The organism is Arthrobacter sp. MDT2-16 (assembly GCF_054510925.1).
The window spans coordinates 226,167-283,837 of record NZ_JBTNDP010000006.1 but is presented as its reverse complement, the minus strand read 5'-3'; the positions used below and the strand labels follow the sequence as shown (position 1 = coordinate 283,837).

Sequence of the window (57,671 nt, the reverse complement as noted above, 5' to 3'; positions counted from 1 at the left end):
CTGAAGTACCCCGCCGGCCTCTCGCCGCTCGGCACTGCGGCCCTGCTGCAGGACGCGTTCGGTGCGGCCGTCACGGGGTCCAGCGAGTCCGACGCCTTCGACCGGCTCGTGCTGAGCGAGGAGCTCGGGTGGCGCCAGGTGCTGATCCTCCGCGCCTACGCCAAGTACATGCGGCAGATGGGCAACACCAATTCGTACGGCTTCGTGGCAGACACGCTGCTGCGCAACGGCGTGGTAAGCCGTGCGCTCGTGGCCCTGTTCACCGCCCGCTTCGACCCCGACCTCGAGGGCGATCGCACCGTCGCCTCCGATGCGGCACGGACGGCGCTCGACGAGGGACTGGAGAACGTCCCGACCCTCGACGCCGACCGGGTCCTGCGCACGTTCGCGAACCTCATCGAGGCGAGCCTGCGCACCAACTACTTCCAGGACAAGCGGCACGTCAGCATCAAGTTCGACACCTCACGGATCGACGGTGCACCGTTCCCGCGCCCGAAGTTCGAGATCTGGGTCTACTCGCCGCAGGTCGAGGGCGTGCACCTCCGGTTTGGCAAGGTGGCCCGCGGCGGCCTGCGCTGGTCCGACCGACGTGAGGACTTCCGCACCGAGGTGCTGGGCCTGGTGAAGGCGCAGACCGTGAAGAACGCCGTGATCGTGCCGACCGGCGCGAAGGGCGGCTTCTTCGCCAAGCAGCTTCCCGACGCCACCGCCGACCGGCAGGCGTGGCTCGCCGAGGGCCAGGCGAGCTACCGTACGTTCATCCGGGGGCTGCTCGACATCACGGACAACGTGGCCACCGACGGCGCCACGGAGTCGGTGGTGCCTCCCGCTCGTGTGGTCCGGCACGACGACGACGACACCTACCTCGTGGTGGCGGCCGACAAGGGCACCGCGGCGTTCTCCGACATCGCCAACGCCCTCTCGGCCGAGTACGACTTCTGGCTCGGTGACGCCTTCGCCTCCGGCGGATCGGTCGGCTACGACCACAAGGCCATGGGCATCACGGCCCGGGGCGCGTGGGAGTCCGTGAAGCGGCACTTCAGCGAGTTCGACGTCGACACGCAGACCGACGACTTCACCGTGGTGGGCGTGGGCGACATGAGCGGCGACGTCTTCGGCAACGGCATGCTCCTGTCCGAGCACATCCGCCTCCTGGCCGCGTTCGACCACCGCCACATCTTCCTCGACCCGAACCCCGACGCGGCCACCTCCTTCGCCGAGCGCCAGCGGCTGTTCAACCTCCCGAGGTCGAGCTGGGAGGACTACGACGCCACCCTCATCAGTCGCGGCGGCGGTGTCTACCCGCGGCAGGCCAAGTCCGTCCCCATCTCGCCGGAGGTGCGTGAGGCGCTGGGGCTGGACGCGTCGGTCACGAAGCTGAGCCCTCCCGAGGTGCTCAAGGCCATCCTGCGCGCCCCGGCGGACCTGCTCTACAACGGCGGCATCGGCACCTACGTCAAGGCCACCGACGAGACCCACGGCGAGGTCGGCGACCGCGCCAATGACGCCATCCGGGTCAACGGCAGCGAGCTGCGTGCCCGGGTGGTCGGCGAGGGCGGCAACCTCGGCATGACGCAGCGCGGCCGGATCGAGGCGGCCCTCGCCGGGGTCATCCTCAACACCGACGCCATCGACAACAGCGCCGGCGTCGACTGCTCCGACCACGAGGTCAACATCAAGATCTTCGTGGACCGGATGGTACGCGCCGGGCGCCTGCTGCCCGAGGAGCGCGCCGAGTTCCTGCACTCCATGACCGACGAGGTCGGCCGGCTCGTGCTGCAGGACAACATCGACCAGAACGTGCTGCTGCTCAACGACCGCCGGAGGATCATCGAGGCGAGCCCGAGCTACGAGCGGATGATGGACTGGCTCGAGAAGAAGGTGGACCTCGACAGGACCCTCGAAGCCCTGCCGACGACGGCGCAGCTGCGCCGGAGGATCGACGCCGGGCAGGGACTCACCTCGCCCGAGCTGTCCGTGCTCGCCGCCTACGCGAAGATCGAGCTGACGAGGGTCCTGTCCGCCAGCGACCTCGCCGACGACCCCTACTTCAGGGGGACGCTGCGGCGTTACTTCCCGCAGCAGCTCGTGGAGCGCTTCGACGACGAGCTCGACACGCACCCGCTGCGCCGCGAGATCATCTCCACCGTCATCGCCAACGACATGATCAACCTCGGTGGGATCACCTTCGCGTTCCGCGTCATGGAGGAGACCTCGGTAGCCGAGCCGGTGATCGCCCGGGCCTTCGTGGCCCTGCGCGAGATCTACTCCCTCGGCGAGACCGTCAACGCGCTCGCGGCCCTGCCCGCGGACTTCCCCACGGACCACTGGACCACGCTGCACCTGGACCTGCGCCGGCTCCTCGACCGGGCCGTCCGCTGGTTCGTGAACCACGTGGAGCAGGGCACGACGGTGAACCAGGACATCGACGCCTTCAAGCCCCTCGTCGCACCGATCCGGACGCGCCTGTCCGAGTACCTGCGCGGCTGCGACCTCGAGCGGGCGAGGGAGGCGACGGCGACGGCGACGGCCTGGCACCTTCCCGAGGAGCTCGGCCGGCACTGGGCGGAGCAGTTCGAGTCCTTCGCGCTGCTGGATATCGCCTACAGCACCCGCAGGGTCGAGGAGCCGGTCGAGAACATCGCCCAGGTGTACTACGCGGTGTACGACCGCTTCGAGGTCGACAACCTGCTCGAGCGGATCACCAAGCTCCCGCGGACGGACCGCTGGCAGTCCCTCGCCCGGGCCGCCCTGCGCGACGACCTCTACTCGACGGTCGCCGACATCACCGTGGCCGTCCTGCGCGCGACACCCGAGATGCAGGCAGGCGATGCGGGGGAGAGGCTGCAGACCTGGCAGGATCAGAACGCCGACCAGCTGCAGCGCGCCAGCAACATGTTCGCCGAGGTCAACCAGCTGGAGCGGGACGACATCTCATCGCTGTCCGTGGCGCTGCGGCTCCTGCGCTCCATCGTCCGGTAGGGCGCGGCCTGTTCCGTCGCCGTCGCCCGTGAGTGACAGACTGGACCTGCGGTACTGGATGCCGCAGGTCCGGTCCGTCCTGGCGGCGGCCCCGGACCGTGATGCCGCGTTCGACCCGAGCAACAGAGAGATCCCATGGCAATCTTCACTGACCCCATCCGCGAGTACACCGGGTTCGAGCCCGGCGACGCCGAGTGGCTGCACCTTCTGGTGGGGGACTGGCAGATGGTGGCCGACCTCGCGTTCGCGGATCTGGCCCTGTGGTTCCCTCTCGACGGCGGCGGGTACGTAGCGCTGGCGCACGCCCGTCCCTCGACGTCGCACACTGTCTTCCACAGCGACTTCGTGGGGGAGCGGATCCGGGCCGATCTGCAACCGCTCGTCGACGTCGCATGGGAGTCCCAGAAGATCGAGCGCTCGGGCGAGACGAACTGGACCACCGAGATGGCCATGCGCGTCGAGGCCGTCCCCATGGTGCGCAACGGCCGCACGCTCGCCGTCGTGACGACCCACATGGACCTGTCCAGTTCGAGGATGCCGTCGCGGCTCGAACTGACCTACCGGCAGTGCGCGTACGACCTCCTGCGGATGGGCACGCTGGGACTGTGGCCCGATTTCGCGACGCCCACCGGGTCGCGGCGCGGCGCCCCCCGCGTGGGGGACGGGCTCATCCGGCTCGACGTCGACGGGATCGTGCAGTACGCGAGCCCGAACGGTGTGTCGGCGTTCCGCCGCCTGGGTGACGTCGAGACCCTCGAGGGGCGCCCGCTCGCGGAGATCACGACGGCGCTCCTGAAGGACCGCAGGATGGTCGACGAGACGCTCCCGCTGGTGGTCACCGGTCGCATGCCGTGGCGTACCGAGATCGGTTCGCGCGGCGTGAGCCTCTCCCTGCGGGCCATCCCCCTGCGCGACGAGAAGGAGCGGTTCGGGGCCCTGGTGCTCTGCCGTGACGTCTCGGAGCTCCGGCGGCGGGAGATGGAGCTCGTGTCGAAGGACGCGACCATCCGGGAGATCCATCACCGGGTCAAAAACAACCTGCAGACCGTGGCCGCGCTGCTGAGGATGCAGTCCCGCAGGATGGTCAGCGAGGAGGGAAAGCTCGGACTCGAGCAGGCCATGCGGCGCGTGTCGACGATCGCCCTGGTGCACGAGACGCTCTCCCAGGGCCTGGCACAGAGCGTGGACTTCGACGAGCTCATCTCGCGGCAGTTCCGACTCTCGGCGGAGGTCGCATCACCGTCGCAGGCCGTGCGCACCGAGCGCAGCGGCGATTTCGGCGAGCTTCCGAGCGATCTCGCCACCCCGCTGGCCCTCGTGATCAACGAGCTCGTCACGAACGCCGTCGAGCACGGCCTGTCCGGGCGTGCAGGGACCGTCTGGCTGATGGCCAACCGGCGCATGGAGGCCGGCGGGGAGGAGATCCTCAGGGTCACCATCGCGGACGACGGCGTCGGCCTGCCCGCGGGCGGGCACGCGGAGGGGCTCGGGCTGCAGATCGTCCGGACCCTGGTCACGAGCGAGCTGGGCGGGACCATCGAGTGGCGCACGCGCGGTGGTGGCGGGACGTCGGTCACGATCGAGCTCGGTCTGCGCCTGAACCAGGGGAGCTGACCACGCCTGACCAGGGGAGTACCCCCTATTCGGCGGCCGCCGCCGGGTGTCCGTCGACGGGGATCCTGCCGCTGGGGCGTTCCCGGGAATGAGAAGAGGCCGCCCGACGGGCGGCCTCTTCTCGTTCTGCCGGATCGGGGCCGGGCTCACGCCCGGCTTCGATCAGGAGGCGCGGCGGGCCCGTGCAGCCCGGCGCTTGAGCGCACGGCGCTCGTCCTCACTCAGTCCACCCCACACTCCGGCATCCTGCCCGGACTCGATGGCCCACTGCAGGCAGGTGTCCTGGACCGGGCAGCGGCGGCAGACGCTTTTCGCTTCCTCGATCTGGAGGAGCGCTGGTCCGGTATTGCCGACCGGGAAGAACAGTTCCGGGTCCTTGTCCAGACAGGCCGCGCGACTACGCCAATCCATGTGATCACATTCTCCTTCAGCCTTCCTCATCGTTTGTGAAAATATTCACGAGGGGGCTCATAGTAAAGGGGGCCAACTTTGGGCCCCCCGGGTTTCCACTTCTTTAAGGCTGTCACGTTACCAACGGGTAAACAAGGGTTTTACGCGTCCGATTGATCCGACACGTGAGGGGTTAGTCACAGCGATGCCGTTCCACGACGGCCCTGGGCGCGTGCGGTGCTTCGGGTAGGGTTCGAGGGTGGTTCCAGATCAAGCTCCTCCCCGTGCGAGCAGGCCCCGAGGCGTCCTCCTGATCGCAGCTGTCCTGGTCCTGGAGGCGATCACGCTGCTGGTGATCGCGGTCGGATTCGTGGTCACGATCTTCAGCGCCGACGCACTCTCCGTCGGAGGGTCGGTCTCCATGGCGGTCCTGTTGCTGCTGGTCGGAGCGGGCCTCGCTGCGATGGCACGCCACCTGATGGCGGGCTTCCGCTGGCCGCGGTCACCCTCGCTCGTCGTGCAGCTGTTCCTGGTGATCCTCGCGTTCCCCTATTTCTCCTTGGGTTCGCCGCTCATCGGACTGGCACTGCTGGTACCTGCCGCCGCCGTCATCGTCACGCTGTTCTCCGCACCCGTCGTGCGGTACACCGTGCGGACCGGTAGAACGGGCAAGGCTCTGTAGGCTCCCCCGGATCCCCCTGGGAGCCCGACGGCCGGCTGCATGAACCGGAGCCCCATCAGGGCCAATCACCCGACGCACGGGCAACCTGCACCTCGAGGACTACGCCTGGTTCGCATGCGTAGCCACGGCCGGCAACCGGCGACCCGTCCAGGTCGAGGCGCACACCGAAAACATCGCCGTCGCCCGCGGTCCTCGGCGCCAGGACGAGCCCACGGCCCGCCGCGCGGGCCTGGAGGGCGAGCGGCACGCGCACCGTGAGCGCAGGACCGGGGACGGCGGAGAGTGCCGCGGCGGCGCCCCGAGCGACGAGGCCCGACAGCACCTGGTAGACGTCCGCGGACAGCCGGTCCGCGTCGTCGACCAGCAGGAGGCAGTCATCCGCCGAACCCGGTCCCGCGCTGCGCTCGCCCAGGCCCCGCCAGTAGGCGGACGCCGCCGACCCAGCCTCACCCGCGGGCGGGGCGAGGATAGTGCGCCAGGGATTCACGTGTTCCGCCGAGGCCCGGAGCACCCGCAGCGCGTTCGTACGCCCGCTCCCCGGATGTCCCAGCACGAGGTAGACCTCACCCGGACGAACGGTGACGGCGAAGGGCCGCAGGTCGTCGTCGTGCACCCCGAGCAGGAGACCATCCGGGGCCGGGGACGTGTCGGCGGGAACGATGTCCCTCAGCTGCACCTCGTGGGGCAGGGGATGCACCGGGAACGGGGAACGAGCGGGAGGCCGGGCCGGCGGTGTGCCGGACCCCGTGGCCGCGAGCAGCTGACACGTGCCGTCCCCCCAGACGCCGGTGATGCGTCCCTGGGCGAAGCCGCGACCGGGGACAGCGTCGATCTGCGGCAGTCTGGGCCACGTCAGCGTGGTCTCCTGGTGGGCGCCGAGAGGAAGGTACACGCGATTGGGCAGGAGTGCGAAGAAGCGCGAGGCGGTCAGCTCGCGGTCTCCTGCGATGAGGACGGCGACGCCGCTGTGCACACCGTCCCGCACGATGGCATGCAGGGCATCCTCCGCCCGTGCGAGGCGTCCGTCGCGGAACCGACTGCTCCACCGGCCCCACCCGGTGATCACCAGGACGATGGATGCAGCGCCGCCCTGGGCGGTGTCCGGCACGGCCGCCAGCCGTTCGAGCACGCGACAGGCCCGCTTCGTCTCGTGGGACGGGACATATGCGCCCACCTGCGGGAGCGCGGACCACCGCCCCAGAGTGCCGTCGCCGTCGAGCACGTACAGATGTATGTCGGGGTCGCAGGCCGGGAGTGAGGAGGCGACCGCTGCGAGGGCTTCGGCCGCCCCGCTGCCGGGCAGGCCGACGAAGGCCAGGTGGGAGTGGGCCGAGGGGCGCCAGCACAGGAGCCGCTGGGCCTGGCGTTCGGGGAAATCGGCGACTCCGAACGGTACGCGGGTCTCGGAGGAGGGGACAGGACGATCTTCGATATCCGCGTCAGCGGACTCGAAAGCGGCGCATCCCGCGGCCGAGATCTGTGTCGGAAGTGGGGGCAGTACCGGGCGGGACGGCTGTCGGCCGTCAGCCCGGCCGGCTGCTCCGCTGCGTGATCCACCGGCTACCTCGTGTGCGGCGACGAGACCGGCCACCGCCCGCTCGAGGAGGTCCCGCTCGGAACCTGCCGGGTCCCCTTCGGCCGTGTGCCGGTGCCTGTTGCCTGTGCCTTCACCCAGGTAGTCGGCGACGTCCTGCCAGCCCGGGGACCCGTCCGTCGTCGGCAGGTGTGAGGCCGCCGCGACCTGTAGGCCCACGGGTGGTTCCGTCCCGCGCCGGAGGAAGGCCCTGCCCGGAGCATCCACGGGGATGTCGGCGGCCACCCCGGACCCGAGGATGTCGTGCGACTCCATCGGCGTCTGGACCCGCAGGAGGACCGACGAGGTGATGTTCGCACGGAGGTCCGGGGTCACCGCCCCCTGCGCCCTCTGCGTCGCAAGGATCAGGTGGATGCCCAGGGACCGGCCGAGAGCGGCGATCTTCATCAGGTCCGGCACCGCGCTCGGCACGTCGTCGCCCAGGATCCGGAATTCATCGATCACGACGACCAGCCGGGGAGGACACGACGACGGCGAGGCGGTGCGCAGCTCGTCGAGATCCCGGGCGCCATGATCCGCGCAGAGCTGTTCCCGGCGCCGCAGCTCCGCGCGCAGTGAGGTCAGGGCGCGTGCCGTCGATCCCGGGCTCAGGTCCGTCAGGCATCCCACGCAGTGAGGGAGGGACGCGAGCGCGCCGAGCCCTGATCCGCCCTTGTAGTCGACGAGGAGCACGGTGAGATGCCAAGGCGGTTGATCGAGGGCCAGCCCGAGCACCAGGGTCCTCAAAAACTCGGACTTGCCGGACCCCGTCGTGCCGGCGACCAGCAGGTGCGGCCCGTCCCTCACGAGGTCGATCGAGACGGCGCCGGTCGTCGAGAGTCCGATGAACGCGGTCGGGCGCCCCGCATCGGCCGCAGCCCATCGCCCGGGGATCGACGTCGCGAGGGTGTCCGGCCTGAAGTGCTCCGACCACAGGGAGGCGGACGGCGGAAGGGCTCCGCCAGTGCGCCCCCCTGCACCGGGGCGGATCGCCCGGGGCACCGGGCGGGCACCGGCCACGCGGCCGAGCAGCCTCGCCGTCCGTTCGAACGACGAGGCCGAGACGCCATCCGGAACGACGCGGTACTCCCGCCCCTTCACGCGCGCCAGGGCCCGGTCGGCGGTGATCGTCATCCCGTCGTCCGGTACGGCGGTCCCGGCGGAACCGGCCTGCTCCATCACGAAGCGGACGATGAGGACGGTCCGTCGTCGGGCGACCTCGGGAAGCTCCCCCGACACGTGGAGGAGGAGCAGCGCATCGGTCTGCTCGAGGATCAGGGCCAGGACGAGCGGGTCCTGCGTGAGTCGCACGTTCGGGAGGAAGCGGGCGTGGATCGGAAGGTGTCGAACCGATCCCCAGCACACGACGGGGATCGATACCTGGCCAGGATGCGCCACCTGAAGCAGCATGGCGCGCAGAAGACCCAGCACCGGTGCGGTCTCACCCGTGATGGTGAAAGTCCTGCCCGAGGTGCCGGCGATGCTCGAGGTCGCGGTGTCCGGCAGCCACGGCAGCACCAGTGGCAGGTCCGGGAGGACCGGGAGGGCGAACGACCCGTCGTCGCGCCCGATGCGGAGGTTCGCCGCCTGATCGGCGGTGCCCAGTCTCAGCAGGATCGCCGGTGAGGGCGGTGCTCCCACTGCCGGCCCTGCAGCGGCATCCCGGCGGGCACGCAGGACGTCGAGCGCCGTCTGCCCGGGGTCGGGGACGGATGCCATCCGACGCTCCCGGTCCCGCCCCGCAGCACCCCGGACCGCCTCCCCGAAGACGCGTGCTTCCTTCCGGTAGGTGAGCAGGGGGACGACCCCGGTGGCCACCGAGAGGGCGCTGAAGGCGAGGAGGAACCACATGCCGGTCGTCAGGACCAGGGCGACACCGAGGACGAGCGGCAGCAAGGCGGTGAGGATCAGGAGGCGGGACGGCCGCTTGGGCGGATCCGGTCCGACCGGCAGGGCCTCGAGGACCTCCGTGGGGGAGACGTGTCGCCAGCCGTCGTCGTCGAGCAGTTCGATGCGACACCGGCTCGTGCCGAATCGAAGATCCGCGGACACCGTGATCTCCGTGGCGTCGATGCGCTCGCCGTCGACGAACGTGCCGTTCGCCGACCCGAGGTCCTCGAGGACGATGGCGTCCCCGGTCACCGTGAGCAGGGCATGACGCCGCGACAGCCCGGGGTCGGCGATGGCAATATCGCAGGCCGATCGTCCGAGGATGTATGCGCCTCGAATGAGAGGGATCACCTGTCCCGCGTCCGGGCCGGAATGGACGACGAAGAGCAGGTGCGGCAGGCGGGACGGATCCGCGGGAGCCGGGCGTGGTCCGCAGACGATGATCGCCCCGTCCGTCAGGGCTCCTGCGTGCGCCGTCGCCGTCTCCAGCGGGGTGTCGTCGATCGAGAAGGGCCCCTGATATCCGGCGGCTTCCAGCCGCTCCGCGAGTGCGGCCCCGGTGGGCAGTCGCGTGGTGTCGACGACGATCTCCCGAGAGGGAAAGCCGGTCGGCGGAGCGCTCGCGAGCGTGACGTGCAGATCCACGGTGGCCTCCTCGGACGATGATCACTCCCGAGGCTAGGGCCGTACGGGACTAGCCTGGTGACCGTGTCACTGCTGTGTGGACAACGGGCCGGAGGAACCGTCGATCGGCGATCCACACAGGGTGCACACAGTTGCTCCCGGTAGGATGGATCCCCGTGTCTACCGTGAAAGTCCCTGATGGCCGTTGTTGAAGCTCGTCGCCCTGTAACTCCGCGCGACGGGGACACGGGTGCGGATCGCCGGTTCAGGCCGGAGGTGCAGGGTCTCCGGGCGCTCGCCGTGCTGATGGTGGTGTGCTACCACATCTGGTTCGGGCGCGTCTCCGGCGGAGTGGACGTCTTCCTGTTGGTGTCGGCCTTCCTGCTGTCTCTGTCGTTCCTTCGCCGGGTCGAGTCGGGGAAGCCTCTGGACCTCGCCCGGCACTGGCTGCACCAGTTCAAACGCCTGCTGCCCGCCGTCGTCGTCGTGCTCCTGGGCACGTTGGCTGCCAGTTATGTGCTGGTGCCGCAATCCCGGTGGGCGGGTATTCTCGAGCAGTCGTGGGCCTCCCTGTTCTACGTGCAGAACTGGGTGCTGGCCTCGGACGCCGTCGACTACTACGCGGAGGATCACAGTCTCGCGAGCCCCCTGCAGCACTTCTGGTCCCTGTCCGTCCAGGGTCAGGTGTTCATCCTGTGGCCACTGCTCTTCCTCGGCAGTTCCTGGGCGGCGCGCCGCTACCGGCTGAAGTTCCGCGGCGTCATGCTGCTCGTGTTCGGCGCGCTCTTCGCGGGGTCGCTGGTGTTCTCGATCTGGGAGACCGGGACGAACCAGGCCTATGCCTACTTCGATACGCGAACCCGCCTCTGGGAGTTCGCCATCGGGACGCTGCTGGCGCTGGCCCTGCCGTTCATCAGGTTGCCGCGCTTCCTGCGTGTCCTTGCGGGATGGGTCGGCGTCGCGGCGATGCTGTCGGGCGGCTTCCTGCTCGATGTGCAGGGGCAGTTCCCGGGCTACGTGGCCCTCTGGCCGCTCGTCGCGGCAGCCCTGGTGATCATCGCCGGGCAGACCGGCAGTCGCGTGGGCGCAGACCGGTTCCTGTCCTCGAAGCCGCTCGTCAGGGTGGGGGACCTCTCGTACGCCCTGTACCTATGGCACTGGCCGGTGCTGGTGCTCGCCCTGATCTGGCGTGACAGAGCGTCGCCGGGCGTGCTCGGTGGCCTCCTCGTCATCGCCGTGTCGTTCGCCCTGGCCTACCTGACCATGCGTTTCGTCGAGCGGCCCCTGCGGGCGCTGGCGTGGGCGGACGCTCGACGCCGTCGCGCTGTCATAGTCCTGGCCGTGTGCCTGGGTCTGGTCGCGGCCCCGCTGACCGGGTGGCAGCAGAGCCTCCGCGTCGAGGCTGAGCGCATCGCCGCGAACGCCGACGTCAACAACCCGGGAGCGCTTGTGCTCGACCCTCGGCTTGCCGTTACGGCTCCGAGCGGCGTACCGCTTGCTCCTGCTGTGACGGACATGCAGAAGGAATACTTGGATGTCGGTGAACGATGCTCCGGCGAGGAGGCCCCCGACGACTCGCTGATCCGCGACCAGTGTTCGACGCTGAGGTTCTCCGACACACCGGACCGGCATCTCGTCGTGGTCGGAAGCTCCCATGCGCAACAGTGGGCGGTCCCCTTGGTCGAACTGGCCAGGGAGAGGAACTGGGAGATCACCTTCTTCCTGCTCGGCGCATGCCCTTATGGGCTGGAGACTGAGGAGTCGGCCGATTGGTGCACGGACTGGAACGCGGCAGTGACGGGGCATGTGATGGACCTCGATCCCGACGCGGTCTACACCGTCGGGACGGCAGCCCGGGTCGAAGACCCGCAGGACGTCGTCCTGCCGGGGTTCACCGATGCCGCCAACCGGCTGATGGACGCTGGCATCCAGGTGGTCGCAGTACGGGACAACCCCAGATTCTCCCAACACATGGTGCAGTGCGTCGAGAACGAGGGGGCGGACAGCCCGGCCTGCAACCCTTCACGGGCGCAGACCATCAGCCGGACGCCGCCTTCGGCGCAGCTGTCGGAGGAAGCCCCGGGCCTGGTCTTCCTCGATTTCTCGGACATCATCTGTGCGCTGGATCTGTGCCCGGCGGTTATCGGGAACGTCTACGTGTACATCGACGACAACCACCTCAGTGCTACCTACCTGAGGTCGATGCTTCCGGTGTTCGAGGAGCGGTTCGACGCCAAGGTCCGCCTGTAGAGGCCGCTTCCCGAGGCACGTATTCTCCCCTGGTCCCCGCGGCGCAGTCCGGTCTGCCAGATGCACTGCGGCATAATTGAGACCAAACGTCATTACAGGAGATATTTTGAGTGCAGATCTAGTCGTCGTCGGATCGGGCTTCTTCGGCCTGACAATCGCGGAGCGAGCCGCGAGCCAGCTCGGCCTGAAGGTCGCGGTACTCGACCGTCGCCACCACATCGGTGGGAACGCGTACAGCGAGAACGAAGCCCAGACCGGAATCGAGGTGCACCGCTACGGCGCCCACCTCTTCCACACCTCGAACGAGCGCGTCTGGGACTACGTCCACAACTTCACGGAGTTCACCAACTACGTGCACAAGGTCTACACCCGCCATAAGGGCGAGGTGTTCCCTATGCCGATCAACCTCGGGACGATCAACCAGTTCTTCCGGACAGCCCTCGGACCCGCGGAAGCCCGCGCCCTCATCCAGGAGCAGGCCGGCGAGCTCGCCGGCACCGACCCGCAGAACCTGAACGACAAGGGCATCCAGCTGATCGGGCGCCCGCTCTACGAGGCCTTCATCAAGTACTACACGGGCAAGCAGTGGCAGACCGATCCGAAGGACCTGCCCGCCGAGATCATCTCGCGCCTTCCCGTTCGCTACACCTACGACAACCGGTACTTCAACGACAAGTACGAGGGTCTGCCCGTCAACGGCTACACGGCCTGGATCGAACGCATGGCGGACCACCCGAACATCGATGTCCACCTCAACACGGACTTCTTCGACGAGGGCCACGAGTACTCGCGCTCGACGACGCTCGGCCAGGTGCCCGTCGTCTACACGGGCCCCGTGGACCGGTACTTCGACTTCGCCGAGGGCGACCTCTCCTGGCGGACCATCGACCTCCAGGAGGAAGTGCTCCCGATGGAGGACTTCCAGGGCTGCTCGGTCATGAACTACCCGGACGAGGACGCGGCGTACACGCGCATCCACGAGTTCCGTCACTTCCATCCGGAGCGGGATTACACGAAGGATGCCACCGTCGTCATGCGGGAGTACTCCCGTTTCGCCGAGAAGGGCGACGAGCCCTACTACCCGATCAACACGTCGGAGGACCGCGCAAAGCTTGTTGCGTACCGCGACCTCGCGAGGGGAGAGAAATCGGTGCTGTTCGGCGGCCGTCTCGGGACCTACAAGTACCTCGACATGCACATGGCCATCGGGTCCGCCCTGTCGATGTTCGACAACAAGATCACCCCGCACTTCACCGGCGGGCAGAAGCTCGAAAGCGGCGGGGTGGACGCGTGAGTGAGGCGACGCTCGCCAGTTCGGTCGCCGATACGGACGGGGGGGTACAGGCGTGGCATACCCTCCAGCGCGTCGTGCTTCCCGGGCAGAGCCAGATAGATACTGCTGCCCTCTACGTGGATACGGGTAGTGCGGTCGGTGTGCAGGTGAATACCACCGACGGCACCACCGAAACGTCATCGAGCCGTGTGGGTCCTGCCTCGCCCGGCCCGGAACTCCACGTCGAGGACTTCCGCTCCAGGCGGTCGACCTCCGTGCGTCCCGGAGAGCGGGTGTCTTTCGGCACCTACTTCAACGCCTTCCCGGCGAGCTACTGGCGACGATGGACGAGCGTGCGGAACGTGAGATTGTCCGTCGCCACGACCGGGGCCGGCGGAATCAGCGTCTACAAGTCCAATGCGCGCGGTTCCCTCCAGCACGTCGAGACGGCCCGCGTCACGGGAACCTCGACTAGTGTCTTCGACCTCTCCCTGCAGCCCTTCGGTGACGGAGGGTGGTACTGGTTCGACCTCGTAGCGGGGTCCGGGTCCCTGATCCTCAATCAGGCGGAATGGCTCGCCCCGGGTGACGCTCCGACATCGGGCCAGATCACGCTCGAGATCACGACGCTGAACAAGCCCGACTTCTGTGCGAACAATCTGGCGATCCTCGCCGAGAACCCGGATGTCCTGACGAACGTCAAGGAGGTGCTGATCGTCGACCAGGGCACGAAGAAGGTGGCCGACGAACCGACGTTCCCGGGCATCGAAGCCGCGCTGAACGGCAAGCTCCGCATCATCGACCAGAGCAATCTGGGCGGATCCGGCGGCTTCGCCCGCGGGATGTACGAGGCCGTCGAGAACGGCAGCGACTACGCTCTCCTGCTCGACGACGACGTCGTCATGGAACCGGAGAGCATCACGCGCCTGCTGGCGTTCGCGGACCACTGCAGGACGCCGACGATCGTCGGCGGCCACATGTTCGATCTCTACAACCGAACCGTGCTGCACACCTTCGGTGAGATCGTGAACCCCTACCGGTTCCAACCGGATCAGCCAGTCGCCGAGCAGACCCTGGGTCACGACTTCATGCGCTCGAACCTGCGCCACACGCCCTGGCTCCACCGCCGCATCGACGTGGACTACAACGGATGGTGGATGTGCCTCATCCCAACGGAGGTGATCCGCGAGATCGGATTGTCGCTGCCCGTCTTCATCAAATGGGACGATGCGGAGTACGGCCTGCGCGCCAAGAAAGCCGGTTACCCCACCGTGTCGATGCCGGGCAGCGCCGTGTGGCATGTGTCCTGGATCGACAAGGACGACATGGTCGGCTGGCAGGCCTACTTCCACACACGCAACCGCATGATCGCCGCGCTGATCCACAGTCCGTACGAGCGAGGGGGCAGGGTGATCCGGGAGTCCGGCTACTCGGACGTGAAGCACCTCGTCTCCATGCAGTACTACACCGTGCGGGGGCGTGTGATGGCGATGCGCGACGTGCTGCGTGGCCCGGATCAGTTGCACTCCATCCTCGCGACAAAGCTGCCGGAAATCCGTGCGCTCAGCGAGAAGCACTCCGATGCGCAGCTGAAGCCTGACCCGGACGAGTTCCCTGCGCCGCAGATGGACAAGCCTCCTCGACATGGACAGGGCTTCAAGGCGCCGTCCTACACGACTCTCGTCCCATGGGCCGTAAAGACCATCGCCCGGCAATTGAGCAGGCCCGTCGCCCTCTCGAGCAAGGAACGCCCGCAGGCCTTCGTCGCGCATCAGGACAACAAGTGGTGGAGGATGTCGCAGTACGACAGTGCCATCGTCTCCAATGCAGAGGGCACGGGAGCATCCTGGTATCGCCGCGATCCTCAACAGCTTCGCGCCCTCCTCGCGGAGGCCGCACGCCTGAACGCCGAGATCCTTCGGAAGTGGCCGCAGCTCCGGGAGCAGTACCGGGCAGCACTCGACGACATCACGTCCTTCGAGTCATGGAAGAAGACGTTCGACGAGCATTCAGGGGAAGGCAAGTAATTTGAGCACCATCGACCTGACCACCCCCGGTCTAGGGGGTGGTCTCAGGGACGTGCTGCGGTCGCGGTATCTTCTGAAGCTGCTTGTGCAGAAGGAGCTCAAGGTACGCTACCGGGGCTCGGTCCTCGGTCTGCTGTGGTCCTACGTCAAGCCGGGCGTGCAGTTCGTCGTGTTCTGGTTCGCCCTAGGGATCTTCTTGGGGATGAACCGCAACACGGAGAACTACCCGATCTACCTGTTCTCCGGAATCGTGCTCATCAACTTCTTCACAGAGGCCCTGAGTAATGCATCCCGCTCGATCGTCGGGAACGGTGGGCTGATCAAGAAGATCTACCTCCCGCGCGAGCTGTTTCCGGTCGCGTCGGTCTGGGTGTCCGCGGTCCACTTCGTACCGCAGCTCCTCGTCCTGCTCGTTGCATGCTTCATTGCCGGGTGGACACCGGGAGTGGCGCAGATCGCGGCGGCCGTCATCGGGTTCCTAATCGTCGCGTTGCTCGCCATCGGTTTGGGGCTTTTCTTCGGATCGGTGAACGTCTACTTCAGGGACTCGGAGAACTTCGTCGACATGCTCCTGATGATCGCCACGTGGGCCTCCCCGGTCCTCTATTCATGGACCATGGTGCGGGACGGGCTCTACGACGCCTTCGGAACGGGCGTCGGTGAAGTGCTGCACACGATCTATCAGACCAATCCGCTCACCATCGCCGTCGAACTGTTCCACTTCGCCTTCTGGATGCCGACGACGACGAACATGACCGATCCGCTGACGGCTGTCCCACCGAATCTGCTCGACCTGTGGATGCCCATCGGAGTGGCCATCTCCGTGGTCGTGATTCTCACGGGGCAGTACACCTTCCGGCGGCTCGAGGGCCGCTTCGCCCAGGAGCTCTGACATGACCACCGCCATAGAAGTCCGGAGCGTGTCCAAAGAATTCGTGCTCCGGCACACCCGCTCCATCAAGGAAGCGTTCGTCTGGATCATGAAGGGCCGGAAGGGCGACCTGTCCAAGAAGTTCCACGCCCTCGCAGACGTCAGCCTGACGATCGAACAAGGGGAAACGGTAGCCCTGCTCGGGCTGAACGGCTCAGGCAAATCGACCCTGCTGAAGCACATCTCCGGCGTCATGCTGCCCGACAGCGGGTCGATCAGGACGCGGGGGAGGGTCGCCGGACTGATCGAAGTGGGTGCCGGCTTCCACCCCGACCTGTCGGGACGGGACAACGTGTACCTCAACGGCGCGATCCTGGGCATGAGCGAGGAACAAATCGAAGAACGCTTCGATGACATCCTGGAATTCTCGGAGATCGGCCAGTTCATCGATACCGAGGTGAAGTTCTACTCCTCCGGCATGTACCTGCGGCTCGCGTTCTCCGTCGCGGTGCACACGAATCCGGAGGTCTTCCTCGTCGACGAGATACTCGCGGTGGGCGACGAGCCATTCCAGAAAAAGTGCATCGCGCGGATCAAGGAACTGGCAGAGGATGGCAAGACGCTGGTGGTGGTGAGCCATGACCTCGACCTGGTCTCGCAGATCTGCAGGCGGGGCATCCTGCTCGAGCACGGCCGACTGCTCATGGATGGCCCCGTGGACGACGTCGTAGCGAGGCTCCGCAGTAACGGCTGAGGCCTGCCGGGTACCGGGACGAGACCGCCAAGCCGATGGCTGCGGCATCAACGAACTATCGAAGAGGTAAACCAGATGTGGGCCGCAGCAATACCGGAGTTCCTCCTCGCCCTGGGGATCCTCTTCATTCCGGGGCTGGTCGTCGGAGTCGCCGGATTCGGCCTGAGGGGATTCAACGCGGTCGCCGTTGCGCCGTTGCTCTCGATGTCCTTCATCACGCTGGGAGCGATCGGGGCCGGGCTCCTGGGTGTCGACTGGTCCCCACTGCCGGTCGTGGGGCTGGCGGTGCTCACGATACCCGTCGGATTGCTGGTGCGACTCGCGCTGCGACGGCGATCGGTTGAGCGCGAGGTCTTCGTACGCCTGCATCTCCTGGTACCGCTCGCCGGTCTGGTTGTCGGAGCCTTCCTGGTAGGACGGCGCCTGCTCTTCGCCTTCGGAGAACCGGAGCGTTTCTCGCAGACGTTCGACAACATCTTCCACCTCAATGCGATCCAGTACATCTCCGACACGGGGTCGGCTTCCTCGCTGACACTCGGTGGGATGACGGGTGTGGGCTTCTACCCGGCGGGCTGGCACGGCGTGGTGTCGCTGGTCCACTACTTCTCAAGTGCGCCGATACCAGTCTCTGTCAACGCGGTGAACCTCGTGGTGGGCGCCATCGTCTGGCCCGCGGGCTGCCTGTACCTGGTGCAGTCGATCCTCGGGTCCCGCTGGGTCCCACTCCTGTTGACGGGCGTCCTCACCGCAGCCTTCGGCTCCTTCCCGCTCCTCCTGCTCGACTTCGGTGTCCTCTACCCGAACTTCCTCGGAGTGTGCCTGCTGCCCGCTGTCCTGGCACTGCTGGTCGGTGCACTCGGGCTGGGCCGGGGCACAGCTACTCCCCGTCCGGTCCTCTGGGCGCTGTTCGTGGTCGCGCTGCCCGGATTGGCCCTGTCGCACCCGAGCGCCATCGCGGCGCTGATCGCCTTCTCCATTCCGCTCGCACTGACGGTCGCTGTGAGGGCGTCCCTCAGGGAGCGCGCGACGCGTCGAAGGAGGATCACCGCGGTCGCTGTCGCCGCGGTGTCCCTGGCCATCTACTGGTACCTGCTCGTCACGGCGTGGAAGGCTCTTCGCCCGGCCGAGGAATCCCTGATCTGGCTGCCCGTCCAGACCCAGTCGCAGGCCGTGGGTGAATTCCTGACGGCGGGTCCCCTGGGAGCCCCGGCGATCTGGACCGTTGCGGTGATGACCGCCGTCGGGCTGGGCGCCCTGGCGGCACGTGCGAAGCACCTGTGGCTGGTCGGCGTGTACGTGGTGGGCGCCGGCCTCTTCGTCGTCGCGACCGGCGCGCCCGACGGCGACTTCAGGGACCTCATCACAGGTGCCTGGTACACGGACACGGTCCGGCTCGCCGCACTCCTCCCGCTCGTGACCATTCCGGTTGCAGCGGTGGGAGGTACCGCGATTGTCCGGTTGGTGCTCGAGAAGGCGGTCACGCCCGTCCTCGAACGCCTCGATCGCGGAAGCGGTCGCGAGCAACTGGGGCTCGCTGCCGCCGTGGCCGGTTGTCTGGTGCTGGTCGGGTCGGGCGTACTCCTGACGCAGGGTCCGAACATCCGGGCGGCCGCCCTGAGTACGGCGGGTGGCTACGACCTCGAAACAGCGTCCCGACTCGTCAGCGCCGACGAATACAGACTGATGGACAAGCTCGACGACGTCGTGCCCGAAGACGCTGTCATCGCGGGCAACCCCTGGACCGGTTCCTCCCTGGCCTACGCGCTCGCTGACCGCAGGACCCTCCAGCTGCACACACTTGCGATACTCTCCCCGGAAGCACTGCAGGTCAACGATGGTTTGCGCGACGCAACGGTGCGTCCCGAGGTGTGTGATGCCATCCGTGAGGAGAACGTCCGCTTCGTGCTCGACTTCGGCGACGAGGAAGTGCACGGGGGGGACCACCCTTACCCGGGCCTCGAGAATTTGGCGTCCAGCGAGGCGGTGGACCTGGTCGAGGCCGTGGGCGCGGCGCGACTGTACCGCGTCACAGCCTGCGGGATGGGTTGATCGAGCGCTCACCCCTGACGGACATGCGCCCTCGTCAACCACGGGCGGCCGTGTACGTGCCCAGCCGCCCGGTCGGAGCCTTCACCTGGTGCCCGTCCGCGTCACACGGTGAAGACCGATCTCACCGAGCCGGTGGTCACCTAGGTCAGGCGCTCCTGCTTCCGCGCGGAGATCTTGCCGGACCGCCCGCGGAGAGCGTCTGCGACGCCGAAGCCTGCGGCAAGTACATGCGTTGCCCGGTGTGGCCCGACAAGGACCCTCCCGACGTGTCCGAGAAGGTCTCGCGTGAGCCTCGAGAGGGTCCAGCGGGGTGCCCTCAGGATCGAACGTCGGGCCACCAGCAGACCGTTCCGCGTCATGTAGTACACCCTGAGTGGCGGGTGATAGGCGACGGAGAGTTGCCTGCCGTGGCGACGCACCGGACGTCCGAAGACAGACAGTGGGCGTGCGGTGCCGAGAGAGTGTGTGATGTTGGTGCCTTCGGCGACGAGCGTGAGCAGTCCGGCGGCGCGCATCCGCTCGTTGTACTCCGAGTCGACCCAGTCGATGAAAAGGTCCTCCCGGAGCTCGCCGACTGTGTCGAGGGTCGATACGGGCAGGAGGAGGCCCGACTGCATCGGATCGTACGCGAGGTTGAATCGAGCCACGGCACCGAGAAGTGCGACCGCACGACCGTTCTGGTTGCCGTACGACACAGCCCCCACCTGCAGCCCTTCCGCCTGTGCGCTCAGTGCAGTCTCGAGAAGGTGCCTGACGTAGTCGGGCTCGAGTGTCGTGTCCTGATCCAGGGTCAGTATCCACTCCGCATCGTGGGCGGCCCTGGCCCTCGCGATCCCGGCATTGAGCGTCACCGCGATGCCGTCGTTGGACGCGCGCCGGACGACATCGACACCCAGCCCCTGCAGGGTTGCGAGCAGCCCCGACGCGTCCGAGCCGGACCCGTCGTCAGCGACGACGACGGCAGAGACCTGATCCGCCAGCGCCGTGACATTGGGGATCAATGACGCCGCCGGACGGAAACTGCTGATGACCGCGACGACCACGGGAACAGTCATAGTCGCGCCTTCCGCACCCCGTCGACGAGGATGCTGGCACCGAGGCTCACGAGGAGTTCCACTGCCCGACGCGGGGGAACGGTCCGGTGAAGGAGGCCGCGAACGATGGCGCGGGCGGTAGTGCCTCTCCGTGCACCCGGGTGGTAGCTGCGCAGAGCTTCCCCGACCGTCGCAGAGGACGTGGGATGCCTCGCTTGAAGCGTCTCCGCCATCAGGGCCCGCCAGCCGATCCCCGCCGACGCAAGGAATCGGGTCAGTGCGGCAGGCGACGCCGTACCCTCGTAGGTTCGTCCCAAGTGCTGAACCCTGCCTATCAGCTGCCTCACTCCCGTCCGGTTCTCGCCCACCACGTTGGCGTCGTGCTGGATGTAGTCCTGGACGATCTCATCGACGACGGTGAAGCCGCCGGCGGCCGCGGCACAGACCCCGATCCAGTGGTCGTGGTACTGGGCGGGCGTGTGCAGGCGAGGGAAGGGAAGAGCTATCGACAGGAGTTCGGCGCGGACAACGCTGAGCGAACCCGTCACCTGATTCTCGCTGAAGAGGTCCACAGGGTCCACCGTGCGCCTCTTCGTCCTGGGGACCAGGACCTGCCCCGCCTCGTCCACGACTCGAGCCTGCCCCGAGACGAGGGCATGATTCGACAATTCGGGAACCAGGGTGGCAAGTTTGCCGGGATACCAGTAATCGTCCTGATCGCTCAGTGCGATCCATTGCGCCTCGTCGGGAACAGCCTCGAGCACGCGCTCGAAGTTGCCGTAGAAACCAAGGCGGTCGTCGAAACCGATGACGGCAAATCTCTCATCGCCACCGCAGATCCTTCGCACCGCCTCTGCCACAGTGAGCGAATCGCCGTCGACAGAGATGAGGCAGCGGAAGTCCCGATAGGTCTGCGCCTGGATGGACAGCAGCTGCCGAGCGAACAAGTGCTCCGGTGGGCGGTACGCAGCGAGCGCAACGATCCCGAAATCCGGGGATGTATCAGGCACGGGCAGCTTCCTTCCCGCGAGTGTGGGCCACCCGTCGTACCGCGACGACGAATGCGCGTGCCAGCATCATCCTCGAGCGGACGATCAGCAGGGGAGCCCGGACCCTTTTGGGCGTCGTGTTCGTCTCATGCAGCCGCCGCGACAGAGTGTCCTGCTCGAGGTGCCGCATGCCCCCCACCAGATTCCCCACCATCGCGATCCACTGGTCGTGCGTCTCGTTGAGGAATGCGGGGAACGGCAGGATGAGTGGAGCGACCTCGCGCCTGAAGGCCATGGCGCAACCGTAGTAGGGGCGTACGCCTATCCAAAGCATCAGCAGATTGGCCCACCGCCGATGCCCGTCGGCGGCTCTCAGCCTGAGTGATTCGATGGTCCGGGGTCGCTGGCCGAAGAACGAGAAATTGCTGGCAACGACGGGGCTGGTGGACATCGCATCGATCATCAGGTCGAGGCGACCCGGCAGCCAGACATCGTCCTGATCGGAGAGGAAGATATAGTCACCCCTGCTGGCCGTCAACGCTTTCTCGAACGTCCGCACATAGCCCTGATTGACGGGGGAGCGCATGATCCTGATCCTGTGGTCTCCGAGGCGGGTGACAGCGTCCACGGATCCATCGGTCGACGCATCGTCGACGACGACGACTTCGTCATCCGGCCCGAGCTGGGCCAGGATCGATTCGACTTGCTCCACGACATGAGCCGCTCCGTTGTAGGTGGCCATACAGACGCTCACGCGAACCTCGCGCTCCTCGCCGGAGTGTTTGCCCGCTTCCATGCCCGTCCCGTCCTAGCCGTCTTCGATCCCGGACGAGTCTACCGAACCGGCCTTTTCACTTCGTACAGGGCGCATCCCTATAGTTGAGATGTTGTCCGGGCGCTCCCGGTCTCGTCACCGTCCCCTGCAGAAGGATTCCCATGGCCTCCGTTGATGTCCTGTTCCCCTACTACGGAGACGTCGATCTCATGAAGAAGGCGGCGCGGAGCGTCATGGGCCAGCAGTTCGAGGACTGGCGTCTGATCGTCGTCGATGACGGGTATCCGGACCCGGAGCCGGCTCGCTGGTTCGGCAGCATCGATGATCCGCGGGTCTCCTACCAGCGCAATGGCTCCAACTTGGGCGCCAACGGGAACTACAGGAAGGCGCTCGAGTTCGTCGAGGCGCCCCTCGTCGTCATCATGGGTGCCGACGACATCATGCTGCCCAACTACCTCGAGACGGTCGTAGGGACATTCGCGGCCTACCCCACGGCGGATGTCGTCCAGCCGGGCGTGCGGGTGATCGATGAGAACGGCGCCGCCGTCACCCCTCTGGTGGACAGGGTGAAGAGCCTCGCCATGCCGGGAGCTACGGAGCCGACCGTCCTTCAGGGCGAGCGTCTGGCGACGAGCCTCCTGCATGCGGGGTGGCACTACTTCCCGTCGCTGGCCTGGCGGTCGGCGACGATCACGCGGATCGGATTCCGGCCGGAATTCGACGTCGTGCAGGATCTTGCGCTGCTGCTGGACATCGCTGCTGACGGCGGCACGATGGTGCTTCAGCCCGAACTCGCCTTCCTCTACCGCCGCCACTCCGGGTCCGATTCGTCAGTGCGCGCTCTCGATGGCCGGCGTTTCGACGAGGAGCGTCGGTTTTTCGAGATCGAGGCGCGGCGGTTCGCGGCACTCGGCTGGCAGAAGGCGGCGCGGGCGGCGTCCCTGCATATCACGTCGCGATTGAACGCCGTCGCACTGCTCGCGACTGCGGTTCTCAAGCGCCAGAAGGCTTCAATCTCGAGCCTCTCCCGGCACATCATCCGGTAGACGCAGCGGCTCCTGGGCGTGTAACCCGCAGCGGACGCGACGGGGACGCTGCTCGATCGGTGCCACGGGCGTCTTGCTCGCGGCACCCTGGGATGCTCCCTAGATGCGCTCGTCGACCCAGGGCTTCGGGGCCTCGTCCAGGGCGATCCTGCGGGACAGCGCTGTCAACGCGTTCTCGGCGTGACGGAAGCGCTGATATGTCGTCGCCATGAACACGAAGAAGCTGACAATCGTGGCGTAGAGGACGAGGTCCGTTCCACGTCCCACTCCGAGGAAGGACGCAACCTCGGTGAGCACCCCTGGAAAGAAGATCGACGCGACGGCGGCCACGGCAAAGATCATGAGCATGATGCGGCGAATCGCCAGATGACGCGCATTCGCCCCGCCCCGCATCAGGACCAGCGAGACCAGAATGACGGCAAGGACGAGGACGATTTGGACTATCAGGAGCACAGAATCACCTAAAGAAGAGTTCGGCGAGGATGTTGACGGAGTTGAGCAGTGACTGACCCTTGGATTTCGAGTAGTCGGTGTAGATGATCTCGACCGGGTGCTCGGTCCATCGGGGATTGATCTCCGCGATCTGATGAACCAGCTCGGAGGCGTGCGCCATCCGGTTCTGCGTCAGATGGATCCTCGATGCGATGTCCCGGTTCAGGGCACGCAACCCGTTGTGGGCATCGGTCAGGTCCAGGCCGGTCGCCATACGCGACTGGATTGCGGCGGTCTTGAGGACGAGCCGTTTCATCGGACCGATCTGCGTTCGATCGTCGAGGAACCGCGACCCGAGAACGATGTCCGCCTCGCCTGCATCGAGCCGTGCAACCATCTCGGCGGCATCCACGACGCGGTGCTGCCCGTCGGCGTCGAAAGTGACGACGTTGCGCATCAGCGGATCCTGGAGCGCGAACTCGATGCCGGTCTGCAGCGCGGCTCCCTGGCCCAGATTGATGGGGTGCTGCACCACTACCGCGCCGGCTGCCCGCGCGATGTCCTGCGATCCGTCGGAACTGCCGTCATCGACGCACACGACGTGCGGAAAAACGGGGCGAAGACCTTCTATGACCGAACCGACGACGGTTGCTTCGTTGTACATCGGAATGACGATCCAGGTGCGATTCACTGCCTCAGTATCCCATATCGCCCTCGCGTGGCTGCTCTCCGGGCCCATTCCACCGGCTGCGGAGAGCCATGGAGGGGCTCGACGGTACTCATCACCACGCCGCTGCGTCGGCCATCCTGTACTGAACTTGCTGATCGTCGGCCCTGACCGCAATGATGGCCACCATGCGTGGAATCATTCTCGCCGGAGGAACCGGCTCGCGGCTGCACCCCATCACCCTCGGCGTCAGCAAGCAGTTGGTGCCCGTGTACGACAAGCCCATGATCTACTACCCGCTGTCCACGCTGATCCTCGCCGGTATCAAGGACATCCTGATCATCACCACGCCCCATGATGCCGACCAGTTCGAGCGGTTGCTGGGAGATGGAACGAAGTTCGGGGTCAGCATCACCTACATGCAGCAGTCCTCGCCGGACGGCCTGGCTCAGGCCTTCATCCTCGGCGCGGAACATATCGGCTCGGGTCCGGTTGCGCTTGTGCTCGGGGACAACATCTTCTACGGGCAGGGGATGGGAACGCAGCTGCGTCGCTTCTCCGACATCGAAGGTGGGGCCGTCTTCGGTTACTGGGTCGCGGATCCGACGGCATACGGTGTCGTCGAATTCGACGCAGACGGGCGGGCGGTGTCGCTCGAGGAGAAGCCCGAGCAGCCGAAGAGCCACTATGCCGTGCCCGGTCTCTACTTCTACGACAACGACGTCATCGAGATTGCAAGGGATCTCAAGCCGTCACCCCGTGGGGAACTGGAGATCACCGATATCAATCGTGTCTATCTCGAGCGCGGTCTGCTCCATGTGGAGATCCTGCCGAGGGGCACCGCGTGGCTCGACACCGGGACTTTCGACTCGCTCAACGAGGCTTCAGAGTTCATCAAGACCGTGCAGAAGCGCCAGGGGCTGTCGATCGGCTGTCCGGAGGAGATCAGCTGGCGCCTCGGGAACCTCTCGGACGACGAATTGCGGCAACGCGCTGAACCGCTCGTGAAGAGCGGCTATGGGCAGTACCTCATGAATCTTCTTCGCTAGCCGGAACCGGCGATTCCGGCGGTCTGCGTTCGTCCGTCGAGGCTTCCGACGGATTACCGCAGTGACCGGCCGGGTTGGAGAGGGTCCGTCCCCGTCCTAGTCGTCGTTCTCTGCGAGGTATCGGCGCACGACCACAATCTGGTAACCGGCGACGACGGCCTCGGAGAAAGCCACTGCCCACGCCACTCCGATCGGACCGAGGAGGTAGGCGCCGACAAGGATGAGCGGTGTGCCGAGGAGCGCGCCGAGCACGGTCGAATTCACCAGCGAACGGCCTTTGCCGATCGGGATGAGGCATGCAAGCCCGATCGCCTGGGACACCGCGACGCTGCCGAAGACGAGTGCCATCGGCAGGCTCATGCCGAAGGGGATCGGGATCTGCCCCGACGACAGGACCGTGCCGGCCCAGGGCATGACCGCAGCAGCTACCACGGCGGCTGCGAGGCCGGCGATCGGGGCCCACCTCACAGTCGAGCGGACGCGGCGGTTGCGCACTCGGGAGTCAGGGCTGGGGATGGATCCCTGAAGGACCTGGATGACGGGACCGAGGGCGGTCAGCCCGTACTTGAAGAAGCGGTCCGCGAGAGCGTAGAGCGGTATGCCGCCTGGGGCTGCGACGGAGAGGACGATGAGAGGTGTATTGACGTAGAGGGACGACGTTGCTGCCGTGATCACGCCGTGCCGCTGCCCTCCGAGTCGTCTGATCGCCCTGCCGGGATGAGGATCGACGACCACGGCTTCCGGCTCTTCCCTCGAGATCGTCCTCACGCTCAGGACGACCGCCAGGCAATTCATCAACAGCTGGCACAGCAGGAAGAAATGCGCATCCCGCGTCACGAGCAGAGCGGCCAGGCCGAGAAGAGTGCCCGCTGATATCGGCACCGTATCCATCAGGAACAGTTTCCGCGGCTTGCCCTCGCCGATGAAGTACCACGCCGCACCGAGGAACGGTACGAGGTAGGTCACGCTTGCCAGTGCGACGACCGACCACGTCGTTTCCGCGGTGAACGCGATGATCAGTGCCGTGATGGGCAGGGCGGCGAGGAAGAGATAGATCCGGCTGACGAACGAGTTCACGAACATCTGAGGTCGATCAGCCGCCGGCAAACCGGCCACCACTGCGGGTCCGGTCGTTCCCCATCCGAAGGAGACGAGGACGCCCATGAGCAGAGCCAGGGATTGTCCGAGTGCGATGATTCCCCAGGTCCCCGCACCGACAGTGGCGATGATGGTAGGGATGGAAATGAGACCCACCAGGGTGCTCACCCCTACGGAAGCTGCGAAGGCGGCAAGGCGCCGGACGGGGTTTCGTAATGATGACAGGCGCAAGGGGACCCTTTTGTGTTGATTGCGGGTGCGGGAGGCTCGTCGAGCAGCACGATGAAGTGTAGTGCAGAGGACTATCGTCGCTCGTTCTCGAGGGTACGGATCCCGAGGGCGCTGGAGCATCCGATGATAGGCTCGATGTCGCACCTATCGCCGTCCCGGGCAAAACAAGTGCTCTCTTCCTAGATCGGATTCTCTTGACTGTCGCTGCCGTTGTCGTCTCCTACAACCGCCTCGAGCTACTGCGGAAGTGCCTGATCGGACTGTCGCAGCAGGACCGGCAAGCGGACGAAATCATCGTAGTCGACAATGGCTCGACGGACGGAAGTCCGGACCTGGTGCGGGACGAGTTCCCGCATGTCGTACTTTTCGAGACCGAGGAGAATCTCGGTGGCGCCGGTGGTTTCGCCTGGGGCATCGAATTGGCGATCTCCCGCGGCCATGAGGCCGCCTGGTTGATGGATGATGATGCCGAGCCCCTGACGGGAAGTCTGGGCCCTCTGGTGGAGGCCATGGAATCCGCGGAGGAGAGGCCGGCCTTCGTCGCGTCGCTCGTGGTGAACAGCGCTGGTGCCCCCAATTCCGGCCATCTGCCCGACGTGGTCCGTGACGCTGAGCTGCAACTCAAGGCGTCCGCTCTCAACGGTATCGCTGTCGGAAGTGCCACCTTCGTCGGGGTGCTCGTCGATCTGAAAAGGTCCATCACGCAGCCTCTGCCGTACGCCGACTTCTTCATATGGCTCGACGACAGGGAGTACACGACGAGGCTGGCTTCCCAGGGCCTGGGCGTTCTGATCCCCGGCAGCCGGATAGCTCACCCTGATAAAGGGAAACAGAAGGATATGGGCGGAAGGCTCTTCTACTTCGTGAGAAACAGCATCTGGCTCAGCCGGCTTTCTCCTCAGGAGCACTCCGTAGCTCTGGCGCGGCGCGTCCTCGGCATGATGTACCTCATCTGCCGCGAAGGCGTGCATGCCAAGGACAAGCGCCTGTGGGCTCGTTCCTCCTGGCAAGGTCTGTACCAGGGTCTGGCGACGACCCCGCGGGCAGTGATGCCAGGGGAGCTCGTGTCGGAGCGCTCGAAGCGATAGCACCGCACCGGCTCGGGTGTCCGGCCGGATGAAGGAGCGCGACGGGATACACCTGAGCAATATCCCGCGGCGCTCATTCCACGATCCCGTGGCACCGCCAGGAGCGGACCGGAGCAGCAGCAAACGGTTTCCCACACTTATTGCACCCGTGGCGCTGCGGACTCCCTGTAGTGGCCCCGTTCGGCGCGAACACGACAACCGTCCTGCCCACCGCTGGTGGCGGCAAGAGGTCAGTCCGTCAATCCGTCAGCCCGTCAGCCCGTCGGTGCGGGGTGCCTGCCCGTCGCGAGATGCTGAGGGATCTCCGGGTTCGGGGTGCGTGTCACCACTCGGTCTACGCTGGCGACGACCGACTGTCCGACCGCTTCGCCCAGGCAGGCGCCGACGAACTACGAGAGTCCATGGTGCACGCGAAGCGCGGTGGAGCAGTCACTGGCTGACTGCTCCACCGCGTCAGATTCGCCCGTCCGGGTGGTGTCCTTGTCCTCTTGGTTCCTTGTCGGGCGTGTCAGCTGTAGGTGATGCGTGCTCCGGTGGTGGGCGTCCAGGTGATGGTGCCGCGTTGGAAGGTCTGCTTGCAGTTCGTCGTGGTGGTGCAGGTTTGGGCGCTGGTGGGGTAACCGAGGCGTCCGGCCTCGAAGCCGGTGGTCTGGTAGGCGGTGCGAATCGGCCCGTTCGGACTCACGCGGGCCCCGGTGGTGGGGGACCAGAGGATGGCTCCGCCCTGGAAGTTCTGGTAGCAACCGCCGTTGACGAGGCCGCAGGTCTCGTTGCTGGTGGGGTAGCCGAGGCGTCCTGTTTCGAAGCCGCTTGCTGCGTAGGCGGCGCGGATTTGTCCTCCGGTGACGCGGGCTCCGGTGGTGGGGGACCAGAGGATGGCTCCGCCCTGGAAGTTCTGGTAGCAGCCGCCGTTGACGAGCCCGCAGGTCTCGTTGCTGGTGGGGTAGCCCAGACCGCCTGTTTCGAAGCCGCTTGCTGCGTAGGCGTTGCGGATCTCTCCTCCGGTGATGCGGGCGCCGGTGGTGGAGGTCCAGAGGATGGCTCCGCCCTGGAAGTTCTGGTAGCAGCCGCCGTTGACGAGGCCGCAGGTCTCGTTGCTGGTGGGGTAGCCCAGACCGCTGCGCTCGAACCCGTTCGCTGCGTAGGCATTACGAATTGCACCGTTCGGGCTGGTGCGGGCGCCGGTGGTGGAGGACCAGAGGATGGCTCCGCCCTGGAAGTTCTGGTAGCAGCCGCCGTTCACGAGCCCGCAGGTCTCGCCGCTGGTGGGGTAGCCGAGGCGTCCGGTTTCGTAGCTCGAGCCTGCCCAGGCTCGGCGGATGTCCCCGCCCGTTGCGTGCGCTCCGGTGGTGGAGGTCCAGTGGATGGCTCCGCCCTGGAAGTCCTGGTAGCAGCCGTTGGCCGTGATACCGCAGATCTGGGGTCCGGTGGGGTAGCCCAGGCCGCCGTTCTCGAAGCCGTTCGCTGCGTAGGTGTTGCGGATTGCACCGTTCGGGCTCATGTGGGCCCCGGTAGTGGAGGACCAGAGAATGGCTCCGCGCTGGAAGTTCTGGTAGCAGCCGCCGTCACGAAGGCCGCAGGTCTTGGCGCTGGTGGGGTAACCCAGGGGTCCTGTTTCGAACCCTGAGCTCTGCCAGACGTTGCGGATCGCGCCGTTGATGGTCGCGTGGGCTCCGACGCCGGCAGTCCAGGTGACCGCTCCGCCCTGGAAGTTCTGGTAGCAGCCGCCCTCGATGAGACCGCACACTATGCCCGAGGTCGACGCGCCAAGCTCGGAAGTACGCGCAGCCACAGCAGCAATCGCCGACCCCGCCGACCCCGCGGGATCGGCAGCCCGGTTACGGGCGAATGACTGGAGACTGCTCAGGCTTGCCGGCCACTGGTTCCAATCACCGACGACCGGACCGATGCTGGTGTACTGCCACAGGTCGTACCCCGCCCATCCAGCAGGCATCGTTCCAGCGCCGCTGTTGTTGTAATTGGCGATGTGCAACGGATGACTAGCAAAGGCTCGTGAGGCGCCGGTGCAGGTGTTCCACCAGTCGGTCGTGGTGTAGATCATCGGGAGGCGCCCAATACGGTTGTAGACCGTATTGGAGAAATCCCTGATCCAACTGACCATCTGGGCCGCGCTCATGTTGTAGCAGCTGTTACCCAGGCTGGCGTAGGGGTTGTACTCGACGTCGAGCAACGGAGGAAGTGTCTTGCCGTCCGCTGTCCAGCCTCCGCCGTTATTCAGGAAATAGTTGGCTTGCTGAGCGCCGCTCGAAACGCTGGGGATAGCGAAATGATAGGCTCCGCGCAGCATTCCAACTGCTTCGGATCCACCGTATTGGCCAACGAAATAGGGGTTGATGTAGTTCGTCGATTCGGTTGCCTTGACGTAGGCGAACCGCGATCCCTGATTCCACGCACCCCTCCAATCGACATTCGCCTGATGACTGCTGACGTCGACTCCGAGGACTCCCGAAGGCTTCCAATAATTGGTGGCCGCCGCGCTCATCGTCTTATCCGTTGATTCGGGCTCGACCTGCGGGTCGCCGGAGGTAGCCAGCCGCACAATTCCCTGGCCCATCGACGCGCCGTCGGGGCCGATCTCGGCCGCCAGTGCTTTCTCGTTGGCAGCCATCTGGGCGTCGGACAGAGCGGCCGTGTCCTGCACTTCCGGGAGGCCTGGCGCCTTCACCTCCTCCGAAGCCCGTGAAGTGGCGGGCTCTGATGCGGCCTTTCCTTCACCGGTCCTTGCACCGCTAACCGCTTCCGGAGATGGGACCGATCCGGCGTCCACCCGATCATCTGGTGGTGTGTCTGCAAGCTCCTGATCGCGGGGGGCACTGGAAGCGGGTGCATCTGATTGCACCGAGGTTACCGGGTTGTCCTGCGGAGCAGCCTGTGCGGCTTGCACCGGACCTGCCATCAGTACCGCGATAAGACCGGCGGCGACTGTCAAGCGACGCGCTTTTGATGTTGTCAATTTTGTCTCCACGAGTTGAATGTCACCGCGACAGATTTGCCCGTCCGGGTGGTGGTCCTTGTCCAGGGAGTCCTGATTCCCTATCGGGAGTGTCAGCTGTAGCTGATGCGGGCTCCGGTGGTGGGGGTCCAGGTGATGGTGCCGCGTTGAAAGGTCTGCTTGCAGTTGGTCGCGGTGGTGCAGGTCTCGTTGCTGGTGGGGTAGCCGAGGCGTCCTGTTTCGAAGCCGCTTGCTGCGTAGGCGGCGCGGATTTGTCCTCCGGTGACGCGGGCTCCGGTGGTGGGGGACCAGAGGATGGCTCCGCCCTGGAAGTTCTGGTAGCAGCCGCCGTTGACGAGCCCGCAGGTCTCGTTGCTGGTGGGGTAGCCCAGACCGCCTGTTTCGAAGCCGCTTGCTGCGTAGGCGTTGCGGATCTCTCCTCCGGTGATGCGGGCGCCGGTGGTGGAGGTCCAGAGGATGGCTCCGCCCTGGAAGTTCTGGTAGCAGCCGCCGTTGACGAGGCCGCAGGTCTCGTTGCTGGTGGGGTAGCCCAGACCGCTGCGCTCGAACCCGTTCGCTGCGTAGGCATTACGAATTGCACCGTTCGGGCTGGTGCGGGCGCCGGTGGTGGAGGACCAGAGGATGGCTCCGCCCTGGAAGTTCTGGTAGCAGCCGCCGTTCACGAGCCCGCAGGTCTCGCCGCTGGTGGGGTAGCCGAGGCGTCCGGTTTCGTAGCTCGAGCCTGCCCAGGCTCGGCGGATGTCCCCGCCCGTTGCGTGCGCTCCGGTGGTGGAGGTCCAGTGGATGGCTCCGCCCTGGAAGTCCTGGTAGCAGCCGTTGGCCGTGATACCGCAGATCTGGGGTCCGGTGGGGTAGCCCAGGCCGCCGTTCTCGAAGCCGTTCGCTGCGTAGGTGTTGCGGATTGCACCGTTCGGGCTCATGTGGGCCCCGGTAGTGGAGGACCAGAGAATGGCTCCGCGCTGGAAGTTCTGGTAGCAGCCGCCGTCACGAAGGCCGCAGGTCTTGGCGCTGGTGGGGTAACCCAGGGGTCCTGTTTCGAACCCTGAGCTCTGCCAGACGTTGCGGATCGCGCCGTTGATGGTCGCGTGGGCTCCGACGCCGGCAGTCCAGGTGACCGCTCCGCCCTGGAAGTTCTGGTAGCAGCCGCCCTCGATGAGACCGCACACTATGCCCGAGGTCGACGCGCCAAGCTCGGAAGTACGCGCAGCCACAGCAGCAATCGCCGACCCCGCTAAGGCGGCCCCCGACTGGAGAGGCTCGATCGTGACGCGAGCATCGGACGTACCGATGGATTCGATCCGTACCTTCGTTCCCGCGTGCGTGGTGAACGTCTGACCAACCTGCCAAGCCAACGAGGTGTTGTTCCATCCCGAGTTGCGGCTGTTGGGGGTCAGCACGATCGAGGCATTTCCGGACCACCCAAGGATGTCCTTCTTGGTGATCTTGACACCCCTGTTTCCGTTCCTCGCCGACACCGTGTCATCGCCGACAGGGAGGCGCAGCTCCAGGTAGTAGACCTCCTTGCTCACCGGGTCGGTGAATTTGATGGCACGATCGGCACCCGCGCCGGCCCATGCCTTCAGGGTGTACTGGCCTGGGCTGCTCGGCGTGCCGATATCGCGTATCTCGTTCCCAAGACCGAATCCGCCGTACTCCCAGAGGAACGCGTTGATCCTGGGAGAGCTCACCTGGGCGTACCCCATGAGGTCCGTGGTGTCGCTGTATTCAGCCGAATAGCAGGCGGCGTCGGCCCAGGAGGCGCCCGCGCGGGCCACATCCGAGCGGCCGTTGCTGCAAGTGAGCGAGTTCGCGTGGTGCAGGCCGAGGACATGGCCGAACTCGTGGGTCACGACGTTGTTCGTGAGCGCGGAGGGGTAGGGCATGATCACACGTCCGCTGGTGGCGCTGTCCGTGAATCCACCTCCCAGGATGCCCCAGGAACCGTTGTAGTTCAGGTCGGCGTGCGGGACGAAGAGAACCAGCGATTCGTACGGACGGTACTGCCAGCCCAGCTCCCTCGTCACGGTCGCCATGATGGTGCCATAGGAGTCCGTGATCTTCGCCGAGGAGACATGGCGGCGTTCGCTCACCGTCGCCATGGAGAGCCGCCCCGCGGAGGCAGAGTTCCAGTAGTTGTGGGCGCTCGTGATCGAATTGCGCGCAGCACCCATGTTGATCGCATCGGTATCTGCAACTGACTTCCCCGACAGTTGCACGGTGACCAGGGTGACCTTGAAGGTGCCGGACCTTGGCGCGATGGCTGCGTTGCCTTCGCTGCCGTCCAGGCTGAGCGGCGACGCCGCTTTCATGGGAGTAATCGGCTGAGCGAAGTGCTCCCCGTACCGGGCGTTGGAATTAGGGTCGTCGAGCGGATTCCAGGTGAGATCCGGCACAAAGGACGTGATCTCATCCAGAGCCGGTACCTCAGCAGCTGGTGCCGGAGTGGTCGCAGGCGCGGTCGGAAGGGCGTCGGCGGTCGCAACGGTAGGAGCGCGTTCGGCGGTGGCCGGAGGCGTGGTCGGAGCCGTCGGCGACGTCGGCGCAGACGTCGCCGTAGGTGACGTGGCCGGCGCCGTTGGTGCCGTGTCGAGTGCAAGAGCGGGAACCGCACTGCCCATGAGACCGAAGGACAATAGGGCGGCGCATAAGAGCCGGGCGGGAAAGGGCAAGGTCAAGGGTTTCTCCAGCGGAATCCGGGCATTTCAGCCAGCTAAGTGAGATCCCGACGAGACTATCCACGTGATGTAGATGTGACGAACGTTTCACAAGTGAAAGTGGAATCTTAGGCAAAACCTGCGCGTATTCCGGTTATTGGCCCGGCGTGTCGCCAGGGCGCGGGAGGGCCAGGTAGGTGGCCGTCGTATACCCGACAGTTGTCCACAGATCTCTTCGCGGTCTGGTCGGCCCGCATCTCCTTCAGTATGGTAAGGGGCGGCAGGGGCTCTTATGGCACCGCCACTGCGCCGATGGCAGCGTGGCGACCACCAATGGGGGATGTCGATGGATGCTGTGCGCATGGTCGAGGGGGAGGTACGCGAACTCATCCGTCGGCGCGGCCTCGACCCAGCGCGGCAAGTCATCGAGGTCCAGCACCTGGTAAATGACGCCGTGGCGGACTACGAGGAGCGCTCCGTCCTGGGGGTGCTGCCGTCGCTGGGCCGACTTGATGCCGCTCGCAAGCAGGTCTACGACGCCGTAGCCGGGCTCGGTGCTCTGCAGCCGTTGCTCGACGACCCCACGGTCGAGGAGGTCTGGATCAACGCTCCCTCCGAGGTGTATGTCGCGCGGAACGGCGAATCCGAACTCACGGCTCTGTCGCTGACGGACCAGCAGGTACGGGACCTCGTCGAGAAGATGCTGAAGTCCTCCGGGCGTCGCCTGGACCTCTCCTCGCCGTTCGTCGATGCTTCACTTCCCGACGGATCGCGCCTTCATGTGGTGATCCCGGACGTGACGCGCAACCACTGGTCGGTTAACATCAGGAAGTTCATCGCGCGTGCCTCACGGCTCGAGCACCTCGTAGAGCTGGGATCCCTCAGCCCCCAGGCGGCCCGGTTCCTCGGAGCGGCTGTCGCCAGCGGGCTCAATATCCTGGTTTCCGGCGCTACTCAGGCGGGAAAGACGACGATGCTCAATTGCCTCGGCGCGTCCATCGGCCCCCGGGAAAGGGTCATCACGGTCGAGGAGATCTTCGAACTGCAGCTTCCCCTCCGCGACGTCGTCGGTCTCCAATGCCGGCAGCCCAATCTCGAAGGTGTCGGGGAGATCCCGTTACGCCGCCTCGTGAAGGAAGCCCTCAGGATGCGGCCCGACCGGCTGATCGTGGGTGAAGTCCGGGAAGCGGAGAGCCTCGACATGCTGATCGCGCTCAACAGTGGTTTGCCAGGTATGTGCAGTGTCCATGCGAACAGCGCGCACGATGGGAGGCATACGCAAAGACGTGTACCTTCTGAACTCGTGGTATCCGACAGATGGAGCCCCCTGCGAGCTCAGTTCAATCTCCGGCGATGGACGGCGGGCACGAGCCCGTAGCCCCAGAACTGGCGACGAGGACGAGAGCATACTTGGCTGTACGCGCAGGAGAGGCCGGTTCGAAAACGCCATGCTTTGCCACGCAGGTTGGTAAAGCGCACGCCTGAAAATCGGACGGTCCGGGGTTCGAACCCGGAATGGATGTGGCACGCATTGAGGACCACCGCCCAGCCAGGGTGGCGAGGATCTTCGAGCAGGAAGCAGGACCCTATGGAACTGCGCTCAATCTTCAATCTCGTCGACATGCCCGACTCGAACTGGGCCACTCAGCAGGACCGGGCTGACTGGTCTACCGGGGACGTCAGCGCACGGACCGTCGTCCTGAACCCGGCATGGAACAAGCCGGACTGCGTCGATCACGGCGCAATGAACTACGTGTCGCCCCACCCGGGACATTTACCGATGCCTGACGTGCGGCCGCCCCGCCTACTCGCCCATCCCAGTTCCGGCGCGGTAGGCCACCCGCCCGCGAGGGCATCTTCAGACGAGGCCCTGAAGATAGGGCGCCTAGCTTCCAACCAAGAGGCAGCGGGGTTCGATCCCCGTCGTCTGCTCGGGGCGCTCACGCGCCCGCATGGTGGGTGTAGCTCAGTTGGCAGAGCGCCTGGTTGTGGTCCAGGAGGTCGCGGGTTCGAGCCCCGTCACTCACCCCCTTCCGACGGGTCCGGATCAGGCGACGGCGGCGGGCAAATCATCTCCGGCGTCGGTCGATCGTCACTCGGCCACTGTGTATCGGCGGTCCAGCACGAATCGATGAATTCGGCGCCGAACGTATTGCGTAGGTCTGCCCCGCCGAGGCTTGACCTGTAGAAGGCAGCCCCACGCATCTCCGCATCGCGGAAATTTGCCCTGGTGGCGTTCGTATTCCGGAAAAGTGCACCGGTGAGGTTTGCTTGGAAGAACTGCACCTCGGTCAGGTCAGCGCCCGTGAAATCGGCGTTGCTCAGGTCCATGAAGCTCAGGTTCATCCCTCGCAGAGTCATGCCGGAGAAGGGCAGCTGCTTCACCACCGGCTCTCCGTTGCCCCCGATCACGGGCTGGACGTCTGCGGACCGCTCACGAATGAACCTTAGGTCTTCCAGGCGGACCAGCTCGGCTGACCGCTCTTCCTCCAGTCGCGCCAGTTCCTGCGAGAGAGCTTCGGCAGCAGCCTGCTCGCGCTCAGCCCGGTTGTCGTCGATCACCGCTTGTCCTGCGATCGTCATGCCTCCCACGACGACCGCTATGAGGGTCGGAATGACGACGTCCCGGAACCACCACCGCTGGTGCTTCGGCGGTGGCGGTACTTCGGCCTGCGGGACCAGGGGAACGCTCTTCTTTGAGACGACCATGCGCAGATAGTACGCCCCATGTGCGCCGCCGGGAGAGGGCCACAGGATCTCCTGTTATGCAATGAGCCCGGTCGGTCCGGCCGCGCACGTGACCGGCATGGCATCCCTCAGCGACCTCTTCATACCTAAGTCGACCCGCCCTGTCGAGCCCGGCCACTAACCGCCAGAAAAATGTCAGAAATGTTTAGCAACCGTCACGGTTCGTCCTCCGCTGTCGTGCACATCCGGTCGTCGCGCTGCTGCTGCTGATCTGGCGATGTAATCCACTTCGTTCCTGCGTTCCGACAGGTCCAGGTGAACATGGTGCCGCCAGTCGTAGCGCCCCTCAAGTCCGAGTCGATGAAGGCAACGCGCCAGAAGCTGGCGTCGTTTAGCTCTGCCTCAATGAAGTTGACTCCGACGACCGTTGACTCACGGAAGATTGCTCCACGCAGGTTCGCCTGGTGGAAGTTGACGTTCGTCAGGTCGGCGTTAGTGAAATTGGCACGCCTGAGATCCATGAAGCTGAGATCCATCCCGTGCAGATCCATGCCTTGAAATGGCAGGTAGGGCGGCAATACATCGTCTTCCCCTTCCCCGTACCGAAGAGGCTCGAGCCCGGCGGACTGCTCACGGATGAAGCGCATATCCTCCAGCCGAGCGAGTTCATCGGCCTCCGCCTGCTGCCGGTCCGCTATGGCTTGCTCACGGTCGGCACGTCTGTTGTCGATAAGGTACTGGCCGGCGATCATCATGCCGCCCACGATGACGGCGATGAGAATCGGGGTTACGACGTCCCTGAACCACCATCGGCCGTGCCGCGGCGGGGGCGGCGACAGCTCGACCGGCGGAACCAAGGGGACGCTCTTCTTTGAGACGACCATGGGCAGATGGTACGCCCCGGCCTGCGCCGAGGGGAGGGGCCGCACGAGCCCATCCCTCTGCGATGGGAACAGGGGGTCCGGCTGGACACATGAGCGGCATGATTTTGTTCAGCAAATAGTCAAAGTTTCCCGTCACCGGTTTACGATGCGGCTGGCCCTTGGTGGTCCATACGCCGATCACACCCAATCATCCGGTGGTCTGCGGCCTGGTGCGTGATTGGTCCGCGGAAGTGGTCCCTCCCTGGTCCTGGGCCGTCCGCTTACCTGCCTGACACTGCCGGGCGGTGACGGAACGGTGCACTGGAGCGACGGCGAGCTGCACGGTCGTGAGTGTCGCGAAGAAGAGGCTGATGATGGGCAGGATGCCGGCGAGGAAGGCACCCACGAGGCGCTGAACGGACTGGTCACCAATGTAGGCACTCCGGGCATCACGGCGATCTGAGTACGGTCAACGGTCTGTGCTACCAGTGCCATAATCGGTTGTGAAACGTGAGGCGCCTGCATATTCAGCGAGGCCTCCATCAACACCTTTGGGGGCATCGTGAATCCTGGCTGGTACGCACACATTCTGAACCACGGCATCGTGGCATACTTCGACGGGACCGAATGGGGAGCGGTCACCGATCGAGCCAGCCTGACTCAAGAACACAGGGACTCCGTTACCCCACTGCCTGCCGGCCATTTCGGGCCCGTTGCACCGTTCGAGCAATTCGTCCTCCCAGCGGACGCTCGCCCCGATGCCGCACCGGCGGCCGTGCCGCAGCGCCGCCCTTCTGCGCCCGAGCCCGCGAAACGCCCGCACTCCGTTCTGCTCGGCTGGGTCCTAGGCTTGGGCAGCACCATCACGGTCCTCGGATTCATTCTCGGATTCACTAAAGTGTCGGACATTTGCGGCAGTCCCTTCAATCCTGACAACACCGTTGCCGAGCTAACCGACGCCATGATGTACGAGGGCGGGTTGGGCTTTGGTTCGAATGAGGCCGACTGCATTCAGGACATCGCCTCTGCATCAGCAGTCACGTGGGCGCTCCTTGGCCTTGGCGTCCTAACGTTGCTCACCTGGCTCATTGTTCGCGCTATCACCGGCGCGACACCGCGCGGCCCGGTCCAGCCCACGGTTGGCTCGCAAATCCAGGACCTTGCCGGACTGCGCGCACAGGGCATCATTAGTGACGACGAATTTGAAGCGAAGAAGACAGACCTTCTCAGCCGCATGTGAGCGGGATCCTCTGACGGCCGCCGCCCGTTATGATCCAGAAAATCACGGCTTCCGGCCCCGTTACTCATCACATCCTTGGTCCCGGCACCGCCTGGCTTGCCGCCCGCCATGGCGGGATCTCCCTCACCGGGCACAGGTTCCACTTCGACGGTGAAGCTGACGCCAACGACTACGCGTTCGGTCCCGCCGCCGCTGAGCAGTGTGGCCCGGCGACTTAAACGTAGCTGTGCCGCACACATGACTCCTGACAGCACTTCGAGCAGGAGATCATCATGAGCACAGTACGAGAGCCCCAGGGCATTCCCACCGGCGGCCAGTTCGCAGCGACCGCACACTCGGAAGCTCCAGTGTCCCTCGCGCTGGCCAAACAGGACCCGCCGTTCCCGGACACGCAGCGGGCACGCCGCGGCCACGACTTCTTCCCGGACGACGTCCACACCTGGCCTGCCCTCTAGGAGACCGACGGCGATGGACCGCTAGAGGACAAGAAGCTCGTCGCGCACTACTTCCAGGGCAGCATGGAGTGGTACATCGCCGAGATGGACCCCAAGACCGGAGAAGCGTTCGGCTACGCAGACCTCGGCATGGGCGGCGCCGAGTGGGGCTACATCCCCCTGGACGACGTCGAGCGACTCCGCGGCCAGTTCGGGCTGCCGATCGAGCGCGACCTCGACTTCAAACCCGGGACGACGGCGGGCGAGTGCATTGAGAAGTACAAGCCCTCCACCGAGGGCGCTGGCGCGACCAGCAAGTCCTGACGCAGGGGAGGGGCCCACGCGCTGCGGGCCCCTCCGTGGCTACTCCCCGGTGCGCAGCAGGAACCGGGCGATCGCAGAGCCCTCAGGACCCCCGATCTTCGACTCGATGGCGGCCGCCAGGCCCTCCCAGGTGGCGCGGTGCCAGATGCCGGCCACCGCAACCTGCTCGATGTAGACGGACGCGAACCGCTCGGTCGCCCCGTCCTTCTCCGTGAAGCCCTTGCGGCCCCAGGGGAACTCGACGGTCTGGGTTGCCTCATGGCCGATCCAGAGGAACGCCATGTGCTCCGTGCTGTGCATCTCGCTGATGCACCCGTGGAGGTAGCAGATGGCCTGGTTGGAGTACTCCCCGGGTCGGTCCGGGCAGTAGCCCAGGGCTCCGTTCACCCAGGCGCCGTACTTCGCCTCGACACCGATGACCGGGACGGAGGATCCATCGTCGGCCTTGCGGCGCACCACGAGGTCGATGGATCGGCCATCTGCAGCGCCCGTCTCGGCGTTGAACTGCTTTCCGGAGATCAGGCGGAGCCTGGCCGGGTCCTGCTGCACCCCCGCCGCCTCGAGCAGGTACTCGATGCAGACCCGCTCCAGTGCGCCGTCGGTGCACGAGAGGAAATAGGTCACCTGCTCCTCGAGCGGTTTGCCGACGCCGGCGAGCAGGGCATCGAGAGCTTCCCTGGTGTACCGGGTTCGGTGGGAGCCTGCGTCGATGGAGACCTGGTGGAGGTGGCCCTGAGCGATGAGCGAGGCGATGGTCACAGGGGTGTTCGGCTGAGCGGTCATGGTGTTCTCGTTTCTGCGCCGAGGCGCGTTTGATCGCCGCCGGAGGTCGCCGGCGAAGCTGATGGTGGGTGGTGAGACTTTTCCTGGACCCCGCACACATGGTGGTCAAGCCAGTCAGGAAGGGTCTCTAGCAGTGGGGGCCGCGCCGATCTGGCCCAACGGGATGTACTGCTCGGAAGCCCCTGTGGGCTCATCGGCTAGAGCGAAGGGGGACGCCCCCTGGTTGCTGGTTCAAGTCCAGCCGTCCCGGCGCATCATGACGCTGTTCCGGCACCTCCCGATGGGGTGCGGGGAGAGTCCCGTGTTGGGAGTCGATACGGGCAGGACCGAGTGATCGTGATCGAAACAGCCCCGCAGGCCCGTCCTGCGGGGCTTCTTCGTGTCCGGGGCTAGATTCGGGTGATCGAGCCGCCACGCTGGGGAGCGTAGCGCTTCCCGAGGAGCGACCGGGCGAACTCGACCTCTTCGGAGTCCTCATTCGGGTTGAGGTACATCTGGCCCTCGGCGAGGGAGGAGGTGACGCGGCCGAGGATCTCCAGGTGAAGGCGGACCTTGCGGGGGTCCGACGCCTCGTCGACGCCGGACACCCTGGTGACGCCGGTGATGACACCGCCGAGGCCAACGAGGAGGAACCGGCCATCGAGGAGCTCGGCACCCGAGACTCCCGTCCAATCCCCGCGCTGAGCGTCCTTCCAGTCGTCGTTGCTCAGGCTGGGGGACTCCCCGTAGAAGTTCCTGACCAGAGGCTTCGCGGAGGTGTCCGGTCCGGCGGGCGAGGCGGCGTCGGTCTGGATGATCGGCAAGGTTCGTTCTGCACTCACCGTGGCTGCCTCGACGAACGGGCGGACCTGGGATGGCGTGAAGTCCATGAGGAGTCCAGCGTCCCGCCATTTCCGCACGAGCTTCGGGTGGGCGCCGGCGGCCTGAGCAACGGCGTTGACGGTCAGTTCCTTCTCTACTGGGAGGACGGGATTGGTGAAGGTTACGGCGGGGATATTCATGGCTTCCTTTGTTCGGCTGAGCGGCTTAGTACGAGCCTAGAGCAAGAGTGCCGGAATGTCTACACTCTGTCACTCAGGATGCGTGAGGGGATCCTGAACCCGCTACGCAGGGGTCCAACTTCGGTTCGGTGGAGAGCTAACTGGCCTGCCGCACACATGGCGTCCATGGAACAGCCCACGCCCGACATCAGCCACCTCAAGGACGTCACGGCCGCACTGGCTGAGCACAACGTCCTGATCGAGTCGAATAGCTTTGTGGGTTGGCATGCCATCTGCACCTCATCCGGATGCCTCTGGGAGCACGACGCGAGCGAGCTGGAGGTCCTCGATGGCCTGCTCAACACCGCGGCCGCCCAGCACGTCACCGAGATGCTGATGCCGATCATCGCGCAGCGTCAGTTCGATGCTGCCGCGTGGTGGAGGGTTGCGTTCATGCCAGCTGCATTGGTCTGAAGCAACAAGAAAGCCCCGGCGAACAACGGTCTGCCGGCGCTTTCCCGTGTCTAGCCCACGGTGCTCTTCAAGTGCTGGTAGGTGCGCTTGATTCGCTCAGCCCCGTCGTCTGTGCCTCCCCTATGCTCTGGGGAGAACATCCAGTATGGGAGGGGACCCGACATGGGGGACAAGCAGGTGAAGGTAGGCGCGAAGGTACGCCAGAAGTACCGGATGCCGGACAGCGTCCCGGTTTGGGCGAGTGAGTCAGGGTGGGCGAGCTACGAGAGCGGCGTCCTCACGGTCAAGATGGACTTCGGGCAGCCAGTGAAAATTCTCGTGCAGGACCTCTCCTCCGTTACGGTGAAGCCTTCCGGACCGATCAACCAGCGCGGGAGCATCCAATTCAACAGGGCCGATGAAAGCTTCGGCGACCGGCAGCAGCTGGTGTTCACCCGTGCCGACGAGCCCCTGTTCTTGCAGCTGAAGCAGCTCCTCGATGACGAGCAGCAGCGAGGTACACAGGGGCAGCTGTGTCCTGAAGAGGTGCCCGCGACAGCGCCCGAAGCCGCCGCCGATAATGGTCCTAGCGACAGCAAGATCAGGTCGAAGTTCGGAATCCCGGCCGGTGTGCCGATCCTGCGTGGGAACAATGGCTGGGTCGCCTACAACGGCGGCGTTCTGATCGTGAAAATGTCGATGGCCGAGCAGGCCACTATCGCGGTGCAAGACATCGTCGACGTAAAGTTCACGCGCGCAATCACGGGTGTTGGCCAAATTCGCTTCAACCGCGCCGATGACACCTTCACCACCCGCCAGACCCTCAACTTCTGGGCCGGTAAAGAGCAGGCGTTCCTGGGCCTCAAGCAGCTGCTTGAGGAGGACAAGGCCAAGGGGGTCACTGGTACCCCTGTCGTACCCGGCACGGCCGGTGCCAGCGTGGCCGACGACAAGTACCGGGCAAAGTACAAGATCCCGGAGGACGCCCTGCTGGCTCGTGCCGTAGGCGTCGGTTATGTGGCCTTTGATGGGCACTACGTGACGATCCAGCACGTCGGCTTGGGCCGGGTGACGATCGGCAAGGGTGTGAAACGCATACCGGTCACCGCCATCTCCAGTGTCCAGATCAAGCCACCAGGGCTGGTCATGTCAGGCTTTATCCAATTCTCTATCGCCGGAGGCAATGAGAAGAGGAGCGCCTTTGGTCATCAGACGATGAGCGCCGTCGAGGATGAGAACTCAGTCGTTTTCGTCAAAGGGGAGGAAGCCGAGTTCCTGGCCATGCGCGACGCCATCGAGGCGGCTCAGCGCGCCATCCACCAGCCGCAGGAGGTGCCAGTGACGCCGGCTCCGGACGACGTCTTTGCGCAGCTAGAGAAACTTGGGAAGTTGCGTGACGCCGGCATCGTCAGCGATGCAGAGTTCGAGGCAAAGAAAGCCGAGCTGCTCGCCAGAATGTGATCGCGGGGGATGGCTGTTGGCCGTCGGAGACCGGGACGCATAGAGGTCAGAACCAACCCCGTCAGATCGAAGGAAATCCTTGTCCTCAACACTCCTCGTCGACCGGGTCCAGGCCATCAACTGGAACCGCATCCATGACGACAAGCACGTGGATGTCTGGAACCGCCTGGTGAACAACTTCTGGCTGCCCGAGAAGGTGCCGCTGTCCAAAGACGTGCAGTCGTGGGCCACGCTGACGCCGGAGGAGCAGCAGCTCACCATGCGTGTCTTCACACGGCTCACGCTGCTCGACACGGTGCAGGCCACGGTCGGTGCCGCGAGCCTCAGGGCTACTAGCTAGGTAGTTATTTTTCGGCGCGGCTGCGCAGGCTCACCACCAGCTTTCACTTCCGGTTTCGATAGTTTGCCTGTTCTCGGCGAGGAGATGAACTTTGAGGAGAACGGTTTGGAGGGATGGCGGATCCACCCATTGCACCTGCAAGGCTGGTGTATTCGGTACGCGGGTGGTGATGTCGACGTCATCACCGTGGTAGTAGTCGCGCGACTCTCCGCCTGGTTGGCCGAGGGCTTCACTCCGGGGTAGATTCTGGCGGCGGCACATAGGACGAGCGTCTGCTCGAGAGGAGTCGAGGCACTTGCCCTCGGGCCTCGAGTGGGCAGCGACCAAGCAGCGGACGCGCTAGCTGGCGGGAGCCGTCTCATCCAAGGATGAGGAGGGGCACGCAAGTATCGCCGTTACTTGCCCCGGACGAGGAGCGGTACGACGCGCAACGGTGTGCGGCCCGGCCAGACGAGGACGCAATTCCCCTCCCTGCTGTTCTCCATGTTGAGCACGTCAACGCGTGTCATGCGTCCATCTGGATGGTTTAGCTCATGAATTACCCGCTGGTGCCAGTGGCCGCAGAACACGTGCGCCGGTGCCAGCCGGTCGACGACTTCCCTAAGAAGGGTTCTGGTTTGATTCGCTTGCTCGACGAGCTCGGCCGAAAGCTCTAAGGAGCTACGGACGGGCGTGCCCATGGGTGCGTCGTGGGCGATCAGAACGTCAACCGATCCGCCGGCGACCAGAGCTTCCGCTTGATCCCGGGTCGGCTCCTCCTCCTCGGGCCACCAATCCTTGCCGGGAATTCTGAACCTCCCGTCGACGGACAGGGCTCCGCCGAGCCCTCCGATCCGGAGCCCCTCGATAACCGTGCGACCGCCCTTTGGCAGGACGCTGATGTTCGATCGCCAACGGATGAGACCCTCGTCCGTCACAGGGAGGGCGGAGATAACCGACATATTGTCGTGATTCCCAGCTGACACCAAGAGCTCCATCTCTAGGTCCACGAGCAACCGATTGAGCCTTTGCTCGAATCGGCCGCGCATGGCACCGGGCCAGTCAAGTCCAAAATCCCCGACCTGAATGAGCGTCTTCACCCCTTCCCGCGCAGCTGATTTCACCACGGCCTGAGCGAACCCTAGATGGCCGTGCCAGTCCCCGGCCACCGCAATGGGTCGCGTGCCGGTGAACTCACTCATCCGAGGCGGGGGCCAGCTCTTGTATCTGGACCACAGGTGAGGTCGTTCTGAGGGTCGTGATGTGGTCATCGCGGACCTGTATCCAGAGCAGGGCGCTTAGCCCGACCCTGCAGGCCTCGAGCATATGGAGCTGGACAGGCTCGCCGTCTCGCCGGAGCTCCGTGAAGCCAATTTCCAGATAGTCAAGGCGCGGCGCGGTGACTGCCATCTGCCGGGTCACAGTCTTGGCGGCCATGTCCAGCACGTAGTGGCTGCCCGTGGCCGTGATGACGAGGTACGTTCCCGTGTCGCCGTTGCGCAGCTCCTGCTCCATGCGTGCCAGCGTATCCACGCCCTCTCCTTGTTTGTGAGTGGGAGTGAGGGGACTTCCCTATCCCAGATTCCTGGGCGGCGAGGCCCGTCAACACCGCCGCCCCTTCCATGCGGAGTTGATCGCGCTGGTCGGAGTCAAGAACTGACCAAGCGATAGTTAGATCCTCTGGCTGATGAGTTCGAGAAGCTTCTTCAAGGACATGCGGCCGATGGGTTATTGGAATAATTCGAATCGGGACGACCCCCGCTGCCGGTCGACGTTTCAAGGCGGAAAAGCGTAGTCGAAGCATTCCCGCAGCGTTGCCAGAAGCGCAGGAGCGGGGGACGGACAGCACGGTACGATTCCCGAGGAGCACTTCGAGAGACTGGGGACCCCGGCGTAGCCGGGAGCAGGCGGACGAAAGGGCCCGTCGAACCATCTGCCGCATAGGACTCTGTATGAACCTGCTCTTCAACTGCGCCGCCGAGCGCGCCCTGGCCGACCCGCGACTTCCCGGGACCATCAAGATGGCCTACCTGGATCCGCCCTACAACACCGGCCGGAAGTTCAGCCAGTACTCCGACAGCTACCCCCTCGCCGCCTGGCTCGTCATGATGCGCGCCACCCTCGAGGGCGTCCACACGGCGCTGCGTGAGGATGGCAGCGTCTGGATCCACCTGGACGACCAGCACATCCACCGCGTCCGGGTCATGATGGACGAGCTCTTCGGCGACAAGAACTACGTGGGCACGATCATCTGGGAGAAGAAGAACCGGGCCTCGTTCCTGCACGCCCAGCTCGCCGACGTGACGGACCACATCCTGATCTACGCCAAGGACCGGCCCAAGATGGCGCCCCTGGTGCACTCGGCGACCGAGCCCGGCAAGCGGATCCCCGTCCACAACAAGGGAAACAAGGTCTCCGAGCTCACGTTCCCCGCTGGCAGCGTGGCCTTCAACTTCACGGACCGCACCATCCCGGCCGGGCCGATGAACACCCCGACGATCATCAGCGACCTGCTCGACGACCTGGTCGTTGTCGACGGCATCAACGCGCACCCCTTCCGGATGACAGGCCCGTTCCGGTACGGCCAGGAGGGCGTCGACAAGATGGCCGACAACGGGGGAGGGCCCGCGTTCATCGCGCCGAAGCCGATGATCCGACCCTCGTACCTGTCGGTGGAGTCCCGCGGCAAAGTGCTCACCAACCTGCAGTCGTTCCGCGTCAACGGCGCCCCCACCAACGAGGACGCCCGCGCCGAGTCCGAAGCCATCTTCGGCACAGACGCCGGCCGCTCCTTCGACACGCCGAAGCCGGAGGCCCTGCTCGAGCGATTCATCATGGCGGCGACCGCCGCAGGCGACACCGTGCTTGATCCGTTCGCAGGTTCCGGCACGACCCTGGCGGTAGCCCAGAAGACCGGGCGTAGCTGGGTCGGCATCGAGCTCAACACCGAGACCGTGCAGCAGTTCATCGTGCCCCGCATCAACGGCATCCTGGCCCTCACCGACCTACAAGCAGTATCAGGCGCTCCGGCACGCGCTGGGTAAGACCACCCGGCGGGGACTTCGCCGCCGCCGTGCGGCACGCACCCCCCTGCAACCCTGCACGCCTTCTCCAAAGTAAACCGCGCCAAGCTCTCGATGCGGGAGGTCGAGATGGTCGGCGACCTCATCAAGAAGGGCTACGACGATCCGGCCACGATCGAGAGCATCGGCAAGACCGAGCCGCTCTCCGAGCGAAATGCTCGGGTGTCCCTGATCGAGAAGGCCCACAACGCCGCCGAGGTGAACCTCACCCCGGAAGAGGCCGTAGCGTTCAGCCGTGCCGGCGTGCCCTCCAATGAGTGGGGGCGCAACGCGGCCACGATGCCTAGGAGATGGGCGCGCTCGAAAGGCGCGTGTACGAGCGGGAGCAGCAAGACGCCTTCAACCGCGGCTGGGTCTTCAAGCCCGCGAAGCGGCCGCACACCAAGGAGTCCGTCCGCGGCGACCTAACGAGGGGCAGCGCTTCGTGACCACCGAGATCTAGGACGAGGAGCGGGCGCAGTTAGGCTGACGGAATGCTCATCCTGACCGCAACCCAGCCGCCGGCGCCGATCGTCGTCGACATCCTCTCGGATGGCTCGACCTGGTGGGAGCCACTGGTGGCCTTCGCGCCGTTTGTCGTCGCCCTGGTCGCGCTCGGGGCTCTTTGGCAGCGTTCAATCGCTGACGGGAGGGCACTGTCCCAGCGGCAGTCGGCGGACGACCGGTCCGAGTGGTGGAGGCGCACTCAGTGGGCCCTGGACGCCGCGTTCTCGAGCGACCCGGCGCGCAGGAAAGCCGGCATCGGGGCGCTGCGCATCCTCGCGGAGAGCAGCCTCGCAACCGACGAGGAGCTCGCCGTCCTGGACGCCGTATGGCGTGACGACCCGGAAGTCGCCCCGGACCGTGGGAAGTGGAGTGCTGGACGGCTTGTTGAAATGGGCAGACACTTAACCCAAGGCAGTCGGAAGGAGGGTGGACGATGAGCGATACAGCACGCGTGAACGGGAAGCCCCGTTTCAAGGTCAGTCGCAAGGGCTTCGCCTCGAAGCCGTCCCCCGCAGAGCGCGAGATCACGATCGAGAAGGCGAAGCTCCGCGTGGTGCTCGACCGCCGGCTCGGACGGGAAACCCCGGCGTCGGTCGTGAAGCTGGCCCAGCAGGACTCCTAGGACAACGACGAAGCCCCGGTGCGATCACTCCGCCGGGGCTTCTGTGTGGGTGTCGGAGGTCGCCTGCTCAGCGCCTCCGGTAGGCGTTGTACATGAACCTGCGGTGGGCGTCACGGTCGCGCTGTCCCTACCGCAACTCCGCCCTCAGGTCACTCTGCGACCTGGCATTGCGGACCAGAATCACCCCGAGTGCAATGAGCCCCACGAGCGTGATGAGACCTGCTACCGACACGACGGCCGTCGCACTCATGAGCTCACCTCCGCAGGGGAGGTCCTCGCGACGAGACCGAGCACCGCGAGGCGCTCGAACGCAGGGGCGTCCTGGAGCGTCCACTCGTTGCGCACGACGTCGAGAGTCTTCTCCTGGCCGTCGCGGCCGTCGACGTAGGTGATGGGGCGCTCACGCCGATGCCGGTCAATCAAGGAGCCCTGCTTCACGGCTGCGCCGAGGGCGTCCCAGCTGACGCCTTCCTCCTCGAGGAGGGCCTTCCGTCGCCGCACAGATACCCCTTCCACCTGCCGGTGGCTGAAGTAGTGCGACGCGAGCATGCTCACGCTGTTCTTCTGCGCGTCGGCCTGGCGCCACTGGAGGTACGCCAGCACTTCCTCAGCGCCGTCGAGGTGGTGCGTGCGACCGTCGAAGACCGCAATCCGGTCCGCCTCGGGGCGCAACCTGTTGAACTTCGCGGTCGCCAGTGCCGCGGTGACCGAGACGATCTTCTGGACCGACCGCCGAACCAGGGCTGGGTGTCGGGACCGGCGAGGTCGGAGATGATGACCGAGATCTGGTCGGACTGCGTGCAGACGAACAGGGCGCCCTCGACCTGCGCGGCGAGGTAGATTGCCGTCTGGCGCATGTCCTCGGTGAACTTGGCGTCGAAGGGCCTTACGAGTCCCTTCGTGTACTTCGAGAAGCCCTTGCCGGCGACGCGGATCACCGCGAAACTCTGCCAGGGCAGGTGCGTGCGGTGCTCACGCTCGAGACCCTTCATGCGCTGGCCAAGGTAGTCGCGGCCGATGAGGAGCTGTGCTGTGTCAGTTATGACGCCCATGTGTGCGGAGCGGGCCCGCTCACTTTCCGGCGACTAGAAGAGCGCCAGCTGGCCCTCGGCGACCTCACCCCAGTGCGCTGGCCGGTTCCTGGCGATCCACGCGCACTCGATACTGCAGAACTTCCGTTGCCGGGATCCCTTGTGGTCGGGCAGGGCGAACGTCCTGTTGCAGCGCATGTTCAGGCAGGTCAGATCGATGGTTGTCCCGCCACGAGCATTTGTCGCGCATTGGCGTGAGCAGTACTTCTTCAGTTCCGCTTCGGACGCCCGGAGCCTGGACGTCCTGTGGCATTGCTGACACGTCCAGTCGACCCGGGGCCGGCGGGGCGTCACCAGATCTGCGGCACTGCCCGGCTGAAGCTGGGGATGCCGGAAGCGGGGCCGAAGCTGTTCGGCCGCCACCGGCCACCGGCCTCCCTTGCTCGCGTTGCAGCTGTGACAGATCGGGCGCAGGTTGGCCAGGTAGTGCGCCCCTCCCTTGGTAATCGGCTTCACGTGATCAGTCTGGGTGGCGTCGGCGATGCCACACATCCAGCACCGGCCTCCCCACATTGAGAACCGTTCGGCAAGCTGCTCGGGTGTGAACTGGACGACGATGCCGCCCTTGGCCGCCTGGTAGTGGTAACGGCGCAGCTGGTACTGGTCCTTGTGGCCCTGGTAGTAGTCGCTCGCGCACTGTTTGCACCGGCCCGACAGCCCGTTGCGGCTCGTTTTGTCCTTTGTGAAGCACTCGGCCGGCAGTACCTGCTTGCATCGGCCGCAGGGCGAATGCAGCTTGCCGGTTGCCGCGTACTCGGCCTCGAGCGCCAAGATGAGGTCACAGCGGTCCGAGCAGACGAGCGTTCCCTGGGTACGGCGCTCCGCAGGTCCGAGGCGGCTGCAGACCGGGCAGCGCATGGCCGCGAACATGCACGGCCGGCTGCAGTACTTCTGGGTGACCGCACGGTTGGCCTTCATGCTGACGGTCTTGCCGCAGTGCTCGCAGGTGACATTGCGGCGGCCGAAGGCGGAGAAGCACTCCCGGGAGCAGAAGCGAGCTTTCATCTGCCCCGCCACCGTCTGCTTGCCCTTGAGAGTGAAGAACGTGCCACAGTGCTCACACGGCTTGTAGATGAGTGTGCGTGGCATCTCGTTCCCCTGACGTCAGGGGAAAAGTACCACTGCCTCACGACAACCTCCGGGACCCTTCGCTACGAGTTACGCACGCCTCTCTCGACGGAGCCTGTGTAGATCCGGGCAATCCCGTTCATGGCGGCCAGCGCATCCTCGAGCGCTTCGGTCTGGATGCGGGTCTCGGTCAGGTCGATGAGGTTAAGATCGGACGAGGCAGGGCTGAGCATGCGGGCGGTTTGAACCGCTTTGCCTGGTGCGCTCTCGTCAGCCAGGTCCCCGAGGTCGTGCAACTGCGTGAGCGCGTACCGAAGGTGATCGCGGGTTCCGGGTTCGAACCCGGAGAGCAGCTCGGCCAGTTCCGGGTCCTTGTGCGCTGGCTGTGTCCGGCCGTTGGCAGCAGACAGTGGACGAGCTCGTCGCCGTCGCCCTCCTGCCAGTTGGCCTGCAGCTTCACTTCCTGCTCGGTAGCCAGCGTCCCGCTATCGTGACGAAGGCAAACAACGCCGCTGAGCTATTGGGGGAGACCATGCACGAGATTCTGACCGACACCAAGAAGGCCACCCGGCACGTCCGGGACTACTACCGGGCTGACTTTCGCCAATGCCGCCCGAGGACGGGGGCCAGCTTCGATCAATGGGCCGGAGGCGGCGACCGCCCGGACATCGCCAACCAGTTGACCGGTGATGACTGCGTCGCCGTTTCACTCCTCAGCGTCGAGGTGCCGCCCATGGCCGCCATCGGCCTGATGCGGGACGAGAAGGAAAACGTCGACCGCCTGCTGTCTCTCATCCCGACAGACGTCCGGATGTGCGACCTGGACGCCGAGGGCTACGAGAAGCACCTCGGCATGGAAAGCCCCGCGCAGGAGCTATGGGAGGTCATCACCCGGCGGAACGGCAAGAAGTGGGACATCGGACGAACGACGGCGAGCAAGATCATGGCTCGGAAGCGCCCGCACCTGATCCCCATCGTCGACTCGGTCATCGAAGACCTCATCGGCACCGTCAGGCATTGGCGTGGCTGGCACGAGGCGCTGACGAATGACACCGGACTGCCGGATCGGCTCGCGGCGATTAAGGCCGACTCCGGCGCTGTCGAGCTTGGCTACGACCCATCGATGCTGCGGGTGATGGACATCGTGCTCTGGATGGAGGGCCTGGAGGTTCGACGGGGCCGCCGCAACGTCTCCGAAGCGGTGGCTACAGTCCTGCTTCCCTGATCTCCTACTGAACGGTGGCTCGGGATGCGTCGAGGCCCATTGCCTGGAACAGGACGGGCTTTCGGCCTAAGGCCACACAGAGCAACACTCGCCGGTAGCGGTTGCCATTTGTGCAGAGTTTCGCCACATAGGGTGAGAGATAACCTTTGACCGACCGGAGACTCATGCGCCTGAGAATGGCGCCGATTCCAGATGTGGACTACCAGATGACCCTTCACCCAAATGAGAGCCGCCATCTCAGCCAGCGGCAGCTCGAGCAAACCCTATGGAAGGCAGCTAACGCCCTACGTGGTCCGGTCGACCCAGGCGACTTTAAGGCATACGTCTTCCCTGTCCTGTTCTTCAAATGGATCAGCGACAACTGGGATCACAAGCATGCGGAGGCCGTCGAAGAATGGGGTGAGGACCTCAACGACGAGATCGAGGCTGACTACCACGTCTTTGAAATCCCGAACGGCTCCCACTGGTCCGATGTCTTCGAAACGACTACCAACGTCGGAGCCACTCTCCGTGACACTCTGCAGGCCATTGAGGCCGCGAATCCGGACAGCCTCTCGGGCGTCTTCGGCGACGTGAACTGGGCCAACGAGGACCGCCTTCCGGCCGCTGCGCTCAAGAACCTTCTCGCCTCCTTCCACGGACTCACACTGAACCCGGACACGGTGTCGGGCGACATGCTTGGCTCCGCCTACGAGTACCTGCTGCGTGAGTTCGCTGAAGCATCCGGCAAGAAGGCCGGCGAGTTCTTCACTCCTCGTCACGTCGTGCACCTCTTGGTAAAGATCCTTGACCCGCAGCCCAAGGAAACCATTGCCGACCCCGCGTGCGGCTCTGCCGGGATGCTCGTTGAAACGATGAACGCGGTCAAGCAGCACGGCGGCGACCCGCGGACGATGCGCCTGCATGGTCAGGAAATCAACCTGACCACCTCGGCCATCGCCAAGATGAACCTGTACCTGCACGGACTAGACGACTTCACGATTGTCCGCGGCGACACGTTCGGTGACCCCCAACTGCTCGACGGCGACGCGCTCCGGAAGTTCGACGTGACGCTGGCTAATCCGCCGTTCTCGTTGCAGAACTGGGGTGCCGATAAGTGGGCTACGGATCCTCACGGCCGCGCGGTCGGTGGCGTCCCGCCGAAGAACAACGGCGACTGGGCCTGGATCCAGCACATGCTCGCGACGATGAAGCGCCGCACAGGCCGCGTAGGCGTCATCATGCCCCACGGCGTGCTGTTCCGCGGCGGCCAGGAAGCGAAGATTCGTGAAGCGATTTTGGCGACAGATGCTCTTGAGGCCGTCATCGGATTGCCGACCAACTTGTTCTACGCCACGTCCATCCCGGTGTGCATCCTCGTCTTCCGCGCTACCAAGCCGGAGGAGCGCCGCGATCACGTCCTAATTGTCGACGCTAGCAAGCGAGTGCAGCCGGGCAAGAACCAGAACACGCTGTCGGATGAAGACATCCAGGTGATTGATGCCGCGTACAGGACCGGCGCCGACACCGATGGCGACGGCGGCCTGAACCTGCGCCTTGTGCACCACGATGAGATCGCCGGAAACGGCTTCGACCTCAACATCGGGCGCTATATCAAGGGTGCCGCAGCCGCGGAAGCTGACGTCGAGGGGGCCCTTGCGGCGATGTTCGCGGCCCAAGACCGACTCCTCGAGGCACAGACAGTGCTAGCTGCAAAGCTGAAAGCAGCGGGCTTTAATGCGTGATGGATGGAAGGTCTACCGCTTGGGCGAATTACTCGAGCGCCGTACCGATCGTTTGGGCCCAGCCGTAGAACCAACAATCCTTACCTGCACTGAGAACCACGGACTAGTTGACCAGATGGAGCATCTGGGACGCCGGGCGGCCACACAGGATGTCAGCAAGTACAAAGTCGTCGAGCCAATGGACGTCGTCTACAACGTGTATTTGCTCTGGCTTGGCTCGATAGGACAAAACCTCACCGGTAAGGTCGGTGTCACCTCTCCTGTTTACGAAGTGTTCCGCACAAACTCCAAAGTGCACGCTCCTTACATTGGTCACCTTCTGCGATCTCCAGAGATGACGCAGAGGTACGGAGCGATTGCGATTGGAACCGTGCCGAGGCGACGTAGAACACCATGGGAGGACTTCCTGGACCTTTCGGTTGAGTTGCCGCCCCTGGAGGATCAGCGGCGCATTGTGGACCTGATCGGCTCACTAGACGATGCGTTTGAGGCGGCAAAGTGGACCCAAGAGGTGCTTGATCGCAGTTGGTGGTCCGTAGCGTCCGCGTTGGAGCAGCGTTCGCAGGGGATCCCCATGGTGAGTCTCGGCGACATCGCAGAGATACGTGGCGGCCTCACTAAAGACAAGAAGACCGAGGGTCAGACCGGACAGGTGCAGGTTCCCTACCTACGAGTGGCGAATGTCCATCGACGCTACCTCGATCTCACTGAGGTGGCGAGGGTGGAGGTCAGCCCCGAGAAGCTCGAGAACCTGCGCCTCGCACCCGGAGACATCCTTCTAAACGAGGGCGGAGACAAAGACAAGCTTGGGCGAGGCGCAATTTGGGCCGGGGAGCTGAACGACTGCATTCACCAGAATCACGTTTTTCGCGCAAGGATCACTGACGGGAACTTCATTCCGGAGTTTGTATCCGCTTGGTCGAACTCCTTCGGTCAGCAGTGGTTTCAGACGCACGGTACTCAGACAACGGGTATCGCTTCCATAAGTAAAACGACGCTCTCAAAGTTTCCAGTCCCTGCGCTTCCGCTTGAACAACAGTTCGAATGGGCGGATGTTCTCGGAGCTGCATACCAAGCCATGGAGGCGGCTGCTCGCTTGGGCGAGTCACTTCGCGCGACTCGAACCGAGCTCTTGTCAGTTCTGCTGTCGGGGGAGCACGAGATCCCGGAGACGTACGACATCGACACCGCAGTACAACTCGAACCAGCAGCCTGACCGCGCACTACCAGGGGGACCACTTGAGCACATCGGCAGCATTTACCGAAGCGAACTCTGTCCAGCAGCCCATCGTGGATCTGCTGGCGGAGGGCGGCTGGACCTATATCGACGGTGCCTCCTTGTCGCGTGGCTTCGAGCAGGTGTTCCTCGAGGAGGAGTTGGTGGCGGCCCTGGTCCGGCTGAACCCCGTAATTGCCGAGGCCCCGGCGCGGGCGCGCGAGGTCATCGCGACACTCCGTGCGGTGACGCTGAAGGCCGCGCAGGACGGGCTCGTGCAGGCGAACGCGAGGCTATTCTCCTGGTTGCGCGGCGAGCAGGCGGCGGCACTCTCGGGCCACCCGCACCACGAGCCGGTGAAGCTGATCGACTTCGAGAACCCGGAGAACAACAGCTTTATCATCTCCGACGAAGTCACCTACGGCCCGGGCACGAAGAAGCACCGGTACGACATCGTCCTGTGGGTCAACGGCATCCCGCTGGTGGTCGGCGAGACCAAAACGAACACGAGCGCCTCGATCTCCTGGGTCAACGGCGCGAAGGACATCCACGATGTCTACGAGCGAAAAGGACCGGCATTCTTCGTACCGAACGTCCTGTCCTTCGCTTCGGACGGCAAGGAGTTCGCCTACGGGGCCGTCCGTCAGCCCGTGGACAAATGGAAGCCCTGGGGTGATATGGAAGGGGACCCCACCCTTGGCGGCTGGCCGCGCGTAAAGCAGAGTGTCGAGCAGCTACTGTCGCCCCATCAGGTTCTTTCCATGCTGGCCGATTACACGCTCTACGAGCAGTCGGAGAAGGACGGGGTCTCCCAGTTCTTCAAGATTATGGCTCGGTACCCGCAGGTTCATGCGTCGGAGGCCATCTACAACCGGGTGCTCGAGCCAGGCGGTAAGCAGGGACTCATCGTCCACACCCAAGGTTCCGGCAAGACCCTCGCCATGGTTTTCACCTCGGGCAAGCTTATGAAGACCCCGGCCATGAGAAACCCCACCGTCATCCTCATCGCCGACCGTACCCAGCTGGTCGCGCAGTCGGGGGACCAGTTCCGGACCACCAAGGACGGCGGCATCGCCACACCAGAGACCGCACGGGATCTGCGAGAGCTGCTGAAGGCCGACGCGCGCGGCGTGATCGCCTCGACGGTTCACAAGTTCAAGGACGCCGGCGTGCTCAGTCTCCGGGACAACATCATCGTCCTGATCGACGAGGCGCACCGCAGCCAGGAAGGCGATCTCGGCAACAAGATGCGCGAGTCCCTCCCGAACGCGCGGTTCTTCGGCTTCACCGGGACCCCTATCAGCGACGGCGAGAAGAACACCTTCAAGCTCTACGGTGACCCGAAGGATCCTGGGTTTGCGCTCAGCGTCTATGACTCGGACCGTTCCATTGCCGATGGCACCACGGTCCCGATGCACGTCGACCCGCGCATGGTCACTGTCCACATCGACAAGGCCACCATCGATGCTGAGTTCGAGAAGATGGCGGAGGCTGAGAAGCTCGGCGATGAGGAGAAGGACTTCATCGCCTCCAAGATCAGCACCCTGGCCGTGATCGTTTCCAATCCGGAGCGCATCAAGGCCGTCTGCACCGACATCATCGAGCACTTCTACTCGGTGATCGACCCACTCGGTATGAAGGCCCAAGTCGTCGTCTACAACCGCGCCATGTGCGCCGCCTACGAGCAGGAGCTCGCCCAGCAACTGCTCGCCCGTGCCGCGGACGGAGCCCCGGATGAGGCTGCCGTTGTTATGACCGTCGGTGGCAAGGCCGACGGGGGAGCGGACTACTCGAAGTACGAGCTGGACAGTGCCGCCGAGGAAAAACTGCTCCGTCGGTTCCGGAACTTCAATGATCGGCTCAAGTTCCTGATCGTCACCTCCAAGCTCGGCACCGGGTTCAATGCCGACAATGAGGGTGTCATGTACCTCGACAAGCCGCTGCGGCTCCACACCCTGTACCAGACGATCACCCGCACCAACCGGACCTGGAAGAACCCGGTCACCGGCAAGGAGAAGAAGTTTGGCCTCATCGTCGACTACTTCGGCATTGGGGACGAGTTCGCCAAGGCCATGTACCCGACCGACCCGGAGCGGGCGAAGAAGAAGATCGCGGTCGACGGCCTCATCGAGGAGTTTGCCGAGCAGCTCGACGACACGCTGGCCCGGTTCGTCGGCATCGATCGGTCGGTGGCCGACCACGCCACGATGCAGGCCGCGTTCGAGCGGATTCCTCAGGGGAAGTTCCGGGACCGCTTCGCCGCCCAGTTCGGCACGCTTAGCGGCGTCTGGGAGCTGCTGTGGCCGGACTCCCGGCTCGACCAGTACAAGGACGACTACAAGTGGCTGGCGAAGATCTATGACGCCTCACGGCCCTCCAGCGGCGCCCTCGACATGCTGTGGGAGCAGCTCGGCACCAAGACCCTCGCCATGGTCCACGAGAACATGACCAGCCAGGGGGTCCTCAACATCGGCAGGACCGCTGTTATTGCCGATGAGGACACCATCGCCAAGCTGCGCGAGGCCGGCATCTACCCCGAAAAGCAGCCCGGAGTGCCCAAGGACGAGCCGACGCTCGTGGAAGTCGTCGACGGCATCGCGGCCAGGATCAAGAAGCGCCTTGCTGGGGCCAACGGGGACCACCCCGTGTACAAGTCCCTGGCTGAGCGGCTCGAGAAGGTTCGCCTGAACGCCTTTTCTCGGTCTCAGGACTCTGTGGATTACCTCAGTCAGATCTTCGTGCTGGCAGCCGACCTGACGAACGCGGAGACGGCCGAGGACGAGTCCGGTGAGGCGGGCCTGGACATGCTCGATCCTCATGTTGGCGCGCTCACGCAAATCTTCGAGGAATTCAAGCCCAAGGGAGTCCCTGTGCTCGTGGGCGATGTGGTTCGCGACATCGATGCCATCGTGAAGTCGGTGAGCTACTCGGGCTGGAGCGAAACCCAGCGGGGCGACAAGCTCGTGCGCCTGGAGGTCAGGAAGGTGCTCAAGAAGTACGAGCTCCACCGGCAGCCCGAGCTATTCGATAACGCCTACACCTACATCTCAGCCAACTACTGACCCCCGCGAGCCCTCGCCGACCAATCGCGCCCATCTGACAGGCTGAACCTCATGCGCCCACAGACGATCCAGATCTACCTGCCCTCCGGCGACCCTGCGGGCATCCGCACGGCCCAGATCACCACGCGCACCGTGGTGCTGTTCGAGGTGCCCCGGACGCTCCTTAGCCAATTCCGGGCACTGCCGGAGGCGAAGCAAGTCGGCATCTACTTCTTGTTTGGCACCTCGGAGGATGGCCGGTCCTCGGCCTACATCGGCCAGAGTGGCAACGTGGGCGACCGGATCCGGAACCACGACGGCAAGAAGGACTTCTGGGACCGGGCCCTGGTCGCGGTGTCGCTGACCAATTCCTGGACGAACACCCACGTGGGCTACATGGAGTGGGAGTCGCTCCGCCTTGCCGCAGCGTCGAAGCGGTACGAGATGACGAACGGCAATGAGGCATCGAACCCGCACACGCCGGAGCCGCTGAAGGCGGACTGCGGCGAGTTCCTGGAAACCATCTCCGTGCTGCTGACGACCCTCGGCTACCCAATCCTTGAGCCAATCGTGCCAACAAACCGATCAGTCGCCGAGGCCGACACCGAGACGCTCATCATCAGGGATCGCCAGTCCGAAGGGCGCGCGCTGGTAACGGCCGAGGGCTGGGTCGTCTTGGCAGGCGCATCAGGTCTCGCCCAGACCACTCCGTCGGTCAATCAGTCCATCGTCGCGTACCGGAAGCGGCTGATCGAGCAGGGCGCGGCCGAGATCCGTGACAACCGCTTCATACTGCTGCAGGATCACCTGTTCAATAGCCCAAGCACGGCCGGTACAGTCATCGTCGGCGGCAACCTGAACGGCCGCACGTCATGGAAGAACGCGGCCGGCGTGTCCTACAAAGAGCTGGAGGAGCGCCAGCTAACCGAGGCGTGACTGCCCGTTGTCGACAACGCCGGCGTCTACGGCGACGACGCCATACGGCACAAAGTGGTAGTCGGGCGCGGCTGCCTGGGTGTGGTCGAACAGGTCGTCGATGCCGACGAGCTCGGGGCGTTCTCTTCTCACTGAGGGGTCTAGTCCTGAATCCTGCGGCGCCACCCCGGTTAGGGCAGGGCCCTCCCTTCGCCATGTGGGCGGAGTGAGGAATTACCCTGCCCCAGGGCATGGGAAAACCCGTACCACGTGAGCGTGCGGGCTTCCTGTTCAGCAGTCGCGGCGGAGTCCAGTGGGGCTACTTGGAGCAAATCACCATGGCGTAGGGGCCACTCGAGGTCTGCTCAATCGTGACCGTTCCGTTCACGGTGATCCTGCATGTGATGGTGGTCGCGTCCGGTCCGGCCGTACCGGCGACACCGAGGGACTGCGAGCTGTAGCGCTGGCCGTGAAACTCGTAATTCCCGAAGGTGTAAGTCTTTTCGACCTTGCCGAAGTGCGAGTTGGTGTCCTGTTCCTGTGAGAATCCGCCTCCGCCCAGCAGCTGGGTGTAGGTCGCGCCCTCGATGGTGCCGTCCGACTCCAGGGTGTAGGTGACGACCACATCTGGAGTCGGGT

The 57,671-nt window shown here is 65.1% G+C and carries 49 protein-coding genes, 2 tRNA genes and 2 pseudogenes (2 of these 53 cut by a window edge); 31 read left to right on the top strand and 22 right to left on the bottom strand.

Annotated features, from left to right (window positions below; genetic code table 11):
• A protein-coding gene (locus ACX80N_RS12815; protein ID WP_459339703.1) for an NAD-glutamate dehydrogenase crosses the window boundary here: on the top strand, positions 1 to 2,982 show its 3' portion. The gene continues 1,860 nt to the left of window position 1, outside the view; only the last 2,982 of its 4,842 coding nucleotides appear in the window; its start codon lies beyond the left edge, outside the window; it ends in the stop codon at positions 2,980 to 2,982.
• Positions 2,983 to 3,117: 135 nt separating this feature from the next.
• Positions 3,118 to 4,596 (top strand): sensor histidine kinase, encoded by a 1,479-nt coding sequence (locus ACX80N_RS12810; protein ID WP_105030140.1) that lies wholly within the window; start codon positions 3,118 to 3,120, stop codon positions 4,594 to 4,596.
• Between the two features lie 162 nt (positions 4,597 to 4,758).
• Here ACX80N_RS12810 and ACX80N_RS12805 read toward each other — a convergent pair whose 3' ends face one another.
• Positions 4,759 to 5,007: a WhiB family transcriptional regulator gene (locus ACX80N_RS12805; RefSeq protein ID WP_043441485.1), complete on the bottom strand. Its 249-nt coding sequence runs from the start codon at positions 5,005 to 5,007 to the stop codon at positions 4,759 to 4,761.
• 238 nt (positions 5,008 to 5,245) lie between these two features.
• Here ACX80N_RS12805 and ACX80N_RS12800 point away from each other — a divergent pair, with 238 nt between their 5' ends.
• Positions 5,246 to 5,668, top strand: coding sequence for a hypothetical protein (locus ACX80N_RS12800; RefSeq protein ID WP_459339702.1), 423 nt, complete (start codon positions 5,246 to 5,248; stop codon positions 5,666 to 5,668).
• Between the two features lie 55 nt (positions 5,669 to 5,723).
• Here ACX80N_RS12800 and ACX80N_RS12795 read toward each other — a convergent pair whose 3' ends face one another.
• Positions 5,724 to 9,776, bottom strand: a complete 4,053-nt coding sequence (locus ACX80N_RS12795; RefSeq protein ID WP_459339701.1) for an FtsK/SpoIIIE domain-containing protein — start codon at positions 9,774 to 9,776, stop codon at positions 5,724 to 5,726.
• 177 nt (positions 9,777 to 9,953) lie between these two features.
• On the opposite strand from ACX80N_RS12795, the gene ACX80N_RS12790 reads away from it, so the two are divergent.
• From ACX80N_RS12790 to ACX80N_RS12765, 6 genes are all read left to right on the top strand, one after another.
• A complete protein-coding gene (locus ACX80N_RS12790) occupies positions 9,954 to 12,005 on the top strand; it encodes an acyltransferase family protein (protein WP_459339700.1) in 2,052 nt (683 codons plus the stop codon).
• A gap of 106 nt (positions 12,006 to 12,111) precedes the next feature.
• The gene (gene glf / locus ACX80N_RS12785) at positions 12,112 to 13,299 is read left to right on the top strand and encodes a UDP-galactopyranose mutase (RefSeq protein ID WP_459339699.1); all 1,188 of its coding nucleotides are present in this window, start codon (positions 12,112 to 12,114) and stop codon (positions 13,297 to 13,299) included.
• Positions 13,296 to 15,305, top strand: a complete 2,010-nt coding sequence (locus tag ACX80N_RS12780; protein WP_459339698.1) for a glycosyltransferase — start codon at positions 13,296 to 13,298, stop codon at positions 15,303 to 15,305. Before glf ends, ACX80N_RS12780 begins: the two co-directional genes overlap by 4 nt.
• A gap of 1 nt (position 15,306) precedes the next feature.
• A complete protein-coding gene (locus ACX80N_RS12775) occupies positions 15,307 to 16,197 on the top strand; it encodes an ABC transporter permease (protein ID WP_459339697.1) in 891 nt (296 codons plus the stop codon).
• A 1-nt stretch (position 16,198) separates the two neighbouring features.
• On the top strand, positions 16,199 to 16,930 hold the full coding sequence (locus tag ACX80N_RS12770) for an ABC transporter ATP-binding protein (RefSeq protein ID WP_459339696.1): 732 nt from the start codon (positions 16,199 to 16,201) through the stop codon (positions 16,928 to 16,930).
• A 75-nt stretch (positions 16,931 to 17,005) separates the two neighbouring features.
• A complete protein-coding gene (locus ACX80N_RS12765) occupies positions 17,006 to 18,979 on the top strand; it encodes a DUF6541 family protein (RefSeq protein ID WP_459339695.1) in 1,974 nt (657 codons plus the stop codon).
• Between the two features lie 140 nt (positions 18,980 to 19,119).
• Here ACX80N_RS12765 and ACX80N_RS12760 read toward each other — a convergent pair whose 3' ends face one another.
• From ACX80N_RS12760 to ACX80N_RS12750, 3 genes are read right to left on the bottom strand one after another with little or no spacing between them, the layout of a single operon-like run.
• A complete protein-coding gene (locus ACX80N_RS12760) occupies positions 19,120 to 20,034 on the bottom strand; it encodes a glycosyltransferase (RefSeq protein ID WP_459339694.1) in 915 nt (304 codons plus the stop codon).
• On the bottom strand, positions 20,031 to 21,023 hold the full coding sequence (locus tag ACX80N_RS12755; RefSeq protein ID WP_459339693.1) for a glycosyltransferase: 993 nt from the start codon (positions 21,021 to 21,023) through the stop codon (positions 20,031 to 20,033). Before ACX80N_RS12755 ends, ACX80N_RS12760 begins: the two co-directional genes overlap by 4 nt.
• Positions 21,016 to 21,798 (bottom strand): glycosyltransferase, encoded by a 783-nt coding sequence (locus tag ACX80N_RS12750; protein WP_459339692.1) that lies wholly within the window; start codon positions 21,796 to 21,798, stop codon positions 21,016 to 21,018. The genes ACX80N_RS12755 and ACX80N_RS12750 overlap by 8 nt, the downstream gene beginning before the upstream one ends.
• A 140-nt stretch (positions 21,799 to 21,938) precedes the next feature.
• On the opposite strand from ACX80N_RS12750, the gene ACX80N_RS12745 reads away from it, so the two are divergent.
• Positions 21,939 to 22,823 (top strand): glycosyltransferase family 2 protein, encoded by an 885-nt coding sequence (locus tag ACX80N_RS12745; RefSeq protein WP_459339691.1) that lies wholly within the window; start codon positions 21,939 to 21,941, stop codon positions 22,821 to 22,823.
• Between the two features lie 99 nt (positions 22,824 to 22,922).
• Here the strand turns inward: ACX80N_RS12745 and ACX80N_RS12740 are convergent, their stop codons facing one another.
• On the bottom strand, positions 22,923 to 23,276 hold the full coding sequence (locus ACX80N_RS12740) for a DUF2304 family protein (protein ID WP_459339690.1): 354 nt from the start codon (positions 23,274 to 23,276) through the stop codon (positions 22,923 to 22,925).
• A 4-nt stretch (positions 23,277 to 23,280) separates the two neighbouring features.
• Positions 23,281 to 23,994 (bottom strand): glycosyltransferase family 2 protein, encoded by a 714-nt coding sequence (locus ACX80N_RS12735; RefSeq protein ID WP_459339689.1) that lies wholly within the window; start codon positions 23,992 to 23,994, stop codon positions 23,281 to 23,283.
• A 116-nt stretch (positions 23,995 to 24,110) separates the two neighbouring features.
• Between ACX80N_RS12735 and rfbA the strand changes: the two genes are divergently transcribed.
• Positions 24,111 to 24,971 (top strand): glucose-1-phosphate thymidylyltransferase RfbA, encoded by an 861-nt coding sequence (gene rfbA / locus ACX80N_RS12730; RefSeq protein WP_459339688.1) that lies wholly within the window; start codon positions 24,111 to 24,113, stop codon positions 24,969 to 24,971.
• 96 nt (positions 24,972 to 25,067) lie between these two features.
• On the opposite strand, the gene ACX80N_RS12725 is transcribed toward rfbA, so the two are convergent.
• Positions 25,068 to 26,237, bottom strand: coding sequence for a hypothetical protein (locus ACX80N_RS12725; RefSeq protein ID WP_459339687.1), 1,170 nt, complete (start codon positions 26,235 to 26,237; stop codon positions 25,068 to 25,070).
• Positions 26,238 to 26,494: 257 nt separating this feature from the next.
• Here ACX80N_RS12725 and ACX80N_RS12720 point away from each other — a divergent pair, with 257 nt between their 5' ends.
• Complete coding sequence (locus tag ACX80N_RS12720) at positions 26,495 to 27,388, top strand: glycosyltransferase (RefSeq protein ID WP_459339686.1); 894 nt, start codon at positions 26,495 to 26,497, stop codon at positions 27,386 to 27,388.
• A gap of 508 nt (positions 27,389 to 27,896) precedes the next feature.
• On the opposite strand, the gene ACX80N_RS12715 is transcribed toward ACX80N_RS12720, so the two are convergent.
• Together ACX80N_RS12715 and ACX80N_RS12710 are read right to left on the bottom strand one after the other, a co-directional pair.
• The gene (locus tag ACX80N_RS12715) at positions 27,897 to 30,374 is read right to left on the bottom strand and encodes a GH25 family lysozyme (protein ID WP_459339685.1); all 2,478 of its coding nucleotides are present in this window, start codon (positions 30,372 to 30,374) and stop codon (positions 27,897 to 27,899) included.
• A gap of 80 nt (positions 30,375 to 30,454) precedes the next feature.
• Entirely contained in the window at positions 30,455 to 32,755 is a 2,301-nt protein-coding gene (locus ACX80N_RS12710) for a hypothetical protein (RefSeq protein ID WP_459339684.1), read from the bottom strand.
• 607 nt (positions 32,756 to 33,362) lie between these two features.
• Between ACX80N_RS12710 and ACX80N_RS12705 the strand changes: the two genes are divergently transcribed.
• Both ACX80N_RS12705 and ACX80N_RS12700 read left to right on the top strand, forming a co-directional pair.
• Complete coding sequence (locus ACX80N_RS12705; protein ID WP_459339716.1) at positions 33,363 to 34,394, top strand: CpaF family protein; 1,032 nt, start codon at positions 33,363 to 33,365, stop codon at positions 34,392 to 34,394.
• 577 nt (positions 34,395 to 34,971) lie between these two features.
• Positions 34,972 to 35,044: transfer RNA gene (locus tag ACX80N_RS12700), tRNA-His, on the top strand.
• Here the strand turns inward: ACX80N_RS12700 and ACX80N_RS12695 are convergent.
• Both ACX80N_RS12695 and ACX80N_RS12690 read right to left on the bottom strand, forming a co-directional pair.
• Positions 35,036 to 35,725, bottom strand: a complete 690-nt coding sequence (locus tag ACX80N_RS12695; RefSeq protein WP_459339683.1) for a pentapeptide repeat-containing protein — start codon at positions 35,723 to 35,725, stop codon at positions 35,036 to 35,038. The two genes, ACX80N_RS12700 and ACX80N_RS12695, sit on opposite strands and share 9 nt — an antisense overlap.
• 194 nt (positions 35,726 to 35,919) lie before the next feature.
• On the bottom strand, positions 35,920 to 36,588 hold the full coding sequence (locus ACX80N_RS12690; protein ID WP_459339682.1) for a pentapeptide repeat-containing protein: 669 nt from the start codon (positions 36,586 to 36,588) through the stop codon (positions 35,920 to 35,922).
• Between the two features lie 295 nt (positions 36,589 to 36,883).
• Between ACX80N_RS12690 and ACX80N_RS12685 the strand changes: the two genes are divergently transcribed.
• The 4 genes and pseudogenes from ACX80N_RS12685 to ACX80N_RS12670 form a co-directional block, all read left to right on the top strand.
• Entirely contained in the window at positions 36,884 to 37,030 is a 147-nt protein-coding gene (locus ACX80N_RS12685) for a hypothetical protein (RefSeq protein ID WP_459339681.1), read from the top strand.
• Between the two features lie 99 nt (positions 37,031 to 37,129).
• Positions 37,130 to 37,807: an SHOCT domain-containing protein gene (locus ACX80N_RS12680; protein WP_459339680.1), complete on the top strand. Its 678-nt coding sequence runs from the start codon at positions 37,130 to 37,132 to the stop codon at positions 37,805 to 37,807.
• Positions 37,808 to 38,079: 272 nt separating this feature from the next.
• On the top strand, positions 38,080 to 38,262 hold the full coding sequence (locus ACX80N_RS12675; RefSeq protein WP_459339679.1) for a hypothetical protein: 183 nt from the start codon (positions 38,080 to 38,082) through the stop codon (positions 38,260 to 38,262).
• Between the two features lie 51 nt (positions 38,263 to 38,313).
• Positions 38,314 to 38,565, top strand: a pseudogene (locus ACX80N_RS12670) (DUF2958 domain-containing protein); the annotation flags it as partial.
• Between the two features lie 39 nt (positions 38,566 to 38,604).
• On the opposite strand, the gene ACX80N_RS12665 reads toward ACX80N_RS12670, so the two are convergent.
• Positions 38,605 to 39,348, bottom strand: a complete 744-nt coding sequence (locus tag ACX80N_RS12665; RefSeq protein WP_459339678.1) for a hypothetical protein — start codon at positions 39,346 to 39,348, stop codon at positions 38,605 to 38,607.
• A 159-nt stretch (positions 39,349 to 39,507) separates the two neighbouring features.
• Between ACX80N_RS12665 and ACX80N_RS12660 the strand changes: the two genes are divergently transcribed.
• Positions 39,508 to 39,598: transfer RNA gene (locus ACX80N_RS12660), tRNA-Arg, on the top strand.
• Positions 39,599 to 39,737: 139 nt separating this feature from the next.
• On the opposite strand, the gene ACX80N_RS12655 is transcribed toward ACX80N_RS12660, so the two are convergent.
• Complete coding sequence (locus ACX80N_RS12655; RefSeq protein ID WP_459339677.1) at positions 39,738 to 40,349, bottom strand: hypothetical protein; 612 nt, start codon at positions 40,347 to 40,349, stop codon at positions 39,738 to 39,740.
• A 165-nt stretch (positions 40,350 to 40,514) separates the two neighbouring features.
• Here ACX80N_RS12655 and ACX80N_RS12650 point away from each other — a divergent pair, with 165 nt between their 5' ends.
• From ACX80N_RS12650 to ACX80N_RS12640, 3 genes and pseudogenes are all read left to right on the top strand, one after another.
• Positions 40,515 to 40,802, top strand: coding sequence for a hypothetical protein (locus ACX80N_RS12650; protein WP_459339676.1), 288 nt, complete (start codon positions 40,515 to 40,517; stop codon positions 40,800 to 40,802).
• A 162-nt stretch (positions 40,803 to 40,964) separates the two neighbouring features.
• Positions 40,965 to 42,242: a DUF4429 domain-containing protein gene (locus tag ACX80N_RS12645; RefSeq protein ID WP_459339675.1), complete on the top strand. Its 1,278-nt coding sequence runs from the start codon at positions 40,965 to 40,967 to the stop codon at positions 42,240 to 42,242.
• A gap of 79 nt (positions 42,243 to 42,321) precedes the next feature.
• Positions 42,322 to 42,567 (top strand): annotated as a pseudogene (locus tag ACX80N_RS12640) (ribonucleotide-diphosphate reductase subunit beta); the annotation flags it as partial.
• A gap of 410 nt (positions 42,568 to 42,977) precedes the next feature.
• On the opposite strand, the gene ACX80N_RS12635 reads toward ACX80N_RS12640, so the two are convergent.
• A complete protein-coding gene (locus ACX80N_RS12635; protein ID WP_459339674.1) occupies positions 42,978 to 43,763 on the bottom strand; it encodes a metallophosphoesterase family protein in 786 nt (261 codons plus the stop codon).
• Positions 43,756 to 44,094, bottom strand: a complete 339-nt coding sequence (locus ACX80N_RS12630; RefSeq protein WP_459339673.1) for a hypothetical protein — start codon at positions 44,092 to 44,094, stop codon at positions 43,756 to 43,758. The genes ACX80N_RS12635 and ACX80N_RS12630 overlap by 8 nt, the downstream gene beginning before the upstream one ends.
• 419 nt (positions 44,095 to 44,513) lie before the next feature.
• Here ACX80N_RS12630 and ACX80N_RS12625 point away from each other — a divergent pair, with 419 nt between their 5' ends.
• The 4 genes from ACX80N_RS12625 to ACX80N_RS12610 all read left to right on the top strand — a co-directional run bounded on the left by ACX80N_RS12625 (position 44,514) and on the right by ACX80N_RS12610 (position 46,752).
• The gene (locus tag ACX80N_RS12625; RefSeq protein ID WP_459339672.1) at positions 44,514 to 45,605 is read left to right on the top strand and encodes a site-specific DNA-methyltransferase; all 1,092 of its coding nucleotides are present in this window, start codon (positions 44,514 to 44,516) and stop codon (positions 45,603 to 45,605) included.
• Between the two features lie 108 nt (positions 45,606 to 45,713).
• A complete protein-coding gene (locus ACX80N_RS12620; RefSeq protein ID WP_459339671.1) occupies positions 45,714 to 46,052 on the top strand; it encodes a hypothetical protein in 339 nt (112 codons plus the stop codon).
• 65 nt (positions 46,053 to 46,117) lie between these two features.
• Positions 46,118 to 46,567, top strand: a complete 450-nt coding sequence (locus ACX80N_RS12615) for a hypothetical protein (RefSeq protein WP_459339670.1) — start codon at positions 46,118 to 46,120, stop codon at positions 46,565 to 46,567.
• A complete protein-coding gene (locus tag ACX80N_RS12610; RefSeq protein WP_459339669.1) occupies positions 46,564 to 46,752 on the top strand; it encodes a hypothetical protein in 189 nt (62 codons plus the stop codon). The genes ACX80N_RS12615 and ACX80N_RS12610 overlap by 4 nt, the downstream gene beginning before the upstream one ends.
• A 246-nt stretch (positions 46,753 to 46,998) precedes the next feature.
• Here ACX80N_RS12610 and ACX80N_RS12605 read toward each other — a convergent pair whose 3' ends face one another.
• From ACX80N_RS12605 to ACX80N_RS12590, 4 genes are all read right to left on the bottom strand, one after another.
• Entirely contained in the window at positions 46,999 to 47,307 is a 309-nt protein-coding gene (locus tag ACX80N_RS12605) for a hypothetical protein (RefSeq protein WP_459339668.1), read from the bottom strand.
• Positions 47,304 to 47,804 (bottom strand): tRNA(His) guanylyltransferase Thg1 family protein, encoded by a 501-nt coding sequence (locus ACX80N_RS12600; RefSeq protein WP_459339667.1) that lies wholly within the window; start codon positions 47,802 to 47,804, stop codon positions 47,304 to 47,306. Before ACX80N_RS12600 ends, ACX80N_RS12605 begins: the two co-directional genes overlap by 4 nt.
• A 33-nt stretch (positions 47,805 to 47,837) precedes the next feature.
• Positions 47,838 to 48,932 (bottom strand): HNH endonuclease, encoded by a 1,095-nt coding sequence (locus tag ACX80N_RS12595; protein WP_459339666.1) that lies wholly within the window; start codon positions 48,930 to 48,932, stop codon positions 47,838 to 47,840.
• Between the two features lie 62 nt (positions 48,933 to 48,994).
• Entirely contained in the window at positions 48,995 to 49,144 is a 150-nt protein-coding gene (locus tag ACX80N_RS12590; protein ID WP_459339665.1) for a hypothetical protein, read from the bottom strand.
• Positions 49,145 to 49,320: 176 nt separating this feature from the next.
• On the opposite strand from ACX80N_RS12590, the gene ACX80N_RS12585 reads away from it, so the two are divergent.
• The 5 genes from ACX80N_RS12585 to ACX80N_RS12565 all read left to right on the top strand — a co-directional run bounded on the left by ACX80N_RS12585 (position 49,321) and on the right by ACX80N_RS12565 (position 57,053).
• Positions 49,321 to 50,136 carry a DUF6308 family protein gene (locus ACX80N_RS12585; RefSeq protein ID WP_459339664.1) on the top strand — a complete coding sequence of 272 codons (816 nt, stop codon included), beginning with the start codon at positions 49,321 to 49,323 and terminating at the stop codon, positions 50,134 to 50,136.
• A 194-nt stretch (positions 50,137 to 50,330) separates the two neighbouring features.
• On the top strand, positions 50,331 to 51,860 hold the full coding sequence (locus ACX80N_RS12580) for a type I restriction-modification system subunit M (protein WP_459339663.1): 1,530 nt from the start codon (positions 50,331 to 50,333) through the stop codon (positions 51,858 to 51,860).
• Positions 51,861 to 51,975: 115 nt separating this feature from the next.
• Positions 51,976 to 53,076 carry a restriction endonuclease subunit S gene (locus ACX80N_RS12575; RefSeq protein ID WP_459339662.1) on the top strand — a complete coding sequence of 367 codons (1,101 nt, stop codon included), beginning with the start codon at positions 51,976 to 51,978 and terminating at the stop codon, positions 53,074 to 53,076.
• Between the two features lie 23 nt (positions 53,077 to 53,099).
• The gene (locus tag ACX80N_RS12570; protein ID WP_459339661.1) at positions 53,100 to 56,138 is read left to right on the top strand and encodes a type I restriction endonuclease subunit R; all 3,039 of its coding nucleotides are present in this window, start codon (positions 53,100 to 53,102) and stop codon (positions 56,136 to 56,138) included.
• 51 nt (positions 56,139 to 56,189) lie between these two features.
• The gene (locus tag ACX80N_RS12565) at positions 56,190 to 57,053 is read left to right on the top strand and encodes a GIY-YIG nuclease family protein (protein WP_459339660.1); all 864 of its coding nucleotides are present in this window, start codon (positions 56,190 to 56,192) and stop codon (positions 57,051 to 57,053) included.
• Here the strand turns inward: ACX80N_RS12565 and ACX80N_RS12560 are convergent.
• A complete protein-coding gene (locus ACX80N_RS12560; protein WP_459339659.1) occupies positions 57,039 to 57,185 on the bottom strand; it encodes a hypothetical protein in 147 nt (48 codons plus the stop codon). The genes ACX80N_RS12565 and ACX80N_RS12560 overlap by 15 nt on opposite strands.
• A gap of 166 nt (positions 57,186 to 57,351) precedes the next feature.
• On the bottom strand, positions 57,352 to 57,671 hold the 3' portion of the coding sequence (locus ACX80N_RS12555; RefSeq protein WP_459339658.1) for a hypothetical protein. Its footprint extends 289 nt past the window's final position; the window shows 320 of its 609 coding nt (coding positions 290-609); its start codon lies beyond the right edge, outside the window; its stop codon occupies positions 57,352 to 57,354.

Coding starts and splice junctions, on each gene's coding strand:
- ACX80N_RS12810 (WP_105030140.1), top strand. CDS start 3,118: ATGGCAATCTTCACTGACCCCATCCGCGAGTACACCGGGTTCGAGCCC.
- ACX80N_RS12805 (WP_043441485.1), bottom strand. CDS start 5,007: ATGGATTGGCGTAGTCGCGCGGCCTGTCTGGACAAGGACCCGGAACTG.
- ACX80N_RS12790 (WP_459339700.1), top strand. CDS start 9,954: ATGGCCGTTGTTGAAGCTCGTCGCCCTGTAACTCCGCGCGACGGGGAC.
- ACX80N_RS12770 (WP_459339696.1), top strand. CDS start 16,199: ATGACCACCGCCATAGAAGTCCGGAGCGTGTCCAAAGAATTCGTGCTC.
- ACX80N_RS12765 (WP_459339695.1), top strand. CDS start 17,006: ATGTGGGCCGCAGCAATACCGGAGTTCCTCCTCGCCCTGGGGATCCTC.
- ACX80N_RS12760 (WP_459339694.1), bottom strand. CDS start 20,034: ATGACTGTTCCCGTGGTCGTCGCGGTCATCAGCAGTTTCCGTCCGGCG.
- ACX80N_RS12750 (WP_459339692.1), bottom strand. CDS start 21,798: ATGGAAGCGGGCAAACACTCCGGCGAGGAGCGCGAGGTTCGCGTGAGC.
- ACX80N_RS12745 (WP_459339691.1), top strand. CDS start 21,939: ATGGCCTCCGTTGATGTCCTGTTCCCCTACTACGGAGACGTCGATCTC.
- ACX80N_RS12735 (WP_459339689.1), bottom strand. CDS start 23,994: ATGGGCCCGGAGAGCAGCCACGCGAGGGCGATATGGGATACTGAGGCA.
- rfbA (WP_459339688.1), top strand. CDS start 24,111: ATGCGTGGAATCATTCTCGCCGGAGGAACCGGCTCGCGGCTGCACCCC.
- ACX80N_RS12705 (WP_459339716.1), top strand. CDS start 33,363: ATGGATGCTGTGCGCATGGTCGAGGGGGAGGTACGCGAACTCATCCGT.
- ACX80N_RS12695 (WP_459339683.1), bottom strand. CDS start 35,725: ATGGTCGTCTCAAAGAAGAGCGTTCCCCTGGTCCCGCAGGCCGAAGTA.
- ACX80N_RS12690 (WP_459339682.1), bottom strand. CDS start 36,588: ATGGTCGTCTCAAAGAAGAGCGTCCCCTTGGTTCCGCCGGTCGAGCTG.
- ACX80N_RS12675 (WP_459339679.1), top strand. CDS start 38,080: ATGAGCACAGTACGAGAGCCCCAGGGCATTCCCACCGGCGGCCAGTTC.
- ACX80N_RS12665 (WP_459339678.1), bottom strand. CDS start 39,348: ATGACCGCTCAGCCGAACACCCCTGTGACCATCGCCTCGCTCATCGCT.
- ACX80N_RS12655 (WP_459339677.1), bottom strand. CDS start 40,349: ATGAATATCCCCGCCGTAACCTTCACCAATCCCGTCCTCCCAGTAGAG.
- ACX80N_RS12650 (WP_459339676.1), top strand. CDS start 40,515: ATGGAACAGCCCACGCCCGACATCAGCCACCTCAAGGACGTCACGGCC.
- ACX80N_RS12645 (WP_459339675.1), top strand. CDS start 40,965: ATGGGGGACAAGCAGGTGAAGGTAGGCGCGAAGGTACGCCAGAAGTAC.
- ACX80N_RS12635 (WP_459339674.1), bottom strand. CDS start 43,763: ATGAGTGAGTTCACCGGCACGCGACCCATTGCGGTGGCCGGGGACTGG.
- ACX80N_RS12625 (WP_459339672.1), top strand. CDS start 44,514: ATGAACCTGCTCTTCAACTGCGCCGCCGAGCGCGCCCTGGCCGACCCG.
- ACX80N_RS12620 (WP_459339671.1), top strand. CDS start 45,714: ATGGTCGGCGACCTCATCAAGAAGGGCTACGACGATCCGGCCACGATC.
- ACX80N_RS12615 (WP_459339670.1), top strand. CDS start 46,118: ATGCTCATCCTGACCGCAACCCAGCCGCCGGCGCCGATCGTCGTCGAC.
- ACX80N_RS12610 (WP_459339669.1), top strand. CDS start 46,564: ATGAGCGATACAGCACGCGTGAACGGGAAGCCCCGTTTCAAGGTCAGT.
- ACX80N_RS12600 (WP_459339667.1), bottom strand. CDS start 47,804: ATGGGCGTCATAACTGACACAGCACAGCTCCTCATCGGCCGCGACTAC.
- ACX80N_RS12595 (WP_459339666.1), bottom strand. CDS start 48,932: ATGCCACGCACACTCATCTACAAGCCGTGTGAGCACTGTGGCACGTTC.
- ACX80N_RS12590 (WP_459339665.1), bottom strand. CDS start 49,144: ATGCTCAGCCCTGCCTCGTCCGATCTTAACCTCATCGACCTGACCGAG.
- ACX80N_RS12575 (WP_459339662.1), top strand. CDS start 51,976: ATGGAGCATCTGGGACGCCGGGCGGCCACACAGGATGTCAGCAAGTAC.
- ACX80N_RS12565 (WP_459339660.1), top strand. CDS start 56,190: ATGCGCCCACAGACGATCCAGATCTACCTGCCCTCCGGCGACCCTGCG.